Source organism: Pelomicrobium sp. P1 (assembly GCF_052805615.1).
Genome location: NZ_JBRBEM010000001.1, coordinates 1 through 56831 on the forward strand (window position 1 = coordinate 1; position 56831 = coordinate 56831).

Below are 56831 nucleotides of genomic sequence, written 5' to 3' on the forward strand. Positions count from 1 at the left end.
GCGGGGCGCCCTCCGGGCACGTGATCAACATCCGGGAAGTGCGCCTGGCGGCGGGGGCGGAGTTCGTGGTCATGATCTGCGGCGACATCATGACCATGCCGGGGCTGCCCAAGGTGCCCTCGGCCGAGAAGATCGACCTGGACGAAAACGGCAAGGTGGTGGGATTGTTCTAATCGCCTTCGTGCGCTTCGCTGCAACGACAAGACGCTGAAAACGCTGCGGGGCCGGCCATCGGGTATGGAGGAGGATTAATGGAGTTCGGAAGCCCGGAGTTCTGGATCGCCGTCCTGCAGATCATCGCCATCGATATCCTGCTGGGCGGTGATAACGCCGTGGTAATCGCCCTGGCGTGCCGCAAGCTTCCTCCCCGCCAGCGCAAGCTCGGCATTTTCTGGGGGGTTTTCGGCGCCATCGCCTTGCGCGTCATTCTGATTTTCTTCGCCCTCACCCTCCTCAAGATCCCGTTCCTCAAGCTGGTGGGCGCCGCGCTGCTGCTATGGATCGGCATCAAGCTGGTGCTTCCCGACCGGGAGGAGGGCGGCCATGAGATCGATGCCAGCACCAGTTTGATGGGCGCCATCAAGACCATCATCGTGGCCGACGCGGTCATGAGCCTGGACAACGTGGTCGCCATCGCGGCAGCTTCCAAGGACAGCATGGCCTTGGTAATTTTCGGCCTGGTGGTGAGCATCCCCATCATCGTTTTCGGCAGCCAACTGGTGTTGAAACTCATGGACCGCTTTCCTATCGTCATCCTGGGTGGGGGCGCGCTCCTGGGCTGGATCGCGGGTGACATGGCCGTTTCGGACGTGGCGATCAAGGATTGGGTCGAACAAAACATGGCGGGATACCAGTGGATGGTCGCGGTGGCGGGGGCGGCCCTCGTGATCGCGGTGGGCAAGCTCCTGGCGATGAAAACGGCGGCGGAGCCCGTCGTGGACCTCGCCAGCCGGCCCGCCGATCCCCCGGAGACGAGGTGAGCGGGAGAGCGGACATGGCGAAATTACTGGTGCCAGTGGATGGCTCGGAGAATTCGCTCCGGGCGGTGGATTTCGTGATCAAGAAGGCAGGCTGGTACCGGGAGCCCGTGGAGATTCATCTGATCAACGTGCAGCCGCCCATCGTGTCCGGCAACGTGACCATGTTCATCAGCCAGGATCAGCTCAACGACTATTACCAGGAAGAGGGACTCAAAGCCCTGGAGCCGGCGCGGGCGAAGCTCGACGGGGCCCAGGTGCCCTACAAACATCACATCCTCGTGGGAGACCCGGCCGAGATGATCGCCCGCTTCGCCCGGGAACGGGGATGCGACCAGATCCTGATGGGCACCCGGGGCCTGGGAGCCATCGGCAGCCTCTTGCTGGGCTCGGTCGCCACCAAGGTCATCCACCTGGCGGACGTACCGGTGTTGCTGGTGAAATGAGGATCGGGTTCGTTGCGCCGCAGCAAGAGAAAGTCCTTGACTGCGGTCAAGAAGGGGGTCAGCCACCGGTTGCAACCGGCAGGGTGGTCCTCTACTCTACGCAAGCTATGCCTAAAGCAGGCATAGAAAAAAACCGCTCCCGATGCCGTCTGCCGAGGCGTACGGGGTCGGGTTCGATCCTTTCCAGTGATTTGACGAGGAGGAAACGCATGAAACCAACAATGTCAAGGGTAGGGCGGGCCGCGAAGATCGGAGCGATCGGGGGTCTCTTCGGTTTCCTGGCGGCGTCCCCGCTCGCGGCGACGGCGGCTTGGGAGCCCACCAAGCCGGTGGAATTCATCATCCCCGCCGGCACCGGCGGCGGGGCGGACCAGATGGCGCGCTTCATCCAGGGGGTGGTGGCCAAGCACAAATTGATGAAGCAGCCCATGGTGGTCATCAACAAGGCGGGCGGCGCGGGCGCCGAGGGGTTCCTGGACGTGAAGGGCGACAAGGGCAACCCCCACAAGATCATCATCACCCTGTCCAACCTGTTTACCACGCCCCTGGCGACCGGAGTGCCGTTCAACTGGAAGGACCTCACCCCCGTGGCCATGCTGGCGCTGGACGAGTTCGTGCTGTGGGTGAACGCCGAGACACCGTTCAAATCCCCCAAGGAATACATCGAGCACTGCAAGAAAGAGGGCCCGGGCAAGTGCAAGATGGGGGGTACCGGCTCCAAGCAGGAAGACCAGATCATCACGGTGGGCATCGAGCAGGCGACCGGCGTGAAGTTCACCTACGTGCCCTTCAAGGGCGGCGGCGACGTGGCCGTACAGCTCGTGGGCAAGCACGTGGACTCCACCGTCAACAACCCGATCGAGGCCGTGGGTCACTGGCGCAGCGGCAAGCTGCGGCCCCTGTGCGTGTTCGACACCCAGCGCATGCCCTACAAGGACAAAGTGACCACCGACATGGCCTGGGCCGACATCCCCACCTGCAAGGAGCAGGGGCTGGACATCGACTACTTGATGCTGCGCGGCATCTTCATGCCGGCCGGGGTCACCCAGGAGCAGGTGAACTACTACGTCGAGCTGTTTAAGAAGGTGCGGGAGACGCCCGACTGGAAGGAGTTCATGGAAAAAGGCGCCTTCAACCAGAGCTTCATGACTGGGGAAGAGTACCGCAAGTGGGTGGAACAGGCGGAAGCCCGGCATAAGGACCTGATGCAGAAGGCCGGCTTCCTGGCGAAGTAAGGCGCAAGCTCGGGGTTGCAGCATGCCCCTCCTCTCTTGAATCGGCGGGCGTGGAGCGGAGCCGGAACGGCAGGTCTCCCTCCGCTCCTCCCTGCCACTATTCCCACAAAACGCTAGGCGACGATGCGGGAAATCGGCCGCCGCGGGGCGGCCGCGGGTGAGTTTCATGCCTGAATTCTGGAGCACGGACCATGGAACACGGTGAAGGGACGCAAGCGAAGGCGGAAAAGAGTTGCTCGGTCTGCGTGGTGGACGCCGTGACCGCGGCGATTCTCATGTTCATCGGGGCGCTCGTCATGTACGACGCCCACCGCGTGGGGAGCGCCTGGTCTCCCGAGGTGGGCCCGCAGGCGGGATACTTTCCTTTCTACATCGGGTTGCTGATTTTCGTCTGCAGCGCGGTGACTTTTTATCAATCCACTTTTTCCAAGAATCGCGACCGGTCGGTGTTCGTGGACTGGAGCCAGTTCAAGCGGGTGCTCCAGGTGCTGGTTCCGTCGATCGTCTACGCCGTCGGCGTCAGCACCCTCGGCATCTATGTGTCTTCCACCCTCTTCATCGGCGGCTTCATGCTCCTGCTCGGCAAGTACCGGATCCTGCCGACGCTGCTGGTGAGCGTAGGAGTGTCAGCGGTGATGTTCTGGATGTTCGAGGTGCAATTCCTCATTCCGCTGCCGAAGGGCCCGTTGGAGGCCTGGCTCGGCTATTGAACGAAAACGACGGCGGCGCAAAAGCGCGGGTCAAGGGGGGACTGAAGTGGAAGAGATCGCTGCACTGTTTCATGGGTTCGCGGTGGTGCTCAGCCCGGAGAACTTCATGCTTATGCTCCTGGGCGTGGTGCTGGGCGTCATCATCGGCGTGCTGCCAGGCCTGGGCGGGGCGAACGGTATCGCTATCCTGCTGCCGCTCACCTTCTCCATGGATCCCACTTCCGCCATCATCATGCTTTCCTGCATCTACTGGGGGGCTTTGTTCGGTGGTGCCATCACGTCGATTTTGTTCAACATCCCCGGCGAGCCGTGGTCGGTGGCGACCACCTTCGATGGTTACCCCCTGGCCCAGCAGGGCCGCGCCGGGGAAGCGCTGACGGCCGCCTTCACCTCCTCGTTCTTCGGCGCCTTCGTGGCGGTGATCATCATTACCTTCCTGGCGCCCCTGGTGGCGGATTTCGCCCTGGAATTCGGTCCGCCCGAATTCTTCTCCGTGTACCTGCTCACTTTCTGCAGCTTCGTCGCCATGGGCAAGGGCTCGCCGTTCAAGATCATCGCCTCTATGATGTTGGGCTTTGCCCTGGCCGCGGTGGGAATCGACACGGTGACCGGCCAGTTGCGCCTCACCTTCGGCATCACGGAGCTATTGAAGGGCTTCGACTTCCTGGTGGCGGTCATCGGGTTGTTCGGCATCGGCGAGATCCTGCTCACCATGGAGGAAGGCCTGGAGTTCCGGGCTGCCGCCCAGGGCAAGATCAATTTGAAGGTGGTGCTGGAGACCTGGGCCAAGCTGCCCAGGTACTGGATCACGGCGATCCGCGGCTCCCTAATCGGCTGCTGGCTGGGCATTACCCCGGGCGGGGCGACGCCGGCCTCCTTCATGAGCTACGGGGTCGCCAAGCGCATGTCCAAGGACGGGGATAAGTTCGGCACCGGCCAGATCGAGGGCATCGTCGCCCCGGAAACGGCAGCCCATGCAGCGGGTACCAGCGCCCTGCTGCCTATGATTTCCCTCGGCATCCCGGGGTCGCCCACGGCGGCGGTGCTGCTGGGAGGGCTCCTCATCTGGGGACTGCAGCCGGGCCCGCTTCTGTTCGTGGAAAAGGCGGATTTCGTCTGGGGTCTGATCGCCGCCATGTACCTGGGCAACATCGCGGGCCTCATTGTGGTGCTCACCTGCGTGCCCCTCTTTGCCGCGATCCTGCGCATTCCGTTCGCGGTGATCGCCCCGGTGATCATCGTCATCTGCGCGGTGGGCGCCTACACCGTGGCTAATGCCCAGGTGGACATCTGGTACATGATCGCTTTTGGCTTCATCGGGTACGTGTTCAAGAAGCTGGAGTACCCGCTGGCGCCCCTGGTCCTGGCCATCGTCTTGGGGGATCGCGCCGAGGACTCCTTCCGGCAGTCCATGCTGGTAGCTCAGGGGGATCTGACGGTGCTTTGGTCGAACTGGCTGGTGGGCAGCATTACCACCCTGGCCCTCGTCATGCTCTTCTGGCCGCTCATCTCCAAAGGGCTCAAGAGAATCCGCTCCGGCCGGATCGACACCCTCCAGGAACAGCGGCCGGTGGAATGAGCCGGGATGACAGTGGGCGGGGCAGCCGTTACCATAGAGGAAGCTAGCCGTTCTCGGGCGACCGGGTCCTGAACGCGGGTTGGAGGGTTGAAACGATGCCAGTCATCGCGATGAACCAGGAGATGGGCTCCAAGGGCAAGGATGTGGCCGCCTTGCTGGCACAGCAACTAGGCCTGGCGCTGGTCCGGCACGAGGTGGTGGACCACGTGGCCGAGAAGATGCGGGCTAGAAAGAGTCTTATCCGCCGCATCATGGAAGGCAAGGCCGGCCTCATCGAGGGCATGGCCACCGACAAGAAAAGCCTGGCCATATACACCGCCGAGGAGGTATTCGAGCTCGCCCTGAAGGGAAACGTGGTCATCCGCGGATGGGGCGCCACCTACCTGCTCAGGCAGGTGCCCCACATCCCCTGTGTCCGGGTGTGTGCTCCCATGGAAGTGCGGGTGAAGTGGATGATGGAGCGGCTCGAGACCGACGACGAGGAACTGGTGCGCCAGGAGCTGCGGCGCAGCGACGCTGCCCACATCGCCAACATGCAGCAGCGCTTCGGCGTCACTTGGGGCGATCCCTTGATCTACGACCTGGTGCTCAACACCGAACGGCTATCGGTGGAGACTTGCGTGGAGGAGATCAAGCTGCTCTTGCAGCGCCCGGAGTTTCAGGAAACTCCGGAATCGCGGACCAAGCTGCAGAACCTAGCGCTGGAGGCGCGGGTGCGGGCGGCGCTCAAGAGTGATCCCGACACCGACGACATCAACATCACCATCGAGGCCGACAACGGCCGTGTGAAGCTGCTCGGCATCGTGTTGCACGACAGCGAGCGCGGCGCGGCGGAGAAGACGGCGCGCGCCGTGCCGGGCGTGACGGCGGTCGAAAACCAGCTCAAGGTCATGAGCCGGGCGCGTATTTTCACGTCCGAGAAATACGATTGAGCCCGGGACCCGGGGTTTTAGATCACGATCTTGCCCTTGTGCTTGAGCCGGCTTAGGGTTTCCGGCGACAGATTGAGGTAGGACGCTAGCTCTTTCTTGGGAAGCCGCTCCGTCAGCTCGGGGTGCTTACGCATGAAGCGATGCACCCGGCCAGGGGCGTCCAGTAGGTGGAGCGTGATGGTATGGGCCATCACCTCGCTCATCAGCTTCATCACCTCGAATTCGAAGTCGGCCTTAACGCTCGGGTGACGATCCATGAAGCGAACCCACTGCTCCATGGAAAGCTTGGCGGCGCGCACCCGGGTGACGGCGCGGATCGAGTACGGGATAGGGGTCTTCAGGCGCCAGGCGGCGTAGCTCGTATCGATGTCGCTTTCCGCTGCGAAGCGCAGGATCATCTCCTTCCCTTCCTTGTTGGTCACCACCCGCTTGAGAATGCCTTCGATGATGAAGTACTGCTCCATGGAAAGGTCGCCCTGGTTTTCCAGGGACTTCCCCTTCGGGTAGTCGGCGATCTCCAGCAAAGGTTCAAGTTCCGCCCACGCTACCGGCGACATGTTCTTGAGGACCAGGTTCTGCCGGAGCTGCAGGCGCAAAATCTTGTATTCGGGGTGGGCGACCAGAGCGACCATCGGGGGACGGCGGGTTCGACGAACGTCAGCCGGTAGAAGGGGGCGGAGAAGCTGGATTATTGACCGCGGTCAATGCCGAATGCCCGACAACTGCTTAAATTTCTGTATAAATTTTAATTGTATTTCATCGAGCGCAGGGTTCGCAATTCCCAACGAACAGTCAGGAGGAAGTTATGGGAACCGTTGAAACACAAGTCGCCAGCGGGCAGGACGTTAAGCTCATCAGCGGCGGCCAGATCGTGGCCAAGTTCCTCAAGCAAGAGGGCATCAACCACATCTTCACCATTTCCGGCGGGCACATCATCGACATCTACAACGGCTGCCTGGACGAGGGCATCCGCATCGTGGACGTGCGCCACGAGCAGGTGGCCGCCCACGCGGCCGACGCCTACGCCAGGATCACCGGCAATCTCGGGTGCGCGGTGGTGACCGCCGGCCCGGGCACCACCGACGCGGTGACGGGCGTGGCCAACGCTTTCCGGGCGGAGTCGCCCATGCTGCTGATCGGCGGCGGCGGGCCGCTCAAGCAGTACAAGATGGGCGCGCTGCAGGACCTCGCCCACGTCCCCATGATGACGCCGATCACCAAGTTCGCTTCCACGGTGATGACCACCGAGCGTTGCGCGGAGATGATGAGCCAGGCGGTGCGCGAGATGTACAACGGCGCGCCGGGCCCGGGCTACCTGGAAATCCCGCACGACGTGCTGGACGCCAAGGTAGACGCGTCCAAGGTGCGCATCCCCAAGAACTACCGGGTGCGGGGCGAATTCATCGGCGATCCCAACGAGCTGGCCAAGGCGGCCGAGGCCATCGCCACCGCGGAGCGCCCGGTGGTCCTGTTCGGCACCCAGACCCGCACCTGCCGGGCTCACGAAGCGGTGGACCGCTTCGCCCGCCACTTCAACATCCCGGTGTACGTGAACGGCGCGGCGCGCGGCACTCTGCCCCGCAACCACCCATACAACTTCATGCCCTCCCGGCGCGTCGCCTTCGACAACGCGGACGTGATCTTCCTCGTGGGCACGCCTTTGGATTTTCGCATGGGCTACGGCCGGCGGCTCAACCCCAAGGCGAAGGTCATCATCCTCGACATGGACTACAAGAACGTCGGGTACAACCGGGACTTCGACATCGGCCTGGTCGGCAACATCCGGGCGATCCTCAACGCCATGTGCGAAGCATCCAAGGGCGACGTGGCGCGCAAGCACGATCCCTTCATCAAGATGCTGCGCGAAGAAGAGGAAAAGACCAAAAGCAAGAACGACAAGATCGTCAAGGACGACAGCCGCGTGCCGATTCACCCGCTGCGCCTGGTTCACGAGATCAACGAATTCCTGCTGGAGGACACCGTGTTCATCGGCGACGGGGGCGATATCGTGACCTTCTCGGGTTCGGTGGTGAAGCCTCACAAGCCTGGCGGCTGGATGGATCCGGGTCCCCTGGGGACCCTCGGCGTGGGCACCGGTTTCGCCCTCGCGTCGAAGCTCCTGCAGCCCGAGCGCGACGTGGTGGTGCTCTTCGGTGACGGCTCTTTCGGCCTGACCGGCTTCGATTTCGAGACCATGGTGCGCAACAAGCTGCCCTTCGTCGGGGTGATCGGCAACAACGCCTCGTGGAACCAGATCCGCTATGGCCAGGCGATGAAGTACGGCAAGGAACGGGGCGACGTGGGCAACGTGACCGCCGACGTCCGCTTCGATAAGTTCGCCGAGGCGATGGGCGGCTTCGGCATCCGGGTGACCGAGCCCAACCAGATCCGGCCGGCGCTGGAGAAGGCCCGGGATGCGGGCGTGCCGGCCCTGGTGGACGTGGTGATCGACCGGGAGGTGTACTCGAGCGGCACCATGAATCAGACCATGTACAAGTAAGGCGTCACGGTAGGGCCGCGGCGCCCGCGCGCCGCGGCCTGCCGCAGGCTCCCTTATTCTCGGCATATAATCCGACCCGTGCGACCGCCGGTCCTGCGGCGGCAAAGGTGGGCCTACCGAGCGTCCTAAAAAAATGCTTCACGGCGCTCGGCCCTCTCCCCCAGGGAGAGGGAGAGGGGAGAGCTGTAAATGGTTTGTCAACCATTTACCGGAGGCGTAGGAAAAGGCCGGCATCCGGTTCCCAAGTCATGAGGAGGTGAAATTTTCATGGACAAGGCACTCTCGGGATTTCGAATCCTGGACATGACCCACGTTCAGGCGGGGCCGACCGCCTCGCAATTGCTTGCTTGGCTCGGAGCTGACGTGATCAAGCTGGAGCCCCCCACGGGGGACGTGACCCGCGGGCAGTTGCGCGACGTCCCGAACGCGGACAGCCTGTATTTCACCATGCTCAACTGCAACAAGCGGTCGATCACGGTGAACCTCAAGAACCCCATGGGCAAGGAGGTGCTGACCGACCTGATCAAGAGGTGCGACGTGCTCATGGAAAACTTCGGCCCCGGGGTGCTGGACCGGCTGGGTTTCTCCTGGGAGAAGGTGCGGCAGATCAACCCGCGCATCGTCATGGCCTCCATCAAGGGATTCGGCAGCTCCGGCCCCTACGCCGATTTCAAGGCCTACGAGAACGTGGCCCAGGCCATGGGAGGCTCCATGAGCACCACCGGTTTCCCCGACGGGCCGCCCCTGGTGACCGGCGCCCAGATCGGCGACTCGGGTACGGGGCTCCATCTCGCTATCGGCATCCTGGCGGCACTGCACCATCGCAACCGCACCGGCCGCGGCCAGTACGTGGAAGTGGCGATGATGGACGGGGTCATGAACCTGTGCCGGGTCAAGTTCCGCGACCATCAGCGTCTGCAGCGCGGCCCTCTGCCCGAGTACTCCGTACCGACCCAGGGGCTGAAGGCCACGCCCCGGGCGGGCAACGACTCGGGCGGCGGCCAGCTCGGGAACGCCATCAAATGCAAGCCAGGCGGCCCCAACGACTATTTGTACGTCGTGGTGCAGGAGGCGGTGTGGGAGGCGCTGGCCAATCGCGTGGGCGGCGAGGCCCTGGCCAAGGATCCCCGCTTTGCCACCATCGGGGAGCGTCGCAAGAACCAGGTGGAGATGTGGCGCATCCTGAACGAGTTCGCCTCCAAGTACACCAAGTGGGAGTTGATGAAGATCTTGAACGAGCTCGACGTGCCGTGCGGTCCTATCATGAGCACCGAGGACCTCATGAACGACGAGCACGTGAAGCTCCGGGAAATGGTGGTCGAGCTGGATCACCCGCAGCGGGGCAAGTGGTACAACGTGGGCATGCCGATCAAGCTCTCGGATTCGCCCGCGGAAATCAAGCGCTCCCCGCTGCTGGGAGAGCATACCGACGAGATCCTGGCGGAAGTGCTCGGCTACACCCAGGACCATATCGACTCGCTGCGCGAGGCGGGGGCTTTTTCCAAACAGCCCGCCAAGGTGCCGGAATACCACGAGCCGCGCACGGACTAGAACCCTGCTGAAAGGAGCGTCGAAATGAGAGTTGCCATTATTGGTCAGCAAGATTTTAGTTCCGGCTCACGTTGGCCTTCGGCAAACGTGAGCCTTCTCTGAAATCTTGCTGAAGGGGGTCGAAATGAGAGTTGCCATTATTGGCCAGCAAGATTTTGGCAAGGCGGTGATGGAGGCCTTTCTCTCCCGCGGCGACGCCGTCGCGGGCGTGTTCGTGGCCCCGGAGAAGGAGGGCGCCAGGCCCGATCCGCTGAAAGTGGCGGCCCAGGAGAAGGGGCTGCCTCTGTTCCAGTTCCCGTCCTACAGGAAAGCGGAAGCCCAGGACGCCTTGCGCCAGCTCAAGGTAGACCTGGGCATCATGGCTTACGTGCTGCTGTTCGCGCCCCAGGAGTTCGTGAACATCCCGAAGCACGGCACCATCCAGTATCACCCGTCCCTGCTGCCAAAGTACCGCGGTCCCAGCTCCATCAACTGGCCCATCATTCGCGGCGACACCCGCACCGGCCTCACCATCTTCCGTCCGACCGACGGGCTGGATGAAGGACCGATCGTCCTCCAGAAGGAAGTGGACATCGGCCCCGACGAGACCTTGGGGGACGTGTACTTCAACAAGCTCTTCCCGTTGGGCGTGCAGGCTATGCTGGAGGCGGCGGACCTAGTGGTCGCGGGCAAGCACAAGGAGGTAGTGCAGGACGAGTCCCGGGCGAGCTACGAGGGCTGGTGCCGGGAGGGCGAGGCGCGCATCAACTGGCATAACCACGTGGACTTCATCTACAACCTGATTCGTGGCTGCAACCCAGCGCCGGGCGCCTGGACCACCTTGAACGGGAAGAAGCTGCAGATTTTCGACGCCCGCAAGTTGATCTATCGCCGTTTCGGCGATGTGAGCGGCAAGATTGGCGAGGTCACCCAGATCACCGATACCGGCTTCAAGGTGAGCGCCCAGGGCGGCCAGATCGAGGTGATGCGGGTGAAGCCAGAGGAGGGCAAGAAGGTCTCCGCCGCTGAATTCGTGCAGGCTGTAGGTATTACGGTGGGCACCATGCTCGGGACCTGAGAAACGGCCCTTTCACCGTGCGACGAAGGCCAGCGGAGACGCTGGCCTCTTTTTTTTCCGCCGTGCTTCCGGCAATCATTTATTTTTTTCTCGAAATCGTATATTTTATAAGCAACTAGGCGAACAACTTTAAGAGGTTTCTTTGCTTTTGTGTCTAATGGACGGGGCGGCCCCATGAAGCCGGGGGATGCGCTGGAAATGGTAAGCGTAACCGATCCTGGCATGGTCCGTGCTCATAACGAGGACAGCGTCGGGATCCTACCTGAGGAAGGGGTCGCGATTCTGGCGGATGGGATGGGGGGCTACAACGCCGGAGAGGTGGCGAGCGGAATCGTCGTGTCCCTGATGACGGCCGAGCTCAAGGAGGCGTTGGCCCGGCAAGATCCGGCGGATGTCGATCTCCTGAGCGGCAAGCTGATGGCGGAAGCCATACTGAGAGAGGAAATCCGGCGGGCGAACGCGTCGGTCTATCAGGCGGCGCAAAGCCTGCCCCAATACGCCGGGATGGGAACGACCCTGGTGGCAGCGCTTTTTTTCGACAACCGGGTGGCCATCGGCCACATCGGGGACTCGCGCAGCTACCGGTTCAGGGGTGACCAGTTGACGCAGATGACCCGGGATCATTCCTTGCTCCAGGAGCAGATCGACAGCGGCATGATCAGCCGGGAGGAGGCGCGGCAGTCGATGCACAAAAACTTGGTTACCCGGGCGCTGGGAATCGATCCCGAGGTGGATGCGGAAATCCACGTCCACGACGTGCGCCCCGAGGACATCTACCTGCTGTGCTCGGACGGGCTGAACGACATGGTGGATGACGAGGAGATCCGGCTCACCTTGGCGAGCCTGCGCTCCAACCTGCCGCTAGCGGCGCGCCAGTTGGTGCAGATGGCGAACGACAACGGCGGGCGGGACAACGTTTCGGTCATTCTCGTGCGGGCCAAGCACGAGTTCCCGGTGCGGCGGCGCGGGCTCTCGCACCTGCTTTCGAAGCTCAAGAAATAAAGTCGGAAGGACTTTCCTATGACGGCGAAACTGATACTCAGCATGGATGGGTTAGTGCTCAAGGAGTTCCCGCTGAACAAGGAGCGCATCACCATCGGCCGCAAATCGACCAACGACATCCACATCGACAATCTCGCCGTCAGTGGAAACCACGCGGTGATCGTGACCATTTTGAACGACTCATTCCTGGAGGACTTAAACAGCACCAACGGGACGATGGTCAACGGCAAGCAGATCCAGAAACACTTTCTGCAGAACGGGGATGTGATCGAAATCGGCAAGTACAAGCTCAAGTACCTGAATGACCAGGCGACCCAGCGGCTGCAAGGAGACTTCGAGAAGACCATGGTGCTCAAACGCCCGCCCGCCGGCACCCAGTCGGCGGAGGTCGAGCTCGCGACCCGGTCGGCGTCCATGTCCATGCCGTCGTCGTTCCAGTCCCCTTCCGCCGGGGCGGTGACGGCGCTGCCGCCGGCCGCGATTCAGGTATTGAGCGGGCCGAGCGCGGGCCGTGAACTGGTGATCTCCAAGACGCTCACCACCTTGGGCAAGCCTGGGCTCCAGGTGGCGGTAATCGCCAAGCGGCCCCACGGCTACTTCCTGACCCATGTGGAAGGGGACCAGCACCCGGTGGTCAACGGCAAGGCCATCGGGACCCATCCTCGGCAGCTTCACGATCACGACATCATCGAGCTCGCCGGCGTTAAGCTGGAGTTTTTCTACAAGTCCTGAATGGACGAGCGCCGGGAATTGCGGGCGCCGCAACCTTCATCGTCACCAGGATAAGTCGGGTGGAATGAGGCTGAGGATTCTGGGCTGCAGCGGCGGAATCGGAGGAAGGCTCCGGACGACTTCCATGCTGCTCGACGAGAACATCCTGATCGACGCGGGAACGGGGGTCGGAGACCTGAGTCTCGAGGAGCTCAAAAAAATCGACCATGTGTTCGTCACCCACTCCCATCTGGATCACGTGGCCTACATCCCCTTCCTGGTGGACACCGTCGGCTGGATGAGAAGCGATCCTGTGACCGTGCACGCGACGCCCGCGACGCTGGAGATCCTCAAAGAGCATTTGTTCAACTGGAAGATCTGGCCCGATTTCTCCTGCATTCCCGACCCCGATATCCCGTACATGCGTTACGGCCACCTCGAGGTGGGGGAAACCGTCGACCTGAACGGCAGAAAGATCACCCCGCTGCCGGCCCACCACGTGGTGCCGGCGGTCGGGTTTCGGCTGGAGAGCCGATCGGCGAGCCTGATTTTTTCCGGCGATACCACGACCAACGACGCGCTGTGGGAATGGGTCAACCGGACCCGCAACCTGCGCTATCTCATCATCGAGACCGCCTTCGGCGACGGAGAAAGAGACCTGGCGATCGCCTCCAAACACCTGTGCCCGAGCCTGCTGCGCGAAGAGCTGAAAAAGATCGAGCTCGAGGTGAAACCGGAAATCTACATCACTCACCTCAAGCCGGGCGAGTCGGATTCGATCTTGGAGGAAATCGAGGCGGCGGTGGAGGGCTTTTGCGTAAAGAGGTTGGAAAACAACCAGGTATTCGAGTTTTAGGCCTTCCGGCGGAACAATCCGCCGGACACAAACGTGCTGCCCTGAAGGGCAGTGGGGGTAGATGCGATGAGCACGGCTCTGCAATCCCAGAATTCCCAGGAGCAACTGGGCGAGATCACCGCCAAGCTCAGCTTTACGCGCAATTTGCAAGCGGTCACGAACAAGATCCATGCCACCTACAACATCGACGAAATCATGTTCGAGGTGAGCAAGGACATCTGCGATCTGTTCGAGGCCGACCGCCTGACGATCTACCTCCTGAGCGAAGACAAGCAGTCTATCGTCTCCAAAGTCAAGACGGGCCTCAATTCTTTCAAGGACCTCAAGCTCCCCATCTCCGAGCAAAGCGTCGCGGGCTACGTCGCCTTGAGCAAAAGGCTGGTCAACATCCGGGACGTGTACGACGAGCAGGAGCTGCGGCGCTTGAGCCCCCAGCTTCACTTCCTGCAGGAGGTCGACCGGCGCACCGGCTATCGCACCCGGCAGATGCTGGTCGCCCCCATCCTGGACGCCAACGACAACGAGCTGATCGGGGTCGTGCAGCTCATCAACACCCGCTCCGGCCTGCCCTTCTCGCAAATGGCCGCCGAGGGTCTCACGGAGCTTGCCAAGACGCTGGCGATCGCCTTTCGCCAGCGGCAAAGCGCGCCCCAAGTCATCAAGACCAAGTACGATCAACTGATCGCGGACGGGGTCATCTCCGCTCCCGAATACGACCTAGCCATGCGCTCGGCCCGGAGGAAGGGGCTCGACATCGAGGACGTGTTGATCGATGAGTTCCAGGTGAAACTCCCCGCGCTGGGCAAGTCCCTGTCGGCGTTTTTCGGGGTTCCCTACGAGCCGTACAGTCCCGACCGGGTGAAGCCCTTCGACTTGCTCCGGAACCTGCGAAGGGAATACGTCGAGGAAAACGGATGGCTGCCCATCGAGGAGACCAGGGAGGGCCTGGTGATCCTGACCACCGACCCCGAGCGGATTAGCGCCTCCCGCGTCGTCAACAACGTCTTTCCCAAGCATCGCCTGGTTTACCGGGTCTGCACGCGGCGGGAATTTCGCAAGACGGTGGATCTGTTCTACGGCGAAGGCGACCTCGGATCCATCGGCGACCTGCTTTCCAACCTGGACGAGGATTCGGCGGAGGATTACGGACTGTCGGCGGACGACATTTCCGCCGCGGCGGACAACGAGCTGGTAAAGCTGGTCAACAAAATCATCATCGACGCCTATAACATGGGGGCGTCGGACATCCACATCGAGCCTTATCCCGGGAAGGGGAAGACGGAGATACGCTTCCGGCGCGACGGCTCCCTCATGCCTTACATCGAGGTTCCGGCGAGCTATCGCAGCGCCATCGTGACCCGCATCAAGATCATGTGCGACCTCGATATTTCCGAGAAGCGCAGGCCCCAGGACGGAAAGATCAAGTTCAAGAAGTTCGGGCCTCTGGACATCGAGCTGCGCGTGGCCACCATCCCCACGGCGGGCGGCATGGAGGACGTGGTGATGCGCATCCTGGCCGCCGGGGAACCGATTCCCCTGGACAAGCTGGGGCTTTCCGAGCACAACCGGAAGCGGCTCATGGAGTGCATCGAAAAGCCGTACGGCCTATTCTTCGTCTGCGGACCTACGGGCTCGGGCAAGACCACCACGCTGCATTCGATCCTAAAGCATTTGAACACCCCGGAGAACAAGATCTGGACCGCCGAGGACCCGGTGGAAATCACCCAGAAGGGCCTGCGTCAGGTGCAGATCAATCCCAAGGCCGGGCTCACCTTCGCCACCGCCATGCGCTCCTTTCTGCGGGCCGACCCGGACATCATCATGGTGGGGGAAATGCGCGACAAGGAGACCACCAGTATCGGCATCGAGGCGTCCCTCACGGGCCACCTGGTCTTCGCCACGTTGCACACCAACAGCGCGCCGGAGTCCATCGTGCGCCTCCTCGACATGGGGATGGACCCGTTCAACTTCGCCGATGCGCTACTCGGCATCCTGGCCCAGCGCCTGGCCAAGCGCCTTTGCACCCAATGCAAGCGGCCCCGGGCCGCCGGCCAAGAAGACGTCAAACGGTTGCTGAACGAGTACACGGAGGAACTCAAAAACCTGGAGTGGTTCAAGAAAGATCCGGCAGCGGCGATGAAGAACATCTACGCCGAGTGGACGCGCAAGTACGGCGACCAGAAGGGGCAGATCACCCTGTACGATCCCGTCGGTTGCGAGAGCTGCGGCGGAACCGGCTACCGCGGGCGCGTGGGGCTGCACGAGCTGCTCGTGGGCACGGACGCGATCAAGCGCCACATCCAGAGCCATTCCCGCGTGGCCGAGATGCTCGTCACCGCCCTGGACGAAGGCATGCGCACCCTGAAACAGGACGGAATCGAGAAAGTCCTGCAGGGCATCACCGACATGCACTCGGTGCGGGCGGTGTGCATCAAGTAGACGGCCGTGCACGCGCTTTCCACCAAGGACCTTCTCGCCAGGCTCGAAGAGCTGAACGCGGTCGGCTCGGCCCTCAGCAAGGAAAAGGACCTGAGCAGCCTGCTGGAGGCGATCCTGAAGGCGGCAAAGCGCATCACCCATGCCGAGGCCGGCACCCTGTACCTGATGGAGGGCGGCGAGCGCTTGCGCTTCGAGCTGGTCCATAACGACGCCCTGGGGATCGCCATGGGCGGCACGAGCGGGGTTCCTATCCCCTTCTATCCGGTGCGACTATACGACGACGCCGGGCGGCCCAACAATTCCATGGTGGTGGCGTTCGCCGCGCTGCGTGGGGAAACCGTGAATATCCCGGACGCCTACGCCGCGGAAGGTTTCGATTTTTCCGGCACCCGGAACTTCGACGCGAAAACCGGCTACCGCTCGAAGTCCTTCCTCGCGGTGCCGATGAAAAACCACGAGAAGGAGACCATCGGCGTTCTCCAGCTCATCAACGCCAAAGACCGCCTGACCGGCGAGATCGTCCCGTTTTCCGACGCGGACCGGCGCCTGGCCGAATCCCTGGCCTCCCAGGCCGCCATCGCCCTCACCAACCGGCAGCTCATCGGTCAACTGGAAAGGTTGTTCGAATCGTTTATCGGCCTAATCAACGCGGCCATCGACGAGAAGTCCCCGTATACGGCAGGCCATTGCCAGCGCGTGCCGGTGCTCACCATGATGTTCGCCGACGCGGTCTGCGCCGTCGCTGCGGGCCCGTTCAAAGATTTCACGATGACCGACGCGGACCGGTACGAGCTCAAGATCGCCGGGCTCCTGCACGACTGCGGCAAGGTCACGACCCCCGTGCACATCGTCGACAAGGCCACCAAGCTGCAGACGATCTTCGACCGCATCCATCTGATCGACACCCGGTTCGAAGTGCTCAAGCGGGACGCGGAGATCGCCATGCTGCGCCAGCTCATGGCGCTTGACACGGCCTCGTGTAATCTACTTCCCTCCTTGGAACGAGAGGGCTCCTCAGCCCGCGCAGGCCCGCGCCCCGGTGCCTCCCCAAGACCGATCCCCTCGGCTCTCACCCCTGTCCCCTCCCTTCGGGGCGAGAGGAGCTTGCCGGTAAGCTTCTCAAGCTCGCTCCTCACTCACCAGGGAGATAGGAACCCCGCTCAGAGCGCATCGAGCCATCTCTCCTCCCCCCTGGGAGGGGCATCCCCCTCCTCTTCCTCCTCCCCCCAGCGGGGGGAGGAGAACGGTCCAGTCCCTCTCTCCCTCTGGGAGAAAGTGTCGGGAGAGGACTCCCCGGGCACGGTAGGGTGCGCTTCAGCGCACCGCAGCGGCGGGAACTCGGATGAACCGGTGCGTTTCGCTTCGCTCAACACACCTGACAGAAAAGCGGGGTACGCTTCAGCGCCCCGCCCAGGTATTTCCAGCTTGTGGCTAGAAAATGCCCCTCGGGCCGAACGCCGGGCGGCCATCGAGCGGGAATGCCGGGAACGGCTGGCCCAGATCGAGGCGGATCGGGATTTCCTGAGGAAGTGCAACCTCGGGGTCGAAGCCATGCGCCCCGAGGACCAGGTACGGGTGCGGCAGATCGCATCCCGGTATACCTGGACCGACGCGACCGGAAAAGAAGTCCCGTTCCTCACGGATGACGAGGTCGAGAACCTCACCATCAAGAAAGGAACCCTTACCGCCAAGGAGCGGGAGATCATCAACCATCACATCGTGGTCACCCTCCGCATGCTGGAATCCCTGCCCTGGCCCGCCCACCTGAAGAACGTGCCCGAATATGCGGGCGGCCACCACGAGCGGGTGGACGGCAAGGGTTACCCGCGGGGGCTCACCAAGGATCGGATGTCGGTCCAGGCCCGGATGATGGCCATCGCCGACATCTTCGAGGCCCTGACGGCGGCGGACCGGCCCTACAAGCGGGGCAAGACCCTGAGCGAAGCCCTCTCCATCCTGGGGCAGTTCGCCTTGAACGGCCACATCGACCCGGACCTGTTCCAGGTCTTCGTGCGGGAGAAGGTGTATCTACGCTACGCCAAGCAATTCCTGGAGCCCGAGCAGATCGACGAGGTGGACGAGGCTCAAATCCCCGGCTACGACCCGCGGGCTTTTGAGCCTAGCGACCGAAAGTGACGAAGAGCGTCAGTTTTTGCCTGCGCCCGGGGTGTCCCCAAAGCCCAAAGGCGCCTTTCGGTGCGCTTAACCGAGGCCTTATCGGGCGTTGCATAACCGGTCGAGGCAGATTCTCGCGCTCAGACCGGCCCTCCCCAGCCCCTCTCCCGGGGAGCGCAACAGCGCGGGAGAGGGGGGGGTTCGCGGGTCTTCCATCAACCAATGTAAAAAAAGATGAACACGGAGAGGCCCCCGGACGGCTTGGCATGCGCCTTGCTCCACCGAGGCTGGGAGTGTGTCCCTTGGGTCTTATCGGTGAAAAGGAGCGTTTTATGAAACAGTTGCAAAAAGGTTTCACGTTGATCGAACTGATGATCGTGGTGGCGATTATCGGCATTCTGGCCGCCATCGCGATCCCGGCGTATCAGGACTATACCGCCCGGGCGCAAATGTCCGAGGCGGTGGAGCTCATGGCGGGCGGCAAGACGCCGCTGGCCGAGTGGTACGCCGATAAGGGGGTGTGGCCGAGCGCTGCCGCGTCGGTCATGAATACCCTTAGTGGCAAGTACGTAAGTACTGTTGCGATTACGACTGGTGCTGCCGGCACTGGTCAGCTTGTCCTGACGGCCACGATGAAGAACACGGGGGTCAACACGGCAATTCAGGGCAAGACCGCAACGCTCGAGACGACAAATGGTGGCAGAACCTGGATCTGCGCCCCTGGAACGGTTGACGCCAAGTACTTGCCCGCCTCGTGCCGGTAATTGAATCTAACTGGAACAGCCTGCTTGACATACCGAGCAGGCTGTTTTCTTCTGTACAGTCACTTCTTGAAAAATGGATGGCCGGTTGTCGTTCTTGAGAGCGATGACGATGGCGGTGAATTTCCTGATCGATGATGACCAGCTTGCTTAGTTTGGCTCGTTCTGTGGTTGGATCCTCATTACGGTCAGCAGCGGTTAGGGGCGAGCTATTCGCGGGGACGGCTTTTATAGTCGTTCTTCTTTTCGCCGCGTTCCTCCATTGGCCAGGGCTAAAGGGAGATTTTCTTCTCGACGATTATCAGAACCTACGCTTCTTGGAGCGGGTGTCTTCCCTGTCGCCCCAGGAGTGGCTCATGCCCGTCTTGTCGGGCATCACCGGCGGCCCAGGGCGCCCCGTGTCCCTTGCCAGCTTTGCGCTTCAGTACGCCGACTGGCCCCGGAATGTGGTTGCCTTTAAGTATGTCAACGTCTTGCTTCATCTGCTAAACGGATGCCTCCTGTTCTGGCTTTGGCTGAAGCTGGGCCGGTTGGCCGGTATCTCTGAGCGGCGCAATCTCCTGATCGGCCTCATCGCGGCAAGCATCTGGCTGTTGCATCCGCTCCTGGTGTCCACGACCTTATACGTCGTCCAGCGCATGACACAGTTGTCGGCCTTGTTCACGCTGGCAGGGCTTCTCCTATACCTCTACGGACGGGAATGTCATCGCGCTGGAGCTTGGCGTTCAGGATACTTGTGGACTTCCCTAGGAATCGGTCTGTTCGGCTTGTTGGCCACGCTGAGCAAGGAAAACGGAATCTTGATCTGCGCTTTGGCGCTGGCACTGGAAGGGACCCTGCTGCGGAACCTTCCGTCGCCTCCCGGCTGGCGAGCCTGGAAGTTTATTTTCCTGTACGGACCCCTCGTCCTCCTTGCGCTGGTGGTGGCTTGGCGGTTCGATACGATGGTGCTCGGACCTTATGCCATCCGGGACTTCACGCTCGTCGAGCGCCTGATGACCCAGGCCAGGGTGCTCGTGGAGTACCTAGGCCTGGTCGTCGCGCCCGTCCCGAGCGCACTCGGGCTATACCATGATGACTACGCCGCCTCCAGGGGGTTGTTTGCACCGGCCACCACCTTCTGGTCCGGCCTCTTGATCGTGAGTCTCCTTGTTCTTGCCTTCGCCGCGAGGGGTCGTGCCCCCGTGTTGGCGTTTGGCCTGCTCTGGTTCTTCATCGGTCACTTGCTGGAATCCACGATATTCCCCCTGGAACTTTACTTCGAGCACCGGAACTACTTGCCCATGGCAGGGCTTGTCTTCGCCCTGAGTTTTTATGGAGTTGCCCTGACGGAGAAGATCAAGTCTGCTTCGGTAAAGCGAGTACTCCGCCTGTTTCCTGTTTTGTATCTCTCGATACTCGCGGCTGTCTCGTTTAACGAGATCCGACTCTGGGGCGATCCGATCAGGCAAGCGTATACCTGGGCACGGGAAAAACCTGATTCTCGTCGGGCTCAGGAGCGCTTGGCGAGCGTTTGGCAAGCTCTTAGTGAATACGAGCGGGCGGCAGCCGTGTACCGCGGGATTGCAGAGATCCACCCACTGGATGTCGGGGCGTATCTGGGCTGGTTAAGTCTTGGGTGCTTTAACGATATGGTCTCCTTGCCAGACCGCGATACCCTTTTCGCGCGGCTGGAGAAGGCCTCGTTTTCAAATGCGCCTATCGCTTCGTTAGATGTCATCGTTACAGAAAAAGAGAAAAGAGGGTGCGCGCGGGTCAATGACGAGTATGTATTCGAAATCATCAATGGGCTGGAAGCCAATCCTGCGTACAAACCTCATCTAACGAACCTGGGTTTTCTGGCGGGAAGGTTGCACGCGACTAATGGCAATCTTGATAAAGCAATCAAATCGCTCGACGCAGCATATGCAGCCCAACCCCGGGTCGACATCGCTTATATCCAGGCAGGGTGGCTGGCGAGCGCAGGCCTTAGGGACGAAGCACTGCACTACCTGAAACAGGCTCGGCAAGCGACGAGCCCGTTGCCCCTCAAACGGAGTCTACAACTGGCAAACATCGCTGCCTTGGAGCGAGCTATTCTTCGAGACAAAGGGGCGCCCTAGGCGGCATAATCCAGGTGTGGCGGCCACAGCAAAAAGCACACCTATGGATCCGAAGACCGTCAGCATCATTATCCCTGCGCGCAACGAAGCGGCGAGCCTGGAAACTCTTCTTCCGGCGCTTCGCCAACGCTACCCAGAATCCGAGATCCTGCTGGTGGACGACGCGTCGGAAGACGAGACGCCGGACCTTTGTCGGCGCTACGGGGTCAATCGGGTCGCTCACCCTTACCGTCTAGGCAACGGCGCTGCGGTCAAAACGGGCGCTCGGGCGGCGCGGGGAGAAATCCTGGTCTTCATGGACGCCGACGGACAGCACCGCCCGGAAGACATTCCCAGGCTGCTGGAGAAGCTGGAGGAGGGTTACGACATGGTGGTCGGGGCCCGGGACGGAAGCTCCCAGGCTGGAGCCCATCGTGCGGTCGCCAACGGGTTTTACAATCGCCTGGCGAGTTGGATGGTGGGCCAGCGGGTGGCGGACTTGACCTCAGGCTTCCGCGCCGTAAGGGCCAATAAGTTTCGCAGATTTCTGTACCTACTGCCGAACGGTTTTTCCTATCCTACCACCATCACCATGAGCTTCTTCCGGGCGGGTTATCCTGTGGCCTACGTGCCCATCGTGGCACCGCCACGTATCGGGAAAAGCCATCTGCGCTTATTCCGGGACGGGATCCGGTTTTTGCTCATCATTTTCAAAATCGGCACGCTTTATTCACCATTGAAACTCTTTGTCCCGGTGAGCGCTTTCTTCTTTCTAACCGGGTTAGGGTACTACCTCTACACCTATTTGAGTTTCCATCGCTTCACCAACATGTCAGCGCTATTGTTCATTACGTCGATTTTGGTTTTTCTCATGGGACTCGTCTCGGAACAGATCACGAACTTGAACTACAAAGACAGTGACCGCTGAGACCGCTCGCCGACGCGTCCTGGTGCTCACCTCGACGTTCCCGCGCTGGGAAGGGGATCACGAGCCGCCGTTTGTCTATGAGCTTTGCCGCCGACTCGTAACCCGTTTCGACGTCTTGGTGTTGGCTCCTCACGCTCCAGGAGCGAAGCGACGAGAAACCATGGGTGGCGTCGAGGTGGTGCGTTTTCGCTATTTTTTTCCCCGCTGGCAGAATCTGGCGTATGAGGGAGGTATCCTGGCGAAACTGCGCCAGAACAGATGGCGTTATCTACAAGTGCCTTTCTTTTTTCTCTTTCAATTGCTTGCCTTGATTCGCATTCTGGGCAAGAGGAAATTCAACGTTATCCATGCCCATTGGTTGATACCCCAGGGGTTGGTAGCAATATGGGCGCTGCTCCTGCGCAAAGGGCCCAGGTTGCTCTGTACGTCCCACGGAGCAGATCTCTACGGTTTGCGAGGAGTATGGCTCGACCGCCCGAAACGGGCGATTATCAAGCGGACGGCTGCGTTGACGGTGGTAAGCCGGGTAATGGCAGAACTGGCAGTGAGGCTCGGAGCCAAGGCCGAGTCCCTGCACGTCATTTCCATGGGTGTCGACGCTCAAACGCTATTTACACCGGCAAGGCGCGGTGAGAGAAGGGATCACGAGCTTTTGTTCGTGGGGCGATTGGTCGAAAAGAAAGGTTTGACCTACCTGCTCGGCGCTCTGCCTGCCATCCTGGCCAGACACCCCCGTGCAAGCTTGTCCATCGCGGGCAGCGGCCCGGAGGAAGAACGCCTTCGGTTCCTAGCCGACAAGTTGGGAATTTCCGATCGTGTGACTTTTCTCGGGCCGATTCCAAACCCGGAGCTTCCTCACCTGTATCGCCGTGCGGCCGTGTTTATCGCGCCGTCGATCGTTGCGGAGAGCGGGGATCAAGAAGGGCTTGGACTAGTCCTCGCGGAGGCCCTGGCGTGCGAATGTCCCGTCGTGGCCTCCGACCTTCCGGCCATTCGCGATGTGGTCATCGATGGGGTTACCGGTCTGACGGCACGCGAGCGAAACAGCGCCGATCTTGCCTCAAAGGTGATCGCATTATTGGACAATCCCGATCTTCGCAAGCGCCTTGCTGAAGAAGGGAGGCGGCACGTTCTGGCGCGATTTGACTGGGAAGTAGTGGCCGACCGCTATGCTCGACTGATCGAGGCGCTTGCTCAGTGATCTCGACTGGAAATGTGAGTTCAAGCCGAAGCAGCCAGGGGAAGGTTTGCGCCATCGTCCTGGATTACCGCGGTGCGCAGAAGACCGCCAAATGTTTACGCTCGCTGGTCGGCCATGGAATAGATCAGATCATCGTCGTCGATAATTCAGCCGATGCTAAAGCATCGCGGGAATTGTCGGATGTGCTTGAGACGATATGTCGTGAAGACCCAGAATTTACCATTCGCCTGCTTACGCCAGAAGAAAATCTGGGATTCGCAAAAGGGATGAACTTTGCTTTGCAGCACGCTGCGCACAGTGACACGCTATATGACTACTATCTTCTGATCAATAACGATGCGGAGGCAACTCCCAACCTGATTTCCCAGCTCAAGCGAGCACTCGACAGTGATCCACAACTTTGCCTGGTCGCCCCCTCCATTTTCTCGGTATCGGGTAAGCAACAAGCCCTGGTGTGGTATCACCGTTACTTTGGCCTTCTCACAGAGCGCAGGACACCGCTTGCCTTTCCTTACCTTACTGGCTGCTGTCTGATGTTCAGGAGAAATCTTGCTGGCTCTGGAAAGCTTTTTGATGAGGATTTTTTCATGTACGGCGAGGATGCGGCGCTTGGATGGCAATTGTCGAGAGCAGGGAAAGAAATGAGGTGTCTCCGAGACGCCCTTGTCCAGCATGAAGGTGGAGCTTCCTCCTCCAAAGCGGGATTGTTTTACGAATATCATCTGGTCCGAGCGCACTTGTTGCTAGCGCTAAAGACGTGGCGATCGCCCGTCGAAATCCCATTCATGGTGCTGTGCAAGCTCCTAGCTCTGGCTGCCCGAGCCTTCATACGATGTGTCCGGTACCGGAGCGCTATACCCCTCTACGCCTACGTGTTGTCCTGGCTACCGCTCAAGGTTCGAACTCCGTAATGAAATCGAGCGGAAAGACGGTTGAATGAAAACATGGTTTCCGGCGATCCGGGCGGGTTCGGGGGCCGACGTGTATACAATCCGGCTTGCCGAAGCGCTCAGGAAACGCGATGTCCGAGCGGAAATCCGATGGTATTGGAGATGGCTCGAGCTTGCTCCATTTCTCCTGCGTCCAACACGTGTCCCGCCGGATGTTGATGTGGTGGTGGCCAATTCTTGGAATGGCCACGCATTTAAACGACGCGGAATTCCTCTCGTCATCGTCGAGCATCACTGCGTTTTGGACCCCCTTTATCGACCTTACGTGTCGCTCCCGCAATACCTGTATCATCGGGCGCTGATCAAACCCTACGAGCGCGCGTCCCTGGCAAGGGCGGATGCCGTTGTAGCCGTCAGCGAGTTTACCGCTAACGGCTTGAGAGCGTTCCTGGGATTCGAGCGGGTGCGCGTCATCCATAACTGGATCGACGTAGGGAAATTCAAGCCGAGAACCCCATCTGAAGCAGAAGGGAGAAGACGCCCTTTCCGTCTGCTATATGTGGGAAACCTCTCGCGGCGAAAAGGCGCGGACCTGCTGGCGCCTATCATGCAAGCGCTGGGGAGGGATTTCGAGCTTTTTTACACTACCGGGCTGAGATCTGGCATCAGGGCAAATTCGCCATCCAACATGACTTTCCTGGGGAGGTTGGAGGAGGAAAGGCTGATCGAGATCTACCAGGATTGCGACGCGTTGCTATTTCCTTCCCGTTTCGAGGGATTTGGATATGCAGCTCTGGAAGCCATGGCGTGCGGGAAACCGGTGATCGCCTCTAATTCCAGCTCTCTGCCGGAGGTGGTGGAGGACGGAGCATGCGGGATTTTATGCGAGCCAGACAATGTGAATGCGTTCGCCCAGGCCTGCAGAAGGCTGGCGGAGGACCCGGCGCTGCGCAGGCGCATGGGCGAGGCAGCGCGCGAACGGGCTGTCAGGCTGTTTTCGGAAGAAGCGATCATGCCAAAGTATATTCAACTGTTCGAGGAACTTTCCGGGAAGGGGCCTGTAAGGCACTGATCCGCTTGGCTGCACTTTGTGCTGCCTTTGGGACGCAATCCAGGGTGGTCGCCCCACTTTGTTAAGCTTTCTTAACTGGCACGGGCCTTGCCTTAAGATTGGTAAGTCTGTGTTTTGACAGGGTTTGGAACTCGGAAGCTGACGCGGAGGGGCAAAACATGTCTCGGGGGGTAAAAGGTTTCACCTTGATCGAGTTGATGATCGTGGTGGCGATCATCGGGATTCTGGCCGCAGTGGCAATCCCCGCGTATCGGGATTATCACGCGAGGGCGCAAGTGTCTGAAGCCATTGTGCTTACTGGCGCCGTGCGCGGGCCGCTTGCGGAATTTTATTCAGACATGGGGCGGTGGCCCATCGCCGCGAGCTCGGTGATCGAGACCGCGGCAGGGAAATACGTGGAAAAGGTGGAGCTCGTGGGGGCGACGGGTGCCACGGGGACCATCGAGGTGGTGGCGACAATGCGCACGACTGATGTGGCGCCGGAAATTTCCGGACGGACGCTGGTCATGACGAGCGACGATGGGAGAACCTGGGCTTGTTACAGCGGGAGCATCCCGCAACTGTATCGCCCCCAGGCGTGCAAGTAATTATTTCCAAGCGATCATAACGATCTCTTCACCCACGTCCGGCTGCACAAGACCAGCGCCTAGTTCGGTAAGTTGGAAGGCAATCGCCATTGCACGGTCATGCGCATTTGGTTTGGACGATGCAAGTTTTCGGCGAATGGCTTGGCTGGCGACATAGATTTCCTGAGCACCCCGGCTGGTAATGAACAGTTTCGTGCGGCTAAAGCCGACCTTCTCAATTAGTGAATGCAGGGCGGGTGCTGTAAATACTTGTAGGTGGCGAGGAGGCTCCAGGCCCCTCCAATCCGATTTGAACACTCTATGACCAAGGCTTTGGGCATTGGGTGTCGCGACCGTGATCTGTCCCCGGTCTCGTACAATCCGGTGGCACTCGCGAAGCAACCCTTCCGGATTATGAATATGCTCGATAACATGGCTCATGACAACGGCGTCAAAGAAGTTGTCCGGATAGCGCTGGTCCTGCAACGTTCCCCATCGAACTTCCAACCCTTTTTCGCGGGCGCGATCGATGGCGCGAGAGTCGAAGTCCACGCCCTGAACGATCCAACCAAGGGATTTCAGGAATTCAAGAAGCTTGCCGCTGCCGCAACCTATTTCCAACAGCCTGCCGCCCGGTTTATGGGGAAGATACATCACATCGAAGTCCAGGCTTGCACGGCGGGTGGGATGCAATCGGATCAATAGCCCGAGAAGACCTTCGACCATTTTGTTCCCATTAAAGGGATATCCATATCGCTGGGCCAAATATCCGGATCTGGCCGAGTCGAAGACCTTTTGCAGGCGCGGATTTCTGTGCCGCTTCTTTTCGGCATGGGTGTAATACGCCTGGTACGCACGACCGATGTCCTCCGGAAAAGGCATTGGATCCAGCCACAACACCCCGCAAGCTGGATCGGCGCAGCGCCTCACGCCCCATTTACCGGGGGTGCCGAACAATCGATCTTCCAGACCGCGGTACAGGACGGCGCCTTCCGTACCACATAGAAAACAGCGTGGAGCGGGATAAGCTCTGATCTGCACATCCGGAGCCGTCATGGCTTGGTGTTGGAATGCAAGAACAAGCCGAGCACCACCGCTCGTTCGTCGGCCGAGAAACACCGTAACCAGCACCAGGCGAGCAGCACGGGCAAACCTACGCCTAAAAATCCAAGCTTTGCGAGGGCGTTTTCCAGGGCTGCCCCCATGGCGATCACGATGCCTGCCAGAAAGGGCAGCAGCCATGCCTGGTTTACGCGAGGTAGCGTTTCGACGGAAATGAGATTCGCGGATGCATAAAAAAGCAATGCCGCATCCACTATCACCCTCCCGGTCCATGCGAGCGCGGCACCCGTGACCCCATAGGCGGGGACCAGCCATCCCAGGGCGGCCAGGTAGAAGGGCAGTTCGGCGAGATGAAACTTGGCCGTAAGATCGGGTCTTCCCGCGCCCTGCACCAAGGCGTAGGCGATCTGCGCCAGGCTGTTAATCAGGACGCCCACCGCGAGGATTTGAAAGACGCGGTAGCTGTTCCGCGCGAACTCGGCGCCGATCCACAGCGCCAGGGCTTCATGGGAGAAGGTCACGAGCACTAGGGTGATGGGGAAAAGGGCGATGAAGGCGTACTTGGTCCCTTGACCGAAAAGTCTTGCCGTCCGTTCGCGGTCCCGATTGAAGGAAGCGGAGAACGCCGGATAAAGCACCGCGGCCAGCGCACCCGGGATAAGCCATAGTTTGGTGACGACCTCGTAAGGCGTGACGTAATACGCCACCGCGGTCAAGGAGATGACGCTGCCGATGACGAAGCGGTCCATGTAGACCATGATAGGGCCGATCACGCTCGAAACCGCCATCCAGCCGCCGATCCTGAGAAGCGCCGCGGCGGCGCGACCTTGCAGCGCCAAGCCCCGCGATGCTGCCGGAAATAGGCGTGCGGACGAGATGAAGTACGCAATCCACGCCACGATGCGGCCAGCCGCGAGCGCCGTCGCGATTGCGGTGAGGCTCACGGACACCGCTAGGACGGCAAGCGGCCCGATGAACGTGACCGCGCCCATTCCGACCTGGATGGCGTTGCTGGTCCCGAAGCGCTGCTGGCCTTCCAACACGCCTTTGAAAGTGGCGGAAGTGGTGACGAGGGGAAGGCTTGCGGCGAGGATGTACAAGGCGGAGCGGGTTTCCTGCGCCAGTTCGGGAGGCATGCTCAACGTGCTGGTGACCAGCCACGGCGTTACGGCGGCGAGCAGCAGCGCTGCCGCGACGCCGAGCGAGCCCGTCAGTATCAGGGCCGTGTCGATGAAGGCGGGCACCTGATCGGTCTCGCCCGCTGCGCTTTTCTCCGCCACGACCTTGATGAGTGCCCGGCTGATGCCCAGGTCGAACAGGCTGAAATAGCCGATGACCGCCCAAAGAAGCGTCAGTGCGCCAAACCGATCGGTTCCGAGCTGCTGGATCAGCAGGGGGAAGGCGAGGAGCGCCAGGAACAGAGGCACCCCTTGTCCGATCAAGTTGTAGAGCGTGTTCCGGGCTAGGCGATGGGCGTTCACGGAAACGAATGGTGGCCGTTCAGTGACCCGGTAGGCAGACCAAGAGAAGCGCAGCGGCTCACTCGTGCCGCAACGCTTCCACCGGCTGGAGGCTCGCCGCCTTTTGCGCCGGGTAAAAACCGAAAAAGACACCGATACCGGCGGCGAAGCCGAACGAGAGGGCAATGGCGCTCAGGCTGACCACCACGGTCATACCGGCGGTCTCGCTCAGCATCCATGCGATGGCTATCCCCAAAGCTACCCCTGCGAGACCCCCAACGGTACAGATCAAGACCGCTTCTAGCAAGAACTGGGCCAGAATGTCCCGGCGCCGGGCCCCGACCGCCATGCGAATGCCGATCTCCCGCGTGCGCTCGGTCACGGACACCAGCATGATGTTCATGATGCCGATGCCGCCGACGACCAGCGAAATGGAGGCGATCGCTCCCAAGGTGAGGGACAAGATGCGCGCCGACAAGGCCGCGGTCTCGGCCACGGCCGAAAGATTGCGCACGGTGAAGTCGTCCTCCTGGCCTGGCGCGACGCGGCGGCGCTGGCGCAGGAGGCTGCGGATTTCTTCCTGCGCTTGCTCCATGACCTCGGCCGAGCGGGCCTGGACCACCAGGAAACGGACGGCTCCGGGCACTGACATGCCGAAGAGCTGGCGCTGGGCGGTGGTGAGCGGCACATGAACGGTATCGTCCTGGTCGCGCCCGTCCAGATTCTGGCCTTTCGGGGAGAGCACCCCCACCACGACGAAGGGGAGGTCGCGGATACGGATGGTTTTGCCCACCGGGTTCTCAGCGCCGAAAAGGTTTTCAGCCACCACCTTTCCGAGAACGGCAACCCGTGCCGCTGAGCGCACCTCGGCTTCGGTGAATCCATCCCCTAGCTCGATGCCCCAGCCGCGGATGCGCCAGAAAGTCGGAAGGACGCCGTAGACGTTGGTGCCCCAGTTGTTGGGGCCGTACACGATCTGCAGCGCGCCGCTGTGCATGGGGGCGACCTCCGCGATGTCCGGCAGGGCGGCGATCGCCTCGGCGTCGGCGACGGTGAGGGGGCCGGCGGTCCCGGCGCCCAGGCGCACGCCCCCCTGGGTGGTGGCCCCGGGCACCACCACGATCAGGTTGCTTCCCATGCTGGCGATGGCCTGGTTGACCGTGGTCTGGGTGCCCTGGCCGATGGCCAGCATGAGCACCACGGAGGCGACCCCGATCACCATGCCCAGCATGGTGAGCGCCGCCCGCAGGCGGTTCTGGCCGAGGGCGCGCCAGCTCTCAGCGGCGAGGGCTAGGAAATGCATAATCTTGTGGTTAAATCCCCATGCAATAACCCGTTTTCGTCGTTCATATTTCGTCGTTCATAGGGATGAATTCATGATCAATCCGTGTTCATCCTGCGTTTCCATTCGTGGCTTGCTTACGTCCTGTACGATCCGCCCGTCCAGGAAGCGCACCAGGCGCCGGGCGCAGGCCGCGATGTCGGATTCATGGGTCACCAGCACGACGGTGATGCCGCGGGTTTGATTGAGCTCCGTGAGCAATGCCATGATGGCGGCGCTGGTGTGGGTGTCCAGGTTCCCGGTCGGCTCGTCGGCCAAGAGCAGTTGAGGATCGTTGATCAGGGCGCGGGCGATGGCGATGCGCTGCTGCTGGCCGCCCGACATCTGGTTGGGCAGAGACTCGGCGAAGCGGCCGAGGTCCATGCGTTCCAGCAGTTCGCGGGCGCGGCGGCGGCGCTCGGCGAGGCGCAGGCCGGCGTAGAGCAGGGGCAGCGCCACGTTGTCCACGGCATTCACGCGCGGGAGGAGGTTAAAGCCTTGGAACACGAAGCCGATGGTGCGGTTGCGCAGCCGCGCCAGGGCGTCCGGGCTCAACCTGGACGTATCGCGGCCGTCGAGGAAGTACCGGCCCGCGGTGGGGACGTCGAGACAGCCCAGGATGTTCATGAGGGTCGATTTGCCCGAGCCCGACGGGCCCATGATGGCGACGAACTCGCCGTGCCGGATCGTCAGGTCCACGCCCTGGAGGGCCGGGCGCTCGTCCGCCGCCGCGGGGTAGCGCTTGACGATGCCCTCCAGGCGCACGAGGAGCTCGCTTGCGCTCATAGGCGGAAGCGGAACAGGGGACCGCTCGTCTCCGGGCGGCGCTCGGTGCGCGCCTGGCGGACGACGATGGTGTCCCCCGCCTTGAGCTCGCCGCTCACCACTTCGGTATAGTTGCCGTCGCTGAGCCCGGTGCGGATCCGCACGGGCACGAGGTGCTTGCCTTGCTCCAGGCGGTAGACCGTCTTGGTGCCGGGAGGCTCGGGACGCTGGGGGCGCGCCGGCTGGGCTTCCCGCTCGCCCTGGGGGACGAAGCGCAACGCCGCGTTGGGAACGCGCAGGGCGTTTTCCCGCGTGCGCAGCGTGATGTACACGTGGGCGGTCATGCCGGGCAGGAGGATGCCGTCCGGGTTGTCCGCCGTGACCACCACGTTGTAGGTCACCACGTTCTGCTGCACCGTGGGGTTGAGGCGTATCTGGTTGACCGTGCCGACGAAGGTGCGCTCGGGAAACGCATCCACGGTGAAGCGCACCCGCTGGCCGATCTGGATGGCGCCCACGTCGGCTTCCGCCACCGCCGCGTAGATCTGCATCTGCTTCAGGTCCTTGGCGATCTGGAACAGGGTGGGGGTTTGGAAGCTGGCGGCTACGGTCTGGCCCACGTCCACGTTGCGGGCGACCACGATCCCCGAGATGGGGGAGCGGATCACGGAATAGCGCAGGTTGACCTGCTCCCGCTCGAGCTGGGCCCGGGCCGCCGCCACCTGGGCTTCGGCGGCTTCGGTTTCCTTGACCGCGTCGTCCAACTGAGCCTGGTGCACGAAACCCTTGGCCACCAGTTCCCGGGTGCGGCGCTCCTTGACCTGGGCGAGCCGGAGGTTCGCCTCGGCGCTAGCCAGGTCGGCCCGGCGCTGGGCGATGGCGGCCTGGATGAGGGCCGGGTCCAGCTCGGCCAGGACTTGGCCGGCCTTCACCTGATCGTTGAAGTCGACGTGAATCTTGTGGACCGTGCCCGAGATCTGGGTGCCCACGTTGACCAGGATCACCGGGTTCAAGGTACCGTTGGCGGCGATGGTCTGGACGATGTCGCCCCGGTCCACGGTGGCGGTCACATAGGGCGGACGATCGTTGACGCGGTTGAGGTACTCCCAGCCGCCGGCGGCCGCGGCCAACGCCAGGGCCGCGACGAAAAGAACCGCTTTGATCCGCATCGAACTCCGGCGCCGGGATGAATGGCCCGCACGCGCCGAGTGATTATAACCGCCCGCCGACCGGGGGAGGCCGCTCGCCGCCTTGGTGAGCCGCCGGGAGGGGATGCGCTCGGGGGATCTTTACGCGATGCCCGGATTGCCTTTCATACCGACCAGCTTGGGCAGGTTGAGTTTCGGCGCAGGGATCGTTTTCCGGTCCCGCAGGTAGCGGGCCACCACTTCCCAGACCGGCTCCCCCGAGGCGCCCTCGGCCACCGGCGCCCATCCCGCCACTTTGTACTTCTTCGCCGGATCGAGGGGCTTGCCTTTCAAGGTCATGTTGCTGATGCGGCGGCCGATGGTCTCGTTGGGGGCGCAGGTGTACTGGAGCCCGCCCACCCGCACCATGTCCCCGCCTTGCTGCAGGTAAGGGTCGGGATTGAACAGGTTATCGCACACGTCCTCCAGGATCGTTTTGATCTGCTCCCCGGTCAGCTCGTTGAGAGTGGTGTAGGGGTAAGTGATGGCGGTCTGGTCCATGAGCCGCTCCATGGTGATGGGCTCCCCCGGCAGGATGGTGGTGCCCCAGCGGAAGCCCGGGGAGAAGGCGATCTCCGCCCCCTTGACCGCCATGAGGGCGTCCAAGATCACCTGGTCGAAGGAGCCGTTGAAGTTGCCGCGCCGGTAGAGGAGCCCTTCGCTCACAGCCAGCTTCTCCTGGAGCCGGTTTTCGTAGGGGGCGCGGAGCTTGCGGATCAATTGTTCCATGTCCGGGTCCGGCGGCAGGAGATTGGCGAAGACCGGAAGCAGCCGGTAGCGGTAATCGGTCACCTTCCCCCCTTTTACCTCCAGGTCCAGCACCCCCAGGAACTTGCCATTGGAGCCCCCGTTGGTGACCAGGGTCCGGCCGGCGGCGTTTTTGACCACCGAAGGCTGGGGCACCCCGTCATGGGTGTGCCCGCCCAGGATGACGTCGATGCCGGTCACTCGGGTGGCCAGCTTCAGGTCGACATCCATGCCGTTGTGGGAGAGGAGCGCCACCACCTGGGCGCCTTTTTCCCGTACCTCGTGCACCAGCTTCTGCAGCCGATCGTCCTGGATACCGAAGGTCCACTCGGGGACCATGTAACGGGGGTTGGCGATAGGGGTGTAGGGGAAGGCCTGGCCGATGATGGCCACCGGCACCCCGTTGATCTCCCGGATCACGTAGGGCTCGAACACCGGGTCGCCGAAGTCAGTGGTCTTCACGTTCTGGGCGACGAAGGCCACTTTGCCCTTGAAGTCTCTCTCCACTACCTCCTTCACCCGCTCGGCGCCCAGGGTGAACTCCCAGTGGGCGGTCATGATGTCTACGCCCAGTTGCAGGCAGGCGTCCACCATGTCCTGGCCCTGAGTCCACAGGGAGGTGGCCGAGCCCTGCCAGGTGTCGCCGCCGTCCAGGAGGAGGGCGCCGGGACGCTCAGCCCGGAGCTGTTTCACCAGGGTGGCGAGGTGGGCGAAGCCCCCCACCTTGCCGTAAGTGCGGGCCGCCTGGACGAAGTCCAGGTGGGTGAAGGCATGGGCTTCCGGCGTGCCGGGCCGGATGCCGTAGTGCTTGAGCAGGGCTTCCCCTACCAGGTGGGGCGGCTGTCCAGCGGCGGTGGCGACCCCGATGTTGACGCTCGGCTCTCGGAAGTAGATGGGCAGGAGCTGGGCGTGGCAGTCGGTCATGTGCAGCAGGCTCACCTGCCCGAAACGGGGGATCCGGTAGAACTCTTCCGGCTGGGCTCCGGCCAAGGCCGAGCGGCTGCCCAGGGGCAGCCCCGCCGCAGCGGCGGCGGCCAGGACCTGGAGAAACTCGCGCCGAGTCATGGACATAAACATCCTCCTGGATTTTTCTACTTTAAAAGCGAAAAGCCCGAGAGCGCGCTCCCGGGCTTTTCGGCTTACGCCAGAATGGCCATTAGCTGGCGGATGGCTCTCCGGGGGAAAGCCCGGCCCGCCCCGCTAGCCGACGGTGGTCTCGATACTGTCGGATTCGCCCTTGTTGTCGACCCAGCTCACCTTCACCTTGTCGCCCGCCTTGGCGCCCTTCACTCGGAAGCCCAGGAACGGGTTCCTGGAAACCGCCTGGCTCCACTGGGCGTCCAGAACCGGCTTGCCGTTGAGTGTGGCGGTCACGTTGGTGATGAAATGGGCGGGGATGGGCTGGCCGGTCTTCGGGTCCTTGCGCTGGCCCGTCTCCATGGGATGGTTGATAAGCAATTTCACGTCGGCCACCTCGCCCTGCATGGTGGCCCTGATTTTCATGCTCGCCATGAGTCGTCCTCCTGGGGATCGCTTTCGTGCAGATACCGGTCAGCCGCCGCACCCGCCGATGGTGACCTTGACCTCTTTCGAGGCCACATAGTGTTTTCCGCCCGCGGTCACCAGCGCCATCACGTTGGAGGTCTGGCCCATCTTGATGCGAAAGCTCACGTAGCCTTCCGCTCCGTTGCCCAGGTTGAAGCTCCCGGTCAGCGGGAACGGGTTTTTCTCAGCGATCACGGCGATGCGCTCGGTCCCGGCGATCTTGCTGGTCACCTCCACGGGCACCACGGCGCCGTTTTCGGCGATGTCGGGGGCCTTGACCACGATGTCGCCCGACTCGATCGGGGAGCCGACGCCGATGGTCTTCAGCACCTCCTCCACCTTTTTCGCCTCGAAAGCGGCCTTGTTCCACTCGGCCGCCAACACCGCGCTGGGCCGAATCAAACCTGCCGCGGCGGCCACCGCCAGTGTCCCCGCCGCCCCCGTCCCTCTGAGTATCGTTCTACGCAATGGATTCATGGGTATCGCCTCCTTTGGCCGGACTGGGGGTCCGGCGCTCTTCCTCGGACAAAAATTAGCATAACGTAATTTTCTGCGACGTCAAACCCCCGGCAGCCCAAAAAAATCGTTTTCGTTTCTAATTAGTTAACTCTGATGCGACGATAAACGGAGTTTATATCTCTCTGGCCTTTTCAACGGGCCGCTTCCCGCTGTTGGGCCGCCAGCTCCCGGCGCAGCTCCCGCAACCGGGCCTCCACGATGGAGAGCTGGTAAAAATCCCCCCCGCTGCGGGCGGCCAGCTCCAACTGCTGCACGGCGCCGCTCAAGTCTCCCTCCCGGACGTAGGCTTCCGCCTGGGCGCGATGGGCGGCGAGGCGGTCCCCCCTTGCCCCGTGGGCCTCGGCCTGCAGGCGGTAGAGGCGGGGATCGTCGGGGAAATACTCGAGCTGGTTCGAGACGAACCGGATCGCCGCTTCGGTTTGCCCGTCGGCGAAGAGCCCCCGGGCGTAGTCGTACATCAAGGCCCGGTGCCGGGGAAAGGTGGCCAAAGCTTTCCGGTAGTGCTCGAGCGCTTCTGGACGCTTCCCCTGGGCGAAGAGCAACTCGCCCGCCAGGGTTTCCACCATCGGGTGGGGGGGGAAGCGGCCGCGCAGCGTCGTGAGCTCCGCCTCGGCCCGGGAAAGCTGTTGGGCCCGGATCAGCGCCCGCGCCAGCCCGTAGCGGGTGGCCATTTCGTGGGCGTACTTCTTCTCTTTGAGCCGGGTCTCGAAGTCCCGCACCGCGTCCAGGGCCGGGCCCTGCATGGCTTGCAGCTTAGCCCGGACCAGGTGGAAGTCCGCGCTGTCCGGCACCTGCCGGTAGGGTAGGGACTGGACCCGGTTCTGGATGTCGGCGATGCGCTCGTAGGTGAGGGGATGGGTGCGCAGGTAGGCGGGGGCCGCCGACTCCTGGAATCGGCCCGCCCGCTGCAGCTTCTCGAAGAAGGCGGGCATGGCGCGGGGATCGTAGCCCGCCTGCTCCAGGATCTGGAGCCCCACCCGGTCGGCCTCCCGTTCCGCGTCCCGGGAGAAATTGAGCTGGGCCTGGATCGCTGCCGCTTGGGAGGTGACGATGGCCGCTTCGGCCACCTCCGGGTTGGAGCGGGCGGCGAGGATGGCCAGTGCCAGTGCCGCCAGGGTAGGCAGGGTGGCCTGCTCCTGCTTGGCGATCATGCGGGCGATGTGGTGCTGGGTGACGTGGGCGATTTCGTGGGCCAGCACCGCGGCCACCTCCGACTCGGACTGGGCGGCGAGCAACAGCCCCGTGTGCACGATGATCACTCCGCCCACGAACGCGGCGGCGTTGATGGAGGGGTCCTTGATCAGGAAGAAGCGGAAATTCTGGCGCCCGCCCGGACTGTTGGCGACCAGGCGGTAGCCCAGGGCGTTCAAGTAGTCGGTGAGCTCCGCGTCGTCCACCAGGGCGGGGCTGCGCCGGATTTCCCGGACGATTTCGTCGGCGATGCGGCTCTCGAGCTGGGGGCTCAATTGGGCGGCCGCGGTGTCGCCCAACTCCGGCAGTTGCTGAGCGTTGGCGAGGGCCGCCGCCCCCAGGCACGCCCCGGCGATCAGGTGACGCAGTTTCATGCTGCTGGGTATGATTGGGACAGACGGGCGGAGTTCAATCGATGGAGGCGCTATCATGACACAGGGACTGACCCATTTCGACGCGAGCGGCCAGGCCCACATGGTGGATGTGGGGGAGAAGGCGGAAACCCGCCGGGTGGCGCGGGCGGCGGGGTCGATCTGCATGCGCCCGGATACGCTGAAGCTCATCCTCGAGGGCGGGGCCAAAAAGGGCGACGTGCTGGGAGTGGCCCGCATCGCCGGGATCCAGGCGTCCAAGCGCACGGCGGAGCTGATCCCCCTGTGCCATCCCGTGGCCCTCACCCGTATCCAGGTGGAGTTCGTCGCCGACGAGAAGCGCAGCGCCATCGACTGCCAGGTGACCGCCGAGACCGTGGGGCGCACGGGCGTGGAAATGGAGGCGCTCACCGCGGTGAGCGTCGCCCTGCTCACGGTCTACGACATGTGCAAGGCGGTGGACCGGGGCATGCGGCTGGAGGCGATCCGGCTGCTGGAGAAGCAGGGCGGCAAGTCGGGCCATTGGGTCGGGGGCTGAAGCCCCTCTTTTCGACTTTCTCGCGCGGGGGGCCGGCGATGGACAGGATCGGCAAATACCAGGTGGTGCGCAAGATCGGCAGCGGCGCCACCAGCGCCGTCTACCTGGGCCTCGACCCCTTCACCCAGCGGCAGGTGGCGATCAAGCTGATCTATCCCGAGGCGCTCAAGGACAAGGCCAAGGGCAAGCTTTACCGCAAGCTGTTCCTGATCGAGGCCTCCCTCGCGGGCAAGCTCAAGCACCCCCACATCGTCGAGATCATCGACGCGGTGGTGGAGGAGGAGCAGAGCTACATCGTCATGGAGTACGTGCCGGGATCCACCCTGGAGCGGTTCTGCGAGGTGGACAATCTGCTGCCCCTCTCCGACGTGATCGAGATCATCTACAAGTGTTGCAAGGCCCTGGACTACGCCCAGCGCCACGGCGTGATCCACCGGGACATCAAGCCGGCCAACATCCTGCTTCCCGGCGGCACGGACATCAAGATCTCGGACTTCGGAGCGGCCATCACGGCAGACACCCTGCATACCACCCAGATCAGCGCCGTGGGCTCGCCCGCCTACATGTCGCCCCAGCAGATCAAGGAACACCCCCTCACCCACCAGACCGACATCTACTCCCTGGGCGTGGTGATGTACAAGGCGCTCACGGGACGGCTCCCCTTCAACGCCAGCACCAACGTGAGCATGATCTACCAGATCCTGAACGCCGAGCCGCCCAAGCCGAGCACGATGCGGCCGGAGATCCCTCCGGCCCTGGACGCCGTCGTGCTCAAGGCCATGGCCAAGGACCTGGAGGCGCGCTACCAGACCTGGGAGCAGTTCGCCCGGGACCTGGTGAACGTCCACGAGCTGGTGAAGGGCTCGGTGCAGGAAATCTCGGACACCGAAAAGTTCAACGCCCTGCGCTCCCTCGAGTTCTTCCGGGAGTTCACGGACGTGGAGCTGTGGGAGGTGGTGCGCATTACCTCCTGGCATCGCTATCCCCAGGGCACCGCCCTGATCCGCGAGGGTGACACCGGCAGCTCGTTCTACGTCCTCACCTCGGGCGAAGTGAGCGTCACCGTGGATGGAAAGCTGCTCAACGTGTTGAAGGCGGGGGACTGCTTCGGGGAGATGGCCTATCTCGCCCGGCGGGCGTTCACCCGCTCGGCCACGGTGACCACGCTCACCGAGGTGACGGTGGTGGAAATCGGCGCCGAAATGTTGAACAACGCCTCGGAGGCCTGCCGCCAGAAGTTCAACTGCGCCTTCCTGGGCATCCTGGTGGACCGGCTGGCCATGGCCAACGTGCGGCTCTCCCAACTCCTCGCCGAGCGCCAAATTCCGCTCCTTTGACATGCCCATGTCATCCTCCCACTTAAAAGGGGAGGCCGGGAGGGGGATGGGTTACAAGTGCGGCGCAGCGCTTCTCCAAAACTTCCGTTCCCGTCCCCACGAAGGGCAGGAAGCTGGGTCTTCAGCGGACCAAAAAAAGACTCAGGATGCTCGGAAAGGGGGATGCGTCGCTCACTTCCCCAGCGCCGGGGAGCTGAAATAGTGTTCTATTAGGGTCCGGTCCCGCCACAGCTTCTCGTCCAGGAGCGCGGCCGGGACTTTATACCGGTGCGCCGAGTCCACGGGCACCTCCTGGACGATCCGCTCGATGTCCTCGTAGGGAAGCTTGCGCAGCAGCCCCCCACCCGAGGTCTCGCGGACGATCATGAACTGCTCGTAGGTGCGCAAGACGTGAAAGTTCGCCGGCCGAACCTTGCCGGTGGCGGGGTCGCGCCAAGTCACCGTATAGCGGGTATCCTCCTTGAAGTGGCTCTTATCCACGGCGGCCTCCGTACATTAGGAAATTCTAATTTATCACGGCAGGCCCGCCACCTCAATCGATTTTCCCCATAAAGGAGGAGGGGAAGGCCCATAAAAACAATTCTTTTGCTGAGAACGATTTTGTTTTGCACAATAGCGCCCTTTCTGCCAAGGCCTCGAGCCACCTCGATTGCTCCATGAGCGCAGTTCTCTCCGAACATTCCAACGAGCCGGTCCGGGAGGTGAAGACCACCACCTGCTACATGTGCGCTTGCCGCTGCGGCATCCGCGTGCACGTGGTGAACGGGGAAGTGCGCTACATCGAGGGCAACCCGGCCCATCCCCTGAATAAGGGCGTGATCTGCGCCAAGGGGTCCTCCGGCATCATGAAGCAGTACTCCCCGGCCCGGCTCACCCGCCCCCTCCTGCGCAAAAGCGGCGCTGAGCGGGGCAGCGGCCAGTTCGAGCCCATCACCTGGGAGGAGGCCTTCTCCATCCTGGAGGAGCGGCTGCGGAAAATCCGGGAGACGGACCCCAAGAAGTTCGCCCTGTTCACCGGCCGCGACCAGATGCAGGCGCTGACGGGCCTCTTCGCCAAGCAGTTCGGCACCCCCAACTACGCCGCCCACGGCGGTTTCTGCTCGGTGAACATGGCGGCGGGCTTGATCTACACCATCGGCGGCTCGTTCTGGGAGTTCGGCGGGCCGGACCTGGAGCGGGCCAGGCTCTTCGTCATGATCGGCACGGCGGAGGACCATCACTCCAATCCCCTGAAGATCGCCATCTCCAAGTTCAAGCGTTCCGGCGGCCGCTTCATCTCCATCAATCCCGTGCGCACCGGCTATTCCGCCATCGCCGACGAGTGGGTACCCGTGAGGCCCGGCACCGACGGGGCGCTGCTGCTGGCCATCATCCACGAGATCGTCGCCCAGGGGCTCTACGACCGGGAGTTTCTCACCCGCTACACCAACGCGGCGCAACTGGTGAACGTGGATGAGGCCTCCGACAAGCACGGGCTGTTCGTCCGCGTGGACGAGGACGACGTGGACTACGCGGGGTGCATCGATCCCCAGAACAAGCTGTGGTGGGACCGCTTCACCAACAAGGCCGTGCTGACGCACACCGAGGGCGCGGACCCGTACCTGCTCGGCAGCTTCCGGCTTTCCGACGGCACGCCGGTCAAGCCCGCGTTCCAGCTCCTGGAGGAGCGGATGCGGCCGTATACGCCGGAGTGGGCGGAAGGCATCACCGGCGTGCCCGCCGCCACCATCCGGCGCCTTGCTTACGAGATGGGAATCACCGCCCGGGACGAGAAGATCGAGCTGCCCATCCCCTGGACCGATAGCTGGAACCGGGAACACGAGTCGGTGACCGGCAACCCGGTGGCGTTCCACGCCATGCGGGGGCTGGCCGCCCATTCCAACGGCTTCCACACCATCCGGGCCCTGGGCATCCTGATGACCCTGCTCGGCACCATCGACCGCCCCGGCGGATTCCGCCACAAGGCGCCGTTTCCGCGGCCCATTCCCCCCTGTGCAAAGACCCCCACCGGGCCGGAGGCGGTGCAGCCCGGGAAACCCCTGGACGGCATGGCCCTCGGCTGGCCCGCCGACCCCGACGATCTGTTCGTCAACCCCGACGGCTCGCCGGTGCGCATCGACAAGGGCTTCTCCTGGGAGTACCCCTTGTCGGTGCATGGGCTCATGCACAACGTCATTACCAACGCCTGGCGCGGCGATCCTTACCCCATCGACACGCTGCTCATCTTCATGGCCAACATGGCCTGGAACTCCACCATGAACACGGTGGAGGTGCGTAAGATGCTCAACGACCGCGACGAGAACGGCGAGTACAAGATCCCGTTCCTGGTGGTGTGCGATGCGTTCCAGTCCGAAATGGTGGCCTACGCCGACCTGGTGCTGCCCGACACCACCTATCTGGAGCGCCACGACGTGATGTCCATGCTGGACCGGCCCATCTCCGAGTTCGATGGGCCGGTGGACGCGGTGCGCATCCCGGTGGTGCCGCCCAAGGGGGAATGCAAGCCGTTCCAGGAGGTGCTGATCGAGCTGGCGAGCCGGTTGAAGCTGCCCGCCTTCGTGAACGCTGACGGCTCGCGCAAGTTCCGCGACTATCCCGACTTCATCGTCAACTACGAAACGGAGCCCGGCTCGGGGATCGGGTTCCTCGCCGGCTGGCGGGGCAAGGGAGGCGAGAAGTTCATGCGCGGCGAGCCCAACCCCCGGCAGTGGGAGATGTACGCCAAGAACAACTGCGTCTTCCACTACAAGCTGCCGCCGAGCTATCAGTACATGCGCAACTGGAACAAGGGCTACCTGGAATGGGCCCAGCGGGCGCGCATCATCCGCTACTCGGAGCCGGTCCTGATCCACGTGTACTCCGAGGTGCTGCAGAAGTTCCGCCTGGCGGCCCAGGGCAAGTGGCCGGGACGCAAGCCGCCGGCGCACCTGAAAAAGCGCATCGAAACCTACTTCGATCCCCTGCCCTTCTACTACGAGCCGCTGGAAGCCCGGGTCACGGATACCCAGCGATATCCGCTCAACGCCGTCACCCAGCGGCCCATGGCCATGTACCACTCCTGGGATTCCCAGAACGCCTGGCTGCGGCAGATCCATACCCACAACTATCTTTTCGTCAACCCGCGCACCGCCCGCGCCCAGGGCATTGAGGACGGGGATTGGATCTGGGTGGAGAGCCCATGGGGTCGGGTGCGCTGCATGTGCCGCTTCAGCGAGGCGGTGGAGCCCGGTACCGTGTGGACCTGGAACGCCATCGGCAAGGCGGCCGCGGCCTGGCATCTGGCCCCCGACGCCAACGAATTCCGCAAGGGATTCCTGCTCAACCCCCTGATCACCGAGGAGCTGCCCGATGCGGAAGGCGGGCGAGTGTCCAATTCCGACCCGGTGACCGGCCAGGCCGGCTGGTACGACGTGCGGGTGCGCATCTACAAGGCCGCCGCGGACGAGCCCAAAGAGGTCTGGCCCCAGTTCGACCCGGTGCCGCCGGCGCCTGGGACCGCCCCGGCGCGGCCCCGCTGGCTGGCGTTCGTGGCGGGGAGGGGAGAGTGGAAGTGAAGGAGCATTTTTCATGACGCAGCTTGCCCTGGTCATCGATCTCAACGTGTGCGTGGGCTGTCACGCCTGCGTCACCAGCTGCAAAGAGTGGAATACCTCGGGTCAGGCCGGCTACCTGTCGGATGACCGGCCCTACGAGGCCGACCCGACCGGCTGCTTCTTCAACCGGGTGCAGACCTTCGAGGTGGGGGAGTACCCCCACACCGAGACCGTGCATTTCCCCAAGTCCTGCCTGCATTGCGAGGATCCACCCTGCGTACCGGTGTGTCCCACCGGGGCCAGCTACAAGCGGGCGGAAGACGGCATCGTGCTGGTGGACTACGACAAGTGCATCGGCTGCAAGTACTGCTCCTGGGCCTGCCCCTACGGCGTGCGGGAGCTGGACGAGCACCAGAAGGTGATGAAGAAGTGCACCCTGTGCGTGGACCGCATCTACGACGAGCGGCTTCCGCCCTCGGAGCGCAAGCCCGCCTGCGTGCTGGCCTGCCCCACCAACGCGCGGCTGTTCGGCGACGTTCATGACCCCGAATCGGAGGTGTCCAGGGCGATCCGGGAAAACGCTGGCTACACGTTGATGCCGGAGTGGGGCACCCACCCGGCGAACCACTATCTCCCGCGGCGCAAGACCCGGCTGGAGATCCGGGCCGAGGACCTGCAGCGGGCCGACAACCCTCTCAAGATCGACGGCAAGCTGCCCAAGCCCGCCCTGAAGGAACCCTCCCTGGACGATGTGACGAGCTGGTAAGACCCGAGCCCTGCGCCTTCGTCCGATTCCGCCGGCGCCATGAGCTGGCGGGCCGGGGCGCCTCCGATAGGTAAGAAATCGAATCCATGCATCCCGCTTTTTCCGTCATTTTCCTGACGACCTTGATCGGCGCTGGCCAGGGGTTGTACATGGCCCTCTATCTGGTGGATCTGGGGGCTCGGCTCGGAAGGCTCCCGCCCATGGACGACGCGTCTTTCCACGCCCTGGGCGGGCTCATCGCCCTCGTGCTTCTTGCCGCGGGGCTCCTCGCTTCCTTTTTCCACCTGGGGCATCCCGAGCGGGCGTGGCGCTCGGCCGCCATGTGGCGCACCTCCTGGCTATCCCGAGAGGTCATCGTGCTGCCCTTGTTCATGACCCTCGTCTGCCTGTGGAGCCTGGGCAAGTGGCTCGGCTGGCCCGGCATGGCGGTTCTCGGGGCCGCGGCGGTGATCGTCTCCGTGGCGCTTTTCGTGTGCACGGGGATGATCTACGCGTGCATCAAGTTCCTCCAGGAATGGCACTCGCCCCTCACGGTGGTGAACTACCTGCTCCTCGGCTCCGCCTCCGGGTTCACCTTGGCCACGGCCTGGGCTGCTTGGCATGGGGAGACCAACGTCCCCTTTCTCGGCGCCTGGGCCATCGCCCTCACCTTCGCCGCCTTCCTCACCCGGAGCGCCACCCTGGTGCGCAACGCCCGCTTGAGGCCCAAATCGTCCCTGCAAACCGCCATCGGCGTCCGCCACAGCCGCATCGTGCAGAAGTCCCAGGGGTTCATGGGGGGCTCCTTCAACACCCGGGAGTTTTTCCACGGGAAGCCCCCGGCGGTCCTCAGACATGTCAAGTGGGCGTTCCTGGTGCTCGCTTTCCCCGTTCCGCTGATCCTCCTGGCCGCAGGCCTCTACGCGCTGGCCGCGGGCAAGCAGGCGTTCTCTTTTTCCCTGCTGGCGGCCGCCTTCGCCCTTCAATACCTGGGCCTGGTGGCTGAGCGCTGGTTTTTCTTCGCCCAGGCCAATCACCCGCAAAATCTTTATTATCAAGTAGTTTCTTAGGGGATGGCGGCATAGGCTCCACCTTGCTGCCGAACGGAAGACGTATTAGAATTTCCTAATATCTTGGATTATGGAACCGATGCATAGGATCCGGCAGATCGACAGCCAAGGGCTGGCCGCGTTGGCGGCTCAAGGCCCAATCCAGGTCCTGGACGTGCGCACAGAGGAGGAAGTGGCGCGGGGCATGATCGAGGGGGCGATACACATCCCGTTGCACCTGCTGCCCCGCCGGGTTGGGGAACTGGACCCGGGCGCAGTTACGGTCGTCTATTGCCGGTCGGGGGTCCGCTCGGCCCAGGCGTGCGCTTACCTCGCCGCCCAGGGGTTCGCGAGTCCGTATAATCTGAAAGGTGGGATACTCGAATGGTTGCGCTCGGGCCAAGCCGTGGCACGGTCGATCTGAGCCCGGTGGATCCGGCGCGCGTTCGAGGAGATTGCACCTGTTGTTCGATCATCCGGAAGGAGACACCATGAATTTCGACAAGGAACTGGATGCCCGCGGCCTCAACTGCCCACTGCCCATCCTGCGCACCAAAAAATCCCTGGCTGACATGCAGTCCGGGCAGGTCCTCAAGATTGTGGCCACCGATCCGGGCTCGGTGAAGGACTTCCAGGCGTTTTCCAAGCAAACCGGGAACGAGCTGTTGAACTCCGCCGAAGTCAACGGCGAATTCCATTTCTGGCTCAAGAAGAAATAGCCGATTGCCGGCGCACACCACCGGACTCGACGGGCCGGGCGGGAGGAGGATTCGATGGACGAAGCGAAGAAGCTGGCGTTGATCGCCACCAAGGGCACCCTCGACTGGGCTTATCCGCCCTTCATTCTCGCGTCCACCGGCGCTGCTCTGGGCTACGAGGTGAAGATGTTCTTCACCTTCTACGGCCTGCAGTTGCTGCGTAAAGATCTGTCGGACCTCAAGGTGAGCCCCCTGGGCAACCCGGCGATGCCCATGAAGATGCCTTTCGGCCCCAAGTGGTTTCGCAGCATCAACTGGAAGATCCCCAACGCCGTGCAGGCCCTGGTTCCCGGCTTCGAATCCCTGGCGAGCGTCCTCATGAAACAGACCATCCGGCAGAAAGGGGTGGCTCCGATTCCGGAGCTGCGGGAGCTGTGCCTGGAAGCGGGGGTGACCTTCATCGGCTGCGAAATGACGGTGGATCTCTTCGGCTTCAGCCACGACGACTTCATTGACGGCATCGAGTACGGGGGAGCCGCCACCTTTTTCGAATTCGCGGGGGAGTCGGATGTGTGCCTGTTCATCTGAGGATCGGGACGGGGCGCCACGAGCGGTTCGGGATGCGGGAGCGTCTTCGGCTTAGCCCGGGCACTCCCTGATTCGATCATAAGGAAATTCGATCGATTCGAGGGGTTGTAACCGGCTGCGGGCTGGCTTAATATTGGAACATTAGCAGCTTCTAATAATCCATCTCATTCAGGACGGTCATCCGTCCTTCTGGTGAGGAGGCATCGATGGCGACCTACGCCGAGATGCAGGAGATTTTCGACGACATCCGTAGCGATTTCCGCTACGACCACGAGCTCAACGGCTGCCTCAACTGCGGCATCTGCACCGCCACCTGTCCCTCGGCCCAGTTCTACGATTACAGCCCCCGGGAGATCGTCCAGCTCCTGTGGACCGAGAACGTGGAGCAGATCTACGACGCGATGCAGGAGAAGATCTGGGCCTGCGCCCAGTGCATGACCTGCGCCGCGCGTTGCCCGTTCAAGAATTCCCCCGGGGGCCTCGTGGCCATCATGCGGGAGGTGGCCATCAAGCACGGGATGCAGTCGGCGAAAGACGTGCTGCGCCCCTTCGGGCGGGTGATGCTCAAGCTCATCACCACCGGCAACCAGCTCTCGCCGGACATGATCCAGCCGGACCACTTTCCCGACTGGGGCCCCAACATCCAGAAGGTGGAAGGGGACCTGAAGACCCTGCGCAAGGCGATCCCCATGAAGACCCTCCAGACCACCGAAACGGCCTGGGAGGTCTCCCTCAAGACCTCGATCGAGATGTACACCATCTGGGAGATGACCGGCGTCCTCAAGTCCCTGGAAACGATGGACGAGAACCTGTACGACGTGATCGAGGACTTCATCGACGAGAAGAAAGAGGAATACGAAGAGTGGCTCGAGGAACAGGAGCAGGACTGAGCCGCCGCACACCTTAAAGGAGATGCGACCATGAGCAACCCGTTTTCCCTTCCCTCCGACGGCAGCGGCATCGCCGGCCACGGCTCGTTTTTCCAGCCGACCAACCTGTCCAAGGAGGAGGCCGAAAAGGCCACCGAGTGGGTGCGCAAGCACGTGGACCGGCGCACCATCGACCTGGGCGAGCGCATGGAAGACGTGCGCGAGCACCTGTGGGAGCTGGAGAAGGACGGCGAGATCATCGTTCACCGCGTGACCGACGCCCACCGGCCGGTGGAGGTGCAGACGCTCTTCGGCTGGACCAAGAAGATCCCCACGGTGCAGCTCTGGCACCACAAGTCCTGCGGCCAGTGCGGCAACATCCCGGGCTACCCAACGTCCTTGCTCTGGACCATGAACCGGCTCGGCTTCGTCCCCGGCCGGGACTACCTGGACGAGACCGACCAGACCTCCTGCACCGCCTGGAACTACCACGGCTCGGGCATCGGCAACGTGGAGTCGCTCGCCGCCGTGTTCCTGCGAAACTTTCACCAGGCCTACGTCTCCGGCAAGCAGCACGGCTACGGCGCCGGCCACTTTTATCCGCTTGTCCACTGCGGGACCTCCTTCGGCAACTACAAGGAGATCCGCAAGTACCTGCTCGAATCCGCCGAGCTGCGGGAGCGGGTGAAAAAGATCCTCGCCAAGCTCGGGCGGCTGGTGGACGGCAAGCTCGTGATCCCGGAGGAGATCGTCCACTACTCGGAATGGGTGCACGTGATGCGCAACCGCATCGCCTCCGAGCTGCAGAAGATCGACGTCTCGCATATCCGCGTGGTCATGCACGCCGCCTGTCACTACTACAAGATGGTGCACGAGGACGCGATCTACGACCCGACGGTGCTCGGCGGCAACCGCACCGCGGTGGGCACCTCCATCGCCCAGGCCCTCGGCGCCCAGGTGATCGATTACTCCACCTGGTACGACTGCTGCGGCTTCGGCTTCCGCCATATCATTTCCGAGCGGGAGTTCACCCGCTCCTTCACCATGGACCGTAAGATCCGGGTGGCGGTGGAGGAGGCCAAAGCGGACGTGATGATCGGCAACGACACGGGCTGCATCACCACCATGGACAAGAACCAGTGGATCGGGCGCGCCCACGGCCAGAACTTCCAGATCCCGGTGATGGCCGACATCCAGTTCGCGGCGCTCGCCTGCGGGGCGGACCCCTTCAAGATCGTGCAGCTCCAGTGGCACGCGAGCCCGTGCGAGGAGCTGGTGGAGAAAATGGGCATCTCCTGGACCGAGGCGAAGAAGAATTTCGAGGCCTATCTCCAGGAGGTCAAGGCCGGCCGGATCGAGCACCTCTACGACCCGAAACTCGCTGGGAGCATGGCGGCATGACGGAAAAAACTGTGCTGGTGGTGGGGGCGGGCCCCACCGGGTTGTCGGCGGCGGCGGCGGTGGCTTCGGCGGGCCAGCGGGTCGTGCTGGTGGAGAAGGAGAACATTCTGGGAGGCGCGCCGATCCTCTCCGGCTACGCCAAGCTGGTCCCTTCCGGGGAATGGGCCAAGGACGCCATCGGCCGCATGGTTAAGCGGGTGGTGGAGAACCCGCTGATTACCGTGCACAAAAGCGCCAGGGTGACGAAGGTGGAGGGCAGCCACGGCGACTTCACGGCGACGCTGTCCAACGGCCAGACGGTCAAGTGCGGTGCCATCCTCCTCGGCACCGGCTTCACCCATTTCGACTCCATCAACAAGCCCGAGTGGGGCTTCGGCACCTTCGAGGACGTGGTGACCACCACCCAGGTGGAACAGATGGTGGCCGCCGGCAAGATCTATTGTCCGTCCGACGGGCGGGTGCCGGAGCGGGTGGCGATCCTGCTGTGCGTGGGTTCCCGCGACCGACAGATCGGGCGGGAGTGGTGCTCCAAGATCTGTTGCACCGTCTCCGCCAACCTGGCGATAGAGATCAAGGAGATCTCTCCCAAGACGGATGTCTTTATCTACTACATGGACATCCGCACCTTCGGGCTGTACGAGGACAAGTACTACTGGAAATCCCAGGAGGAGTTTAAGACCAAGTTCGTGAAGGCCCGCATTGCCGAGGTCACCCAGGGGCCCGACGGGCGGCTCCTGGTGAAAGGGGAGGACACCCTGGTCAAGCGCCCCATCGTGATTCCCATGGATCTGGTGGTCCACGCCATCGGCATGGACCCGAACCTGGACAACCCGGAGATCGCCCGGGTGTTCGGGGTGGGACTGGAGAAGCACGGCTTCCTGGAGCGCGGCGAGCACTACACCAGCTCCTTCAGCAGCACCCGCCGTGGCGTCTACGTGGGGGGCGCCGCCCTCGGGCCCGAAGACATCGATACCTGCGTCTCCCACGGCCTAGCGATGGCCATGAGGGCGGTCGGAGACCTGAATGCTCTGGTTCACAAAGCAGCGGCATGAGCCGCCGGCGCCCGAGCGTGATTTGATCGTTCCCGCCGAGCTGCCGGTCGCTCTGGACGAACGGCTGTTTCTCCACCACCTGGCCGCCCTGCAGGTGAGCCTGGAGGCGAGCGGCGGGATCGAGGTCTGCCTAGAGCGCCTCGACGCCAAGCGGCGGCTCTTCGCCGAGCTCTTGGGCGAGGGGCGTCATGCGGCCGTTGCGTTCCCCGACGCCGAGCGGCTCCTGGGCGCGGTGTTCACCGCCCGCAGGCGGATCCATCCCCTGCTCGCCGCGGCCGGGGAGGCGTGGCTGCGCGGGGCGCTGCAGGCGTTGCTGGAGGGCCCAGGAGGGGTGCGGGAGCGGATGGAGCGTTTCGCTGCGGAACTCGTGGCGGCGGCCCAGGGCGTTACCGGAGACGCCCGGCTCGCCGCCAAAGCCCGGCGCGCGGCCTTCGACTTCGCCGCCGAGCTGCTCCACTTCCTCGACCCGGTGCGCTATCCCCTCATGAGCCGCTGGGTCTGGGACCCGGCCACCCGCAGTGGCGCGCTGCGGGAGTTCGTCCGGGAGCGCGACGCCTCGGGGGGCTTAGCCCTCGACGCCAGCCCCGAGACGTTCGAAGGCGCCCGCATCTGGCTCAAGGCCCGGATTGCCGAACAGGGCGTGTTCCGGGACGTGCATTTCTGGATCGACCTGGTGCTGGCCCAGGCCTACGTGACCTACCTACGCTCGGTGGCGGAGGGCAACCTGGGGGGCGATTTCGGCCGTGGCGCCCAGCCGGGGGAGCAGTTGAAGAAGCTGCTGGGCATCGACTGCCTCGACGGCCGGACGCGGGTGAAAAAGGCCGCAACCGGCCAGCGGAGCTGAAGCGAGGAGCAGGCAAACCCATGCCGATACACGAGAAGACGTTGCTCGCGCCGGAGCAGGTGCTCCAGGCGGATAAGCTGGTGGTGGACGGGGTGGACGTTTCCGGGCACTGGAACACCATGATCCTGCCGCGCACCCTCACCGACTACGACGAGGACTTCGAGAAGACCATCCAGGCGTACGGGGGCGGCGAAAACGTGCATCGCTGCTGGCAGTGCGGGTCCTGCACCAATTCCTGCACCATGTACGCCATCAACATCGACTTTAACCCCCGCTACTGGATCTACCTGGTCCGCCTGGGCCTCAAGGACGAGCTGCTCAAGGACAAGGACATCATCTGGCAGTGCGTGTCGTGCAACAAGTGCACCAACATCTGCCCGAAGGACGTGCGGCCGGAAGGGGTGATGAAGGCCATCCAGCACTGGATGGAAGACCAGGGCTACGTGCCCAAGGCCCCCTCCACCCTGTTCGACGAGGAGTTCACCCGCCAGTGCCTGGAGCGGGGGCGGATCGAGGATTCCGAGGTGCTGCTCAACTTTTTCAAGCAGACCCGCCAGAACCTCTGGCAGCTCGCCACCCGGGGCTGGCTGGGGATCTTCGTCGCCCGCATGAACAAGTGGACCGAGCTCAAGAAGGGGCGTATCGGCCGCTTCCTCGCCCGCGTGCCCATCCTCATGCCTATGCACATGGCGTGGAACCTGGTGTTCAAGCCGCGCACCCGGTCGTGGGGTCGCACCGGGGAGATCCTGCGCCGGTACGTGGAGGAGCAGAAGCGCATCGCCCATGGTTGACGTGAGGAGTCAATGATGTCCAAAGTGGCGTATTACCCCGGCTGCGCGCTAGAAGGCTCCGGCGGTCCCTACGACCGCTCCACCCGGGCGCTGGTGAAGGCGCTGGAGCTGGAGATGCACGATCTGGAGGACTGGAACTGCTGCGGGGCCATGGAGGTGAAGAACGTCCATCCCATGCTCCAGACCTACATGTCGGCGCGCAACCTGGCCATCGCCGGCGTGAAGATGGGGTTCGATACCGTGATGGCGCCCTGCAACGGCTGCTATCACAACCTGAAGAAAGCCGAATACGAGCTGGCCACCTCCGAGGAAGCCCTCAAGACCGTGCAGGATCTGGCGCGGCAGGCCGACGATCCGGTGTACAAGGGGGACGTGCGCACCCTTCACTTGCTGGAATGGCTCATGGAGGAGCTGGGCCCGGAGGGCATCAAGGCGCGCCTCAAGAAGAGCCTGAACGGCATCAGGGTGGCCAACTACTACGGCTGCATGTACACGCGCCCGCGGCAGATCTTTCCGGAGAAGGACCGGGGGCCGGGCTCCGAGTCCACCCATAAGCCCCACTTCATGGACGATCTGCTGGCGGCGGCCGGAGCGGTGAACGTGGACTTCCCTCTGAAGACCGCCTGTTGCGGCGGCGCCCATACCCTGTCCGACGCGGACACCTCCACCCAACTGGTGCTCAACCTGCTGCAGGCGGCCGAAGAAGCGGGGGCCGAGGTCATCGCCACCGAATGCCCCACCTGCCATTCCGGGCTGGAGATGCACCAGGTGCGCGCCGAGACCCAGTTCGGGATCAAGACCAGCGTGAAGATCCTCTATTTCACCCAGCTCCTGGGCCTGGCCATGGGATTGTCGGCGAGAAAGCTCGGGATTCACGAGAACGTGAGCGACTCGCTGGATTTCCTGCACGAAAAAGGGATCATCTGAGCTTCCGGTGATGGATGGTCGGCGGTAGGCGCCCCTGCACGGCCGGCACGCGTGCCTTGCGCTGGAGGCTCGTGTAAGCTGACCGCCATGGAGTGCAATGGCTGCGAGTTTCGACCCGAGCTGTATTACGATGGGGAGTACCAGATCTGGGTCCGCGTGGAGAACGACGGGACGGTGTCCGTGGGCATGACCGACCTCTCCCAAACCATTGCCGGCCGGATCCTGCACGTGCGGGTGCGCCGCCCGGGGACGCTGCGGCCCGCCGGCAAGCCCGTGGCCACCATCGAAAGCGGTAAGTGGGCGGGGCCCGTGCCCAATCCCTTCGATTGCACCATCGAAGCGGCCAACCCCGAAGTGCTGGACGATCCGGCGCTGCTCAATCGTGCTCCCTTCGACGCCTGGATCGCCCGGGTGCGGCCCGCTGGCGATCTGGAGAAAGCCCTCGAAGGCCTGGTGACCGGCGAGGCGGCCCGCACGGGCTACTGCGCCCGGGCCCGGCGCGAGGACATCCGCTGCGAAAGGCCCTCGTCCTGATGGCCGAGTCCCATTACCTGGATCACGGGGAGCAGCGGGTGGTCATCGTGATGACCAGCGGCCCCAGCACGCCCCACCGCTGCGCCACGCCGTTCTACATCGGGGCCCTCCTCGCCTCTATGGACGCGGACGTGCGCATCTTCCTCACCATGGAGGGGGTGCTGCTCGCCCAGAAGGGTGTGCCGGAGAATTTGACCGCCATGAAAGGCGGTAAGAAAATCATCGAGTTCATGCGCGAGGCGAAGGCGGCGGGCGTCAGGCTCCACCTGTGCAAGCCGGCGATGCCGGGCTACGAGCTGGAGGTGGAAGAGGTGATCGACGAGGTGGACGAAATCTCTCCTGCGGGGGCCCTGGCGGACCTGATCCTCGGCTGCGACAAGACCATGTTTTTCTGAACGACAAATAAAGGGGAACCGACATGGCGACCGTGCGAGGCTGCAACTTTCCTGACGACTTGTACTACAACGTGGAGAACAACGTGTGGGCGCGCCGGGAGGCGGACGGCACCGTCACCGTCGGCTTGACCAGCTACGCCTGTGCGCTGGCGGGGGAGATCGTCTCGTATACGCCAAAGAAGGTGGGAAAAAACGTCGAACTCAACAAGTCCGTGTGCACCGTGGAGTCCGGCAAGTGGGTCGGTCCGGTCAAGGCGCCGGTCTCGGGCGAGGTGATCGCCATCAACGACGCGGTGCAGGCGAAGCCGGGCACCATCAACGCGGATCCCTACGGCGCCGGCTGGCTGGTCAAGATGAAGCCGAGCCAGTGGGATGCGGAATCGGCGAACCTCCAGACGGGGGCGGCCGCCGCCCAGGCCTTCGAGGCCAAGATGCAGGCCGACGGTTTCGGCGGTTGCGCTTGAGCATGAGGATGCAACCACGGAGGCATAGAGAAAAGAAGAAATTCTCATGTCCGACTGGTTGAGCATCGTTGAGCGCGTGGAGGCGCTGGAGGACCTGGAGCTGGATCCCCGGCTGGTCGATGGCATGGCCTCCCGCTACGGCAGGCTCAGCGGCGAGCGCATAGACGGGATCAATTTCTATACCCCCACGTTCAAGGCCTACGCCACCTCCGAGATCGCCGGTTGCGGCAAGAGCGCCTGGCCCGCCGTGTCCATCACCGGGCCCGAATGCAAGCTCGCCTGCGACCACTGCAAGGCCAAGATCTTGGAGCCCATGATCCCTGCCAGGACGCCCGAAGCCCTGTGGCAAGTGGTGAACGAGCAGATCGCCGCGGGCGCCCGGGGGATGCTCCTCACCGGCGGCTCCAACCACCGCAACGAGGTGGAGTACGGGCCTTTTTACCCCGTGATCCGGCGCATCAAGGACGCCTTCCCCGGGTTCAAGATCGCGCTGCACACGGCGCTGGTGGACCGGGACATCGCCCGGCGCATGGAAGACTCCGGAATCGACGCCGCCATGATGGACGTGATCGGCGCCCAGGACACCATCCGCCAGGTCTACCACCTGCGCCGCGGCGTGGAGGACTTCGAGGCCTCCCTGGCGTACCTTACCGAGACTTCCCTCAAGGTGGTGCCCCATATCGTGATTGGCCTGCACTACGGTCGGCTCCTGGGGGAGTGGAACGCCCTGGAGATGCTCAAGCGCCATCCGCCAGATGCGCTGGTGCTGGTGGTGGTGATGCCCTTTTACGCGCCGGCGCACCGCCCCTTCGCCACGCCGGACCCGAAGGAGGTGGGGGCCTTTTTCATGGACGCCCGGGAGGCCCTGCCCGACACGCCGATCCTCCTGGGCTGCGCCCGCCCAGCGGGCCGGGCTAAGACCGAGATCGACGCCTACGCGGTGCTGGCGGGGCTGAACGGCATCGCTCATCCTGCGGACGGCATGGTGGAGCTGGCGGCGCGCCTGGGGCGGGACGTGCGGGTGACGCCCGCCTGCTGCTCCATCACGGTGGGGGACGAAGTGCTTGCCCTGGAGGGCGACAGCGAGGGTCTCACGATCGACCTCGATCGCGTGATCGAAGAGGAACGACGGCGCAGCCGACCCCCGGCCGGTGCCGGCGGGCTCGCCGGAATCCGGGTCGTGGTGTCGGGATCGCCGGGCTGAAGGGGGGACCGTGACCGCACGCTGGCGCTTGCTCGATACGGGGATTCGCCGGGCGGCGGAGAACATGGCCCTCAACCGGGCCCTGCTGGAGGCGCGCCAGGCGGGTGAGGCGCCGCCCACGCTGCGGTTTCTCCAGTTTCTCCCGTCAGCGCTGCTCGGTTACCACCAGAGCGCCGAGCAGGAGCTCGACCTGGAGCGCTGCGCCGCCGAGGGCATCGCCGTGCAACGGCGCATCACCGGCGGAGGCGCCATCTACATGGACCCAGGCCAGCTCGGCTGGGAACTCTACCTCTCCCGGCGGGAGCTGGGAACGGCGGATATGGCTGCCATCGCCCGACGCATCTGCGAAGCGGCGGCGGAGGGGATCCGCGCTCTCGGCGTCGATGCCCGGTACCGGCCGCGTAACGACATCGAGGTGGGCGGGCGCAAGATCTCCGGCACGGGCGGCGCTTTCGATGGGGAGGCGCTCATGTACCAGGGGACCCTGCTGATCCAGTTCGACGTGGAGCGCATGCTGCGGGTGCTGCGCATCCCCGCGGACAAGCTCTCGGACAAGGCGATCGGTTCCGCCCGGGAACGGGTGACGAGCCTCGCCGAGCTGCTGGGCGCTGCGCCGCCCCTTGCGGACATCAAGGCCCGTCTCGCCGAGGCGTTCTCCCGGGCCTTCGGCGTGGATTTCGTCCCCTCGGGGCTCACGCCGCCGGAGGAGGCCCGCTATCGTCAGGCCTTGGCGGAAATGGATCATCCCGACTGGGTGCACCTGCTCACCCGCCCCAGAACGGAGCAGCCCCTGCTGGAGGCGGCAGCGAAGTTCCCCGGGGGATTGGTGCGCGCCGCCGTCCTCTATGACGCCGCGGGCGAGCGGGTCAGGCAGGTCTGGTTCACCGGAGATTTTTTCGTGCGGCCGCGGCGGGCGGTGATGGACCTGGAAGCCCACCTGAAAGATGCGCCCCTCGAGCGCCTGGAAGAGCGCGTGGAGGCTTTTTTCGCTGGGCGGTCCGTGGACCTGCTCATGCTGAAGCCCGCCGATTTTGCCCAAGTGGTGCGCAAAGCGCTCGCGTCCCGATACCCCTCCTCCCAGGAGGAGCCCTCCTGAATGGTCCGGCGCTGCGATCTCCTGGTGGTCGGTTTGGGCCCTGCAGGAGGCGCAGCCGCGTGGACGGCGGCGCGCCGGGGGCTCCAAGTGATCGCCCTGGAGCGCAAGCGGGTGGTGGGCCTGCCGGTGCAGTGCGCGGAATTCGTGCCATTGCCCCTCGGCCGCTGGACCCGGGACCCCGGGGTGCTCTTGCAGCGGATCGAAGCCATGGAAAGCCGGCTGCCCTCGGGGCATGGGGAGCGCACCCCATTCCCCGGCTTGATGGTGGACCGGGCGGCCTTCGACCAGGCCTTCGTCCGGGCGGCCGCAGCGGCGGGCGCCCAGGTGGAGACGGGCACGTGCCTTGCAGGCATCGACCTGTCCCGGCGGCGGGCATGGGCGGAGGGGCCCGATGGGCCGCTGGAGGTGGAGTTCAAGCTCCTGGTGGCTGCGGACGGGCCCCGTTCCCGGGTGGCCCAGGCTTTGGGATTATCGTCCCTGGAATGCGTGGAGACTCGGCAGTACACGGTGCCCCTCACTCGGCCCAGCGCCGTCACCGAGGTCTGGCTCTCGAGTGACTATCCAGGCGGCTACGCATGGCTTTTCCCCAAGGGGCCCTGGGCCAACCTGGGATTGGGCCTGGACCGGGCCTTCGCCCCCGACTTGAAAGGGCCCCTGGAAGCGCTCCATCGCCGGCTGCAGGAAGAAGGCCGGGTGGGCCGCGAAATCGCGTCCCGTACGGGCGGCGCGATTCCCGTGGGGGGCTTGCGCCCGGCGCTGGTCCACGGTCCGGTGCTGTTCGCGGGCGACGCCGCGGGCCTCACTCACCCCATCACCGGCGCGGGCATACCCGCCGCGGTGATCTCGGGGGAGCGCGCGGGACAAGCGGCGGCGGAGGTCCTCGCGGGCCGAGCCCGGGCGCTGGCCGATTTCGAAGAGGACGTGCGGGATCAGTTCGAAGACTCGGTGGCGCGGGCGGTGCGCCGGCGACGGGCGATGAGCGCCGGGTGGCGGACGCCCAGCGCCCGGACCGACGCGTTCCACCGTCGCGGCTGGATCGCGTTTGCAGAGTATTTCGCTTGAAGGAGAAAACAGATGAACGCCGTGCCGGAAGCTCAGCCGATCCGCTTCTACCGCCCCAACTACCACATCAAAACCCCCCAGATGCGTTCGCCGGAGTACGTGCAGATGAGCACCGCCGCGGCCATCACCCTGGGGCTCGTCCCCGGGCGGATGTACCGCACCGCCTGCACCCACTGTCTCAACCTGCTGGTGACCTATCCGGAAGGCTGCCGGGCCAATTGCGCTTATTGCGGGCTCGCCCGGCACCGGGAGGAGGCCCGGGACTACGCCGACCGGAATTTCATCCGCGTGGACTGGCCCACGGTGCGCTACGACGAAGTGATCGAGCGGGTGAAGGCCGCGGAAGACCGGGGGCAGTTTCAGCGCATGTGCATTTCCATGATCACCCACCCGAATTCGGACCAGGACACCTTCGCCCTCCTGGAGAAATGGGTGCGGGAAATCCAGCACATTCCGGTGTCCATCCTTTCCAATCCCACCACCATGGAGAAGGAGGACTTGAAGCGCCTAAAGGCCATGGGCGCGGACATCTTCACCGTGGCCCTGGACGCAGTCACGCCAACCATCTTCGACCGCACCCGGGGCAAGGGGGTAGACAGTCCCCACAAGTGGGAAAAGTACTGGCAGGCCATCGAGTGGGCCGCCGAGGTGTTCGGCCCCGAGAAATTCGGCGCCCATCTCATCTGCGGCCTGGGGGAGACGGAGCGGGAGATCCTCACCGTGGCGCAGCGGATCAAGGACATGGGGGGGCACAACCACATGTTTGCCTTTTTCCCGGAGCGGGGCTCCCTCATGGAAGACTGGCCGCCGGTGGACCGGGCCCAGTGGCGCCGGGTGCAGCTTGCCCGGTTCATCATCGATTACGCCGGCGGGCGTATCGACGACATGCAGTTCGACGAGGCGGGGCGGGTCGTTGACTTCGGGCTTCCCGAGGACGAGCTGGAGGCCCTGATCCGTTCGGGCAAGCCCTTCCGCACCTCCGGTTGCCCGGGCAAGGACGACGAGGAAGTCTCCGCCTGCAACCGCCCCTACGGCGATTCTAGCCCGACCGATATCCGCTCCTTCCCTTTCGCCCTGAATCGCCGGGACGTGGCCATCGTCCGGCGCCAGATGCGGAGCGAGGACCGGGTACCTAGTGAATAAAGAGGCAGTCTTTTCAAGGTATTAAAGCAGAGTTGACATTAGCAATGAATAATATTGAAATTTAATAAAAATAACCCTAGGATGTTCGTGGAAAAACGGCTCGTTCGAGCCCACTTTCAGGAGGGCAACAATGAGGAGACAGAGGAAAACCCTGGCCACGGCGTTCACCCTGGGCTGCGCCTGCTTGTCCGGCGCCGCCCTCGCCACCGACGGCTATTTCCAGGAAGGCTACGGCATGAAGAACAAGGGCATGGGGGGCGCGGCGACGGCCCGGGCCGTCGATGCCTTCGGCGGCGCCAACAATCCCGCCAGCATGGCCTTTCTCGGCAACCGCCTCGACGTCGGCATCGGTGCCATGGTCTTCAGCCCGATCCGGGAGTCTAGCCGCTTCGGCAGCGGAGTGGCGGGCATCGACGGAACCGCGGAAAGCGACCGGAAGTTTTTCTTGATTCCCGAGTTCGGGGTGAACTGGATGCTTACCCCCAATCTCGCGCTGGGCGTGACCGTGTATGGAAACGGCGGCATGAACACCGATTATCCCGGCGGCCAGATTCCGGCGGCGAGCGCCTGCGCCGCGTTCAACCCGGGCAAGCCCAGCTACAACCTGCTGTGCGGCGACGGGCGCCTGGGCGTCGATCTCGCCCAGGTGATCATCGCCCCCACCTTGGCCTACAAGTTCCACCCCGATCATTCCATCGGCGTGGCGCCTCTCCTCGCCGGCCAGCGCTTCGCGGCGAAGGGGCTCCAGGCGTTCGCCGGCTTTTCCACCGATCCCGCCAACTTC

At 63.3% G+C, this 56831-nt stretch carries 55 protein-coding genes (1 of these 55 running past the window's edge); 44 read left to right on the forward strand and 11 right to left on the reverse strand.

Annotated elements, in window-relative coordinates; translation table 11 throughout:
• The 7 genes from ACUVYZ_RS00005 to ACUVYZ_RS00035 all read left to right on the forward strand — a co-directional run.
• On the forward strand, positions 1-173 hold a 173-nt coding region (locus ACUVYZ_RS00005), incomplete at its 5' end, for a formate--tetrahydrofolate ligase (protein ID WP_446033020.1).
• Between the two features lie 78 nt (positions 174-251).
• The gene (locus ACUVYZ_RS00010) at positions 252-980 is read left to right on the forward strand and encodes a TerC family protein (RefSeq protein WP_439932409.1); all 729 of its coding nucleotides are present in this window, start codon (positions 252-254) and stop codon (positions 978-980) included.
• Between the two features lie 14 nt (positions 981-994).
• Positions 995-1423, forward strand: a complete 429-nt coding sequence (locus ACUVYZ_RS00015) for a universal stress protein (RefSeq protein WP_439932410.1) — start codon at positions 995-997, stop codon at positions 1421-1423.
• Positions 1424-1632: 209 nt separating this feature from the next.
• A complete protein-coding gene (locus ACUVYZ_RS00020; protein ID WP_439932411.1) occupies positions 1633-2658 on the forward strand; it encodes a Bug family tripartite tricarboxylate transporter substrate binding protein in 1026 nt (341 codons plus the stop codon).
• A 191-nt stretch (positions 2659-2849) separates the two neighbouring features.
• Positions 2850-3368 carry a tripartite tricarboxylate transporter TctB family protein gene (locus ACUVYZ_RS00025; protein WP_439932412.1) on the forward strand — a complete coding sequence of 173 codons (519 nt, stop codon included), beginning with the start codon at positions 2850-2852 and terminating at the stop codon, positions 3366-3368.
• A gap of 46 nt (positions 3369-3414) precedes the next feature.
• The gene (locus tag ACUVYZ_RS00030; protein ID WP_439932413.1) at positions 3415-4947 is read left to right on the forward strand and encodes a tripartite tricarboxylate transporter permease; all 1533 of its coding nucleotides are present in this window, start codon (positions 3415-3417) and stop codon (positions 4945-4947) included.
• Positions 4948-5042: 95 nt separating this feature from the next.
• Positions 5043-5879 (forward strand): cytidylate kinase family protein, encoded by an 837-nt coding sequence (locus ACUVYZ_RS00035; protein WP_439932414.1) that lies wholly within the window; start codon positions 5043-5045, stop codon positions 5877-5879.
• Between the two features lie 17 nt (positions 5880-5896).
• Here ACUVYZ_RS00035 and ACUVYZ_RS00040 read toward each other — a convergent pair whose 3' ends face one another.
• A complete protein-coding gene (locus tag ACUVYZ_RS00040; protein WP_439932415.1) occupies positions 5897-6511 on the reverse strand; it encodes a Crp/Fnr family transcriptional regulator in 615 nt (204 codons plus the stop codon).
• Between the two features lie 173 nt (positions 6512-6684).
• Between ACUVYZ_RS00040 and ACUVYZ_RS00045 the strand changes: the two genes are divergently transcribed.
• From ACUVYZ_RS00045 to ACUVYZ_RS00115, 15 genes are all read left to right on the forward strand, one after another.
• Positions 6685-8379, forward strand: coding sequence for a thiamine pyrophosphate-binding protein (locus ACUVYZ_RS00045; protein WP_439932416.1), 1695 nt, complete (start codon positions 6685-6687; stop codon positions 8377-8379).
• Between the two features lie 267 nt (positions 8380-8646).
• The gene (frc, locus tag ACUVYZ_RS00050; RefSeq protein ID WP_439932417.1) at positions 8647-9930 is read left to right on the forward strand and encodes a formyl-CoA transferase; all 1284 of its coding nucleotides are present in this window, start codon (positions 8647-8649) and stop codon (positions 9928-9930) included.
• Between the two features lie 124 nt (positions 9931-10054).
• Positions 10055-10987 (forward strand): methionyl-tRNA formyltransferase, encoded by a 933-nt coding sequence (locus ACUVYZ_RS00055; protein ID WP_439932418.1) that lies wholly within the window; start codon positions 10055-10057, stop codon positions 10985-10987.
• A gap of 198 nt (positions 10988-11185) precedes the next feature.
• Positions 11186-11989, forward strand: coding sequence for a Stp1/IreP family PP2C-type Ser/Thr phosphatase (locus ACUVYZ_RS00060; RefSeq protein ID WP_439932771.1), 804 nt, complete (start codon positions 11186-11188; stop codon positions 11987-11989).
• 18 nt (positions 11990-12007) lie between these two features.
• Positions 12008-12721: an FHA domain-containing protein gene (locus tag ACUVYZ_RS00065; protein ID WP_439932419.1), complete on the forward strand. Its 714-nt coding sequence runs from the start codon at positions 12008-12010 to the stop codon at positions 12719-12721.
• A gap of 64 nt (positions 12722-12785) precedes the next feature.
• On the forward strand, positions 12786-13556 hold the full coding sequence (locus ACUVYZ_RS00070; RefSeq protein WP_439932420.1) for a 3',5'-cyclic-nucleotide phosphodiesterase: 771 nt from the start codon (positions 12786-12788) through the stop codon (positions 13554-13556).
• Positions 13557-13622: 66 nt separating this feature from the next.
• A complete protein-coding gene (locus tag ACUVYZ_RS00075) occupies positions 13623-15995 on the forward strand; it encodes a GspE/PulE family protein (protein ID WP_439932421.1) in 2373 nt (790 codons plus the stop codon).
• 6 nt (positions 15996-16001) lie between these two features.
• Positions 16002-18131 carry an HD domain-containing phosphohydrolase gene (locus tag ACUVYZ_RS00080; RefSeq protein WP_439932422.1) on the forward strand — a complete coding sequence of 710 codons (2130 nt, stop codon included), beginning with the start codon at positions 16002-16004 and terminating at the stop codon, positions 18129-18131.
• Between the two features lie 311 nt (positions 18132-18442).
• Positions 18443-18874, forward strand: coding sequence for a pilin (locus ACUVYZ_RS00085; RefSeq protein ID WP_439932423.1), 432 nt, complete (start codon positions 18443-18445; stop codon positions 18872-18874).
• Between the two features lie 353 nt (positions 18875-19227).
• Positions 19228-20973 (forward strand): tetratricopeptide repeat protein, encoded by a 1746-nt coding sequence (locus ACUVYZ_RS00090; protein WP_439932424.1) that lies wholly within the window; start codon positions 19228-19230, stop codon positions 20971-20973.
• A gap of 43 nt (positions 20974-21016) precedes the next feature.
• On the forward strand, positions 21017-21880 hold the full coding sequence (locus ACUVYZ_RS00095; protein ID WP_439932425.1) for a glycosyltransferase family 2 protein: 864 nt from the start codon (positions 21017-21019) through the stop codon (positions 21878-21880).
• Between the two features lie 22 nt (positions 21881-21902).
• Entirely contained in the window at positions 21903-23081 is a 1179-nt protein-coding gene (locus tag ACUVYZ_RS00100) for a glycosyltransferase family 4 protein (RefSeq protein WP_439932426.1), read from the forward strand.
• Complete coding sequence (locus ACUVYZ_RS00105; protein ID WP_439932427.1) at positions 23078-23992, forward strand: glycosyltransferase family 2 protein; 915 nt, start codon at positions 23078-23080, stop codon at positions 23990-23992. Before ACUVYZ_RS00100 ends, ACUVYZ_RS00105 begins: the two co-directional genes overlap by 4 nt.
• Before the next feature lie 25 nt (positions 23993-24017).
• The gene (locus ACUVYZ_RS00110; protein WP_439932428.1) at positions 24018-25043 is read left to right on the forward strand and encodes a glycosyltransferase family 4 protein; all 1026 of its coding nucleotides are present in this window, start codon (positions 24018-24020) and stop codon (positions 25041-25043) included.
• Positions 25044-25201: 158 nt separating this feature from the next.
• Positions 25202-25630 carry a pilin gene (locus ACUVYZ_RS00115; RefSeq protein ID WP_439932429.1) on the forward strand — a complete coding sequence of 143 codons (429 nt, stop codon included), beginning with the start codon at positions 25202-25204 and terminating at the stop codon, positions 25628-25630.
• Here ACUVYZ_RS00115 and ACUVYZ_RS00120 read toward each other — a convergent pair whose 3' ends face one another.
• The 9 genes from ACUVYZ_RS00120 to ACUVYZ_RS00160 form a co-directional block, all read right to left on the reverse strand.
• The gene (locus ACUVYZ_RS00120; RefSeq protein WP_439932430.1) at positions 25631-26566 is read right to left on the reverse strand and encodes a class I SAM-dependent methyltransferase; all 936 of its coding nucleotides are present in this window, start codon (positions 26564-26566) and stop codon (positions 25631-25633) included. It abuts the gene before it with no gap.
• Positions 26567-26661: 95 nt separating this feature from the next.
• Positions 26662-28152: a flippase gene (locus ACUVYZ_RS00125; RefSeq protein ID WP_439932431.1), complete on the reverse strand. Its 1491-nt coding sequence runs from the start codon at positions 28150-28152 to the stop codon at positions 26662-26664.
• Between the two features lie 58 nt (positions 28153-28210).
• Positions 28211-29434: an ABC transporter permease gene (locus tag ACUVYZ_RS00130; RefSeq protein WP_439932432.1), complete on the reverse strand. Its 1224-nt coding sequence runs from the start codon at positions 29432-29434 to the stop codon at positions 28211-28213.
• Between the two features lie 57 nt (positions 29435-29491).
• Complete coding sequence (locus tag ACUVYZ_RS00135) at positions 29492-30238, reverse strand: ABC transporter ATP-binding protein (RefSeq protein ID WP_439932433.1); 747 nt, start codon at positions 30236-30238, stop codon at positions 29492-29494.
• On the reverse strand, positions 30235-31386 hold the full coding sequence (locus tag ACUVYZ_RS00140) for an efflux RND transporter periplasmic adaptor subunit (RefSeq protein ID WP_439932434.1): 1152 nt from the start codon (positions 31384-31386) through the stop codon (positions 30235-30237). Before ACUVYZ_RS00140 ends, ACUVYZ_RS00135 begins: the two co-directional genes overlap by 4 nt.
• A 120-nt stretch (positions 31387-31506) precedes the next feature.
• Positions 31507-33222 carry a thiosulfohydrolase SoxB gene (soxB, locus tag ACUVYZ_RS00145; protein ID WP_439932435.1) on the reverse strand — a complete coding sequence of 572 codons (1716 nt, stop codon included), beginning with the start codon at positions 33220-33222 and terminating at the stop codon, positions 31507-31509.
• 129 nt (positions 33223-33351) lie between these two features.
• Complete coding sequence (gene soxZ / locus ACUVYZ_RS00150; protein ID WP_439932436.1) at positions 33352-33663, reverse strand: thiosulfate oxidation carrier complex protein SoxZ; 312 nt, start codon at positions 33661-33663, stop codon at positions 33352-33354.
• Between the two features lie 39 nt (positions 33664-33702).
• The gene (gene soxY, locus ACUVYZ_RS00155; RefSeq protein ID WP_439932437.1) at positions 33703-34173 is read right to left on the reverse strand and encodes a thiosulfate oxidation carrier protein SoxY; all 471 of its coding nucleotides are present in this window, start codon (positions 34171-34173) and stop codon (positions 33703-33705) included.
• 173 nt (positions 34174-34346) lie between these two features.
• Positions 34347-35780, reverse strand: coding sequence for a M48 family metallopeptidase (locus ACUVYZ_RS00160; RefSeq protein WP_439932438.1), 1434 nt, complete (start codon positions 35778-35780; stop codon positions 34347-34349).
• Positions 35781-35835: 55 nt separating this feature from the next.
• On the opposite strand from ACUVYZ_RS00160, the gene moaC reads away from it, so the two are divergent.
• Complete coding sequence (moaC, locus tag ACUVYZ_RS00165) at positions 35836-36315, forward strand: cyclic pyranopterin monophosphate synthase MoaC (RefSeq protein WP_439932439.1); 480 nt, start codon at positions 35836-35838, stop codon at positions 36313-36315.
• 38 nt (positions 36316-36353) lie between these two features.
• Complete coding sequence (locus tag ACUVYZ_RS00170) at positions 36354-37652, forward strand: protein kinase domain-containing protein (protein ID WP_439932440.1); 1299 nt, start codon at positions 36354-36356, stop codon at positions 37650-37652.
• Between the two features lie 171 nt (positions 37653-37823).
• On the opposite strand, the gene ACUVYZ_RS00175 is transcribed toward ACUVYZ_RS00170, so the two are convergent.
• On the reverse strand, positions 37824-38132 hold the full coding sequence (locus ACUVYZ_RS00175; protein ID WP_439932441.1) for a hypothetical protein: 309 nt from the start codon (positions 38130-38132) through the stop codon (positions 37824-37826).
• A 176-nt stretch (positions 38133-38308) separates the two neighbouring features.
• On the opposite strand from ACUVYZ_RS00175, the gene ACUVYZ_RS00180 reads away from it, so the two are divergent.
• The 20 genes from ACUVYZ_RS00180 to ACUVYZ_RS00275 form a co-directional block, all read left to right on the forward strand.
• Positions 38309-41206 carry a molybdopterin oxidoreductase family protein gene (locus ACUVYZ_RS00180; RefSeq protein ID WP_439932442.1) on the forward strand — a complete coding sequence of 966 codons (2898 nt, stop codon included), beginning with the start codon at positions 38309-38311 and terminating at the stop codon, positions 41204-41206.
• Between the two features lie 13 nt (positions 41207-41219).
• Positions 41220-41951, forward strand: a complete 732-nt coding sequence (locus ACUVYZ_RS00185; RefSeq protein ID WP_439932443.1) for a 4Fe-4S dicluster domain-containing protein — start codon at positions 41220-41222, stop codon at positions 41949-41951.
• A gap of 86 nt (positions 41952-42037) precedes the next feature.
• Positions 42038-43000 (forward strand): dimethyl sulfoxide reductase anchor subunit family protein, encoded by a 963-nt coding sequence (locus ACUVYZ_RS00190; RefSeq protein WP_439932444.1) that lies wholly within the window; start codon positions 42038-42040, stop codon positions 42998-43000.
• 79 nt (positions 43001-43079) lie between these two features.
• Entirely contained in the window at positions 43080-43403 is a 324-nt protein-coding gene (locus ACUVYZ_RS00195; RefSeq protein WP_439932445.1) for a rhodanese-like domain-containing protein, read from the forward strand.
• Positions 43404-43470: 67 nt separating this feature from the next.
• Positions 43471-43698 carry a sulfurtransferase TusA family protein gene (locus tag ACUVYZ_RS00200; RefSeq protein ID WP_439932446.1) on the forward strand — a complete coding sequence of 76 codons (228 nt, stop codon included), beginning with the start codon at positions 43471-43473 and terminating at the stop codon, positions 43696-43698.
• 54 nt (positions 43699-43752) lie between these two features.
• Positions 43753-44265 carry a sulfur carrier protein DsrE2 gene (dsrE2, locus tag ACUVYZ_RS00205; RefSeq protein WP_439932447.1) on the forward strand — a complete coding sequence of 171 codons (513 nt, stop codon included), beginning with the start codon at positions 43753-43755 and terminating at the stop codon, positions 44263-44265.
• Positions 44266-44489: 224 nt separating this feature from the next.
• The gene (locus tag ACUVYZ_RS00210; protein WP_333839209.1) at positions 44490-45155 is read left to right on the forward strand and encodes a 4Fe-4S dicluster domain-containing protein; all 666 of its coding nucleotides are present in this window, start codon (positions 44490-44492) and stop codon (positions 45153-45155) included.
• A gap of 30 nt (positions 45156-45185) precedes the next feature.
• Positions 45186-46535 carry a heterodisulfide reductase-related iron-sulfur binding cluster gene (locus ACUVYZ_RS00215; protein WP_439932448.1) on the forward strand — a complete coding sequence of 450 codons (1350 nt, stop codon included), beginning with the start codon at positions 45186-45188 and terminating at the stop codon, positions 46533-46535.
• Positions 46532-47587 carry an FAD-dependent oxidoreductase gene (locus tag ACUVYZ_RS00220; protein ID WP_439932449.1) on the forward strand — a complete coding sequence of 352 codons (1056 nt, stop codon included), beginning with the start codon at positions 46532-46534 and terminating at the stop codon, positions 47585-47587. Before ACUVYZ_RS00215 ends, ACUVYZ_RS00220 begins: the two co-directional genes overlap by 4 nt.
• A complete protein-coding gene (locus ACUVYZ_RS00225; RefSeq protein ID WP_439932450.1) occupies positions 47559-48431 on the forward strand; it encodes a hypothetical protein in 873 nt (290 codons plus the stop codon). Before ACUVYZ_RS00220 ends, ACUVYZ_RS00225 begins: the two co-directional genes overlap by 29 nt.
• 20 nt (positions 48432-48451) lie before the next feature.
• A complete protein-coding gene (locus ACUVYZ_RS00230; RefSeq protein WP_439932451.1) occupies positions 48452-49222 on the forward strand; it encodes a 4Fe-4S dicluster domain-containing protein in 771 nt (256 codons plus the stop codon).
• Positions 49223-49237: 15 nt separating this feature from the next.
• Positions 49238-50149 (forward strand): CoB--CoM heterodisulfide reductase iron-sulfur subunit B family protein, encoded by a 912-nt coding sequence (locus ACUVYZ_RS00235; RefSeq protein WP_439932452.1) that lies wholly within the window; start codon positions 49238-49240, stop codon positions 50147-50149.
• A gap of 87 nt (positions 50150-50236) precedes the next feature.
• Positions 50237-50683 (forward strand): glycine cleavage system protein H, encoded by a 447-nt coding sequence (locus tag ACUVYZ_RS00240; protein ID WP_439932453.1) that lies wholly within the window; start codon positions 50237-50239, stop codon positions 50681-50683.
• Positions 50683-51078 carry a DsrE family protein gene (locus tag ACUVYZ_RS00245; RefSeq protein ID WP_439932454.1) on the forward strand — a complete coding sequence of 132 codons (396 nt, stop codon included), beginning with the start codon at positions 50683-50685 and terminating at the stop codon, positions 51076-51078. The genes ACUVYZ_RS00240 and ACUVYZ_RS00245 overlap by 1 nt, the downstream gene beginning before the upstream one ends.
• A 23-nt stretch (positions 51079-51101) precedes the next feature.
• Positions 51102-51542: a glycine cleavage system protein H gene (locus tag ACUVYZ_RS00250; RefSeq protein ID WP_439932455.1), complete on the forward strand. Its 441-nt coding sequence runs from the start codon at positions 51102-51104 to the stop codon at positions 51540-51542.
• 46 nt (positions 51543-51588) lie between these two features.
• Entirely contained in the window at positions 51589-52746 is a 1158-nt protein-coding gene (locus ACUVYZ_RS00255) for a radical SAM protein (RefSeq protein ID WP_439932456.1), read from the forward strand.
• A gap of 64 nt (positions 52747-52810) precedes the next feature.
• The gene (locus tag ACUVYZ_RS00260; protein ID WP_439932772.1) at positions 52811-53842 is read left to right on the forward strand and encodes a lipoate--protein ligase family protein; all 1032 of its coding nucleotides are present in this window, start codon (positions 52811-52813) and stop codon (positions 53840-53842) included.
• Positions 53843-54904, forward strand: coding sequence for a geranylgeranyl reductase family protein (locus ACUVYZ_RS00265; protein ID WP_439932457.1), 1062 nt, complete (start codon positions 53843-53845; stop codon positions 54902-54904).
• A gap of 12 nt (positions 54905-54916) precedes the next feature.
• Positions 54917-56047 (forward strand): radical SAM protein, encoded by a 1131-nt coding sequence (locus tag ACUVYZ_RS00270; RefSeq protein WP_439932458.1) that lies wholly within the window; start codon positions 54917-54919, stop codon positions 56045-56047.
• A 130-nt stretch (positions 56048-56177) separates the two neighbouring features.
• Positions 56178-56831 carry the start of an OmpP1/FadL family transporter gene (locus ACUVYZ_RS00275; protein WP_439932459.1) on the forward strand. Its footprint extends 684 nt past the window's final position, so only the first 654 of its 1338 coding nucleotides appear in the window; the start codon lies at positions 56178-56180; the stop codon falls past the right edge of the window.

Coding starts and splice junctions, on each gene's coding strand:
- ACUVYZ_RS00010 (WP_439932409.1), top strand. CDS start 252: ATGGAGTTCGGAAGCCCGGAGTTCTGGATCGCCGTCCTGCAGATCATC.
- ACUVYZ_RS00015 (WP_439932410.1), top strand. CDS start 995: ATGGCGAAATTACTGGTGCCAGTGGATGGCTCGGAGAATTCGCTCCGG.
- ACUVYZ_RS00020 (WP_439932411.1), top strand. CDS start 1,633: ATGAAACCAACAATGTCAAGGGTAGGGCGGGCCGCGAAGATCGGAGCG.
- ACUVYZ_RS00025 (WP_439932412.1), top strand. CDS start 2,850: ATGGAACACGGTGAAGGGACGCAAGCGAAGGCGGAAAAGAGTTGCTCG.
- ACUVYZ_RS00035 (WP_439932414.1), top strand. CDS start 5,043: ATGCCAGTCATCGCGATGAACCAGGAGATGGGCTCCAAGGGCAAGGAT.
- ACUVYZ_RS00040 (WP_439932415.1), bottom strand. CDS start 6,511: ATGGTCGCTCTGGTCGCCCACCCCGAATACAAGATTTTGCGCCTGCAG.
- ACUVYZ_RS00045 (WP_439932416.1), top strand. CDS start 6,685: ATGGGAACCGTTGAAACACAAGTCGCCAGCGGGCAGGACGTTAAGCTC.
- frc (WP_439932417.1), top strand. CDS start 8,647: ATGGACAAGGCACTCTCGGGATTTCGAATCCTGGACATGACCCACGTT.
- ACUVYZ_RS00055 (WP_439932418.1), top strand. CDS start 10,055: ATGAGAGTTGCCATTATTGGCCAGCAAGATTTTGGCAAGGCGGTGATG.
- ACUVYZ_RS00060 (WP_439932771.1), top strand. CDS start 11,186: ATGGTAAGCGTAACCGATCCTGGCATGGTCCGTGCTCATAACGAGGAC.
- ACUVYZ_RS00065 (WP_439932419.1), top strand. CDS start 12,008: ATGACGGCGAAACTGATACTCAGCATGGATGGGTTAGTGCTCAAGGAG.
- ACUVYZ_RS00070 (WP_439932420.1), top strand. CDS start 12,786: ATGAGGCTGAGGATTCTGGGCTGCAGCGGCGGAATCGGAGGAAGGCTC.
- ACUVYZ_RS00075 (WP_439932421.1), top strand. CDS start 13,623: ATGAGCACGGCTCTGCAATCCCAGAATTCCCAGGAGCAACTGGGCGAG.
- ACUVYZ_RS00085 (WP_439932423.1), top strand. CDS start 18,443: ATGAAACAGTTGCAAAAAGGTTTCACGTTGATCGAACTGATGATCGTG.
- ACUVYZ_RS00090 (WP_439932424.1), top strand. CDS start 19,228: ATGCCCGTCTTGTCGGGCATCACCGGCGGCCCAGGGCGCCCCGTGTCC.
- ACUVYZ_RS00095 (WP_439932425.1), top strand. CDS start 21,017: ATGGATCCGAAGACCGTCAGCATCATTATCCCTGCGCGCAACGAAGCG.
- ACUVYZ_RS00110 (WP_439932428.1), top strand. CDS start 24,018: ATGAAAACATGGTTTCCGGCGATCCGGGCGGGTTCGGGGGCCGACGTG.
- ACUVYZ_RS00115 (WP_439932429.1), top strand. CDS start 25,202: ATGTCTCGGGGGGTAAAAGGTTTCACCTTGATCGAGTTGATGATCGTG.
- ACUVYZ_RS00130 (WP_439932432.1), bottom strand. CDS start 29,434: ATGCATTTCCTAGCCCTCGCCGCTGAGAGCTGGCGCGCCCTCGGCCAG.
- ACUVYZ_RS00135 (WP_439932433.1), bottom strand. CDS start 30,238: ATGAGCGCAAGCGAGCTCCTCGTGCGCCTGGAGGGCATCGTCAAGCGC.
- ACUVYZ_RS00140 (WP_439932434.1), bottom strand. CDS start 31,386: ATGCGGATCAAAGCGGTTCTTTTCGTCGCGGCCCTGGCGTTGGCCGCG.
- soxB (WP_439932435.1), bottom strand. CDS start 33,222: ATGTCCATGACTCGGCGCGAGTTTCTCCAGGTCCTGGCCGCCGCCGCT.
- soxZ (WP_439932436.1), bottom strand. CDS start 33,663: ATGGCGAGCATGAAAATCAGGGCCACCATGCAGGGCGAGGTGGCCGAC.
- soxY (WP_439932437.1), bottom strand. CDS start 34,173: ATGAATCCATTGCGTAGAACGATACTCAGAGGGACGGGGGCGGCGGGG.
- ACUVYZ_RS00160 (WP_439932438.1), bottom strand. CDS start 35,780: ATGAAACTGCGTCACCTGATCGCCGGGGCGTGCCTGGGGGCGGCGGCC.
- moaC (WP_439932439.1), top strand. CDS start 35,836: ATGACACAGGGACTGACCCATTTCGACGCGAGCGGCCAGGCCCACATG.
- ACUVYZ_RS00170 (WP_439932440.1), top strand. CDS start 36,354: ATGGACAGGATCGGCAAATACCAGGTGGTGCGCAAGATCGGCAGCGGC.
- ACUVYZ_RS00180 (WP_439932442.1), top strand. CDS start 38,309: ATGAGCGCAGTTCTCTCCGAACATTCCAACGAGCCGGTCCGGGAGGTG.
- ACUVYZ_RS00185 (WP_439932443.1), top strand. CDS start 41,220: ATGACGCAGCTTGCCCTGGTCATCGATCTCAACGTGTGCGTGGGCTGT.
- ACUVYZ_RS00190 (WP_439932444.1), top strand. CDS start 42,038: ATGCATCCCGCTTTTTCCGTCATTTTCCTGACGACCTTGATCGGCGCT.
- ACUVYZ_RS00195 (WP_439932445.1), top strand. CDS start 43,080: ATGCATAGGATCCGGCAGATCGACAGCCAAGGGCTGGCCGCGTTGGCG.
- ACUVYZ_RS00200 (WP_439932446.1), top strand. CDS start 43,471: ATGAATTTCGACAAGGAACTGGATGCCCGCGGCCTCAACTGCCCACTG.
- dsrE2 (WP_439932447.1), top strand. CDS start 43,753: ATGGACGAAGCGAAGAAGCTGGCGTTGATCGCCACCAAGGGCACCCTC.
- ACUVYZ_RS00210 (WP_333839209.1), top strand. CDS start 44,490: ATGCAGGAGATTTTCGACGACATCCGTAGCGATTTCCGCTACGACCAC.
- ACUVYZ_RS00215 (WP_439932448.1), top strand. CDS start 45,186: ATGAGCAACCCGTTTTCCCTTCCCTCCGACGGCAGCGGCATCGCCGGC.
- ACUVYZ_RS00220 (WP_439932449.1), top strand. CDS start 46,532: ATGACGGAAAAAACTGTGCTGGTGGTGGGGGCGGGCCCCACCGGGTTG.
- ACUVYZ_RS00225 (WP_439932450.1), top strand. CDS start 47,559: ATGCTCTGGTTCACAAAGCAGCGGCATGAGCCGCCGGCGCCCGAGCGT.
- ACUVYZ_RS00230 (WP_439932451.1), top strand. CDS start 48,452: ATGCCGATACACGAGAAGACGTTGCTCGCGCCGGAGCAGGTGCTCCAG.
- ACUVYZ_RS00235 (WP_439932452.1), top strand. CDS start 49,238: ATGTCCAAAGTGGCGTATTACCCCGGCTGCGCGCTAGAAGGCTCCGGC.
- ACUVYZ_RS00240 (WP_439932453.1), top strand. CDS start 50,237: ATGGAGTGCAATGGCTGCGAGTTTCGACCCGAGCTGTATTACGATGGG.
- ACUVYZ_RS00245 (WP_439932454.1), top strand. CDS start 50,683: ATGGCCGAGTCCCATTACCTGGATCACGGGGAGCAGCGGGTGGTCATC.
- ACUVYZ_RS00250 (WP_439932455.1), top strand. CDS start 51,102: ATGGCGACCGTGCGAGGCTGCAACTTTCCTGACGACTTGTACTACAAC.
- ACUVYZ_RS00255 (WP_439932456.1), top strand. CDS start 51,589: ATGTCCGACTGGTTGAGCATCGTTGAGCGCGTGGAGGCGCTGGAGGAC.
- ACUVYZ_RS00260 (WP_439932772.1), top strand. CDS start 52,811: ATGGCCCTCAACCGGGCCCTGCTGGAGGCGCGCCAGGCGGGTGAGGCG.
- ACUVYZ_RS00265 (WP_439932457.1), top strand. CDS start 53,843: ATGGTCCGGCGCTGCGATCTCCTGGTGGTCGGTTTGGGCCCTGCAGGA.
- ACUVYZ_RS00270 (WP_439932458.1), top strand. CDS start 54,917: ATGAACGCCGTGCCGGAAGCTCAGCCGATCCGCTTCTACCGCCCCAAC.